The organism is Pseudomonas sp. HMSC076A11, assembly GCF_001810205.1.
Classification (GTDB): Bacteria; Pseudomonadota; Gammaproteobacteria; order Pseudomonadales; family Pseudomonadaceae; genus Pseudomonas; species Pseudomonas aeruginosa.
The window spans coordinates 1-53,542 of the sequence record NZ_KV800318.1; the positions used below are offsets into that span (position 1 = coordinate 1).

Below are 53,542 nucleotides of genomic sequence, written 5' to 3' on the forward strand. Positions count from 1 at the left end.
CCCACCGGACGCCCATGAAAAAGCCCCGCCGAAGCGGGGCTTTCCCTGTCCGTCCACGAAGAGGTCAGGCGAAGACGATCTCGTCTCCTTCCAACTTCGCCGAGATACTGGCACCCGGCGCGAATTTGCCGGCCAGGATCAGTTGCGCCAGCGGGTTCTCGATCCAGCGCTGGATGGCCCGCTTCAGCGGGCGTGCGCCATAGACCGGGTCGAAGCCGACGGCGATCAGCTTGTCCAGCGCCTCCTGGCTCAGTTCCAGGCTCAGCTCGCGCTCGGCCAGGCGCTTGCGCAGGCGACCGAGCTGGATCTCGGCGATGCCGGCGATCTGCTCGCGAGCCAGCGGCTCGAATACCACCACTTCGTCGATCCGGTTGATGAATTCCGGACGGAAGTGCGCATTGACCGCGTCCATCACTGCGGCACGTTGCGCCTCGCGGTCGCCGGCCAGCTCCTGGATCTGCGCCGAACCGAGGTTGGAGGTCATCACCACCACGGTGTTGCGGAAGTCCACCGTACGCCCGTGACTGTCGGTCAGGCGTCCGTCCTCGAGCACCTGGAGGAGAATGTTGAATACATCCGGATGGGCCTTCTCCACCTCGTCCAGCAGCACCACCGAGTAGGGCTTGCGGCGGATCGCCTCGGTCAGGTAGCCGCCTTCCTCGAAGCCGACGTAGCCCGGAGGCGCGCCGATCAGGCGGGCCACCGAGTGTTTCTCCATGAACTCGGACATATCTATCCGCACCAGCGCCTCCTCGGTATCGAAGAGGAACTCGGCCAGCGCCTTGCACAACTCGGTCTTGCCCACCCCGGTCGGGCCGAGGAAGAGGAACGAGCCGCTCGGCCGGTTCGGATCGGCGAGGCCGGCGCGCGAACGGCGCACGGCGTTGGACACGGCGACTACCGCCTCGTCCTGGCCGATCACTCGCCGATGCAGCTCCTGCTCCATGCGCAGCAGCTTCTCGCGCTCGCCCTCGAGCATCTTCGACACCGGGATACCGGTCCACTTGGAAACCACCTCGGCGATTTCCTCGTCGGTCACCTTGTTGCGCAGCAACTGGTTCTCGGTCTTGCCGTGCTGGTCGACCATCTGCAGGCTGCGTTCCAGGTCCGGGATGGTCTGGTACTGGATGCGCGCCATGCTCTCGAGGTCGCCCTTGCGCCGCGCCGCCTCCATCTCCTGCTTGGCCTGCTCGATCTTCTGCTGGATCTGCGCCGAGCCCTGCACCTCGGCCTTCTCGGACTTCCAGATCTCCTCGAGGTCGGCGTATTCGCGCTCGAGCTTGACGATATCCTCCTCCAGCTTGGCCAGGCGCTTCCTGGTGGCTTCGTCGTCTTCCTTCTTCAGCGCCTCGCGCTCGATCTTCAGCTGGATCAGGCGACGGTCGAGACGATCCAGTTCCTCCGGCTTGGAGTCGATCTCCATGCGGATGCGGCTGGCGGCCTCGTCGATCAGGTCGATGGCCTTGTCCGGCAGTTGCCGATCGGTGATGTAGCGGTGCGACAGCTTGGCCGCAGCGATGATCGCGCCGTCGGTGATGCTCACCCCATGGTGCACTTCATAGCGTTCCTTGAGGCCACGGAGGATGGCGATGGTGTCTTCCTCGCTCGGCTCGTCCACCAGCACCTTCTGGAAGCGGCGCTCCAGCGCGGCATCCTTCTCGATGTACTGGCGATACTCGTCGAGGGTAGTAGCACCGACGCAGTGCAGCTCGCCGCGCGCCAGAGCCGGCTTGAGCATGTTGCCGGCGTCCATGGCGCCTTCCGCCTTGCCGGCACCGACCATGGTGTGCAGTTCGTCGATGAACAGGATGACCCGGCCTTCCTGCTTGCCCAGTTCGTTGAGGACTGCCTTCAGGCGTTCCTCGAACTCGCCGCGGAACTTGGCACCGGCGATCAGCGCCCCCATGTCCAGGGCCAGCAGGCGCTTGTCCTTGAGGCCGTCCGGCACTTCGCCGTTGATGATGCGCTGGGCCAGGCCCTCGACGATGGCGGTCTTGCCGACGCCGGGTTCGCCGATCAGCACCGGGTTGTTCTTGGTCCGCCGCTGCAGGACCTGGATGGTCCGGCGGATCTCGTCGTCGCGACCGATCACCGGGTCGAGCTTGCCTTCCTCGGCGCGCTTGGTCATGTCGACGGTGTACTTGTCCAGCGCCTGGCGCGACTCCTCGACGTTCGGGTCGTTCACCGCTTCGCCGCCACGCAGGTTGGCCACGGCATTCTCCAGCGCCTTGCGCGACACGCCCTGGCCGAGCAGCAGCTTGCCGAGCCTGGTGTTCTCGTCCATCGCGGCCAGCAATACCAGCTCGCTGGAGATGAACTGGTCGCCCTTCTGCTGGGCCAGGCGGTCAGCCTGGTTGAGCAGGCGTGCGAGATCCTGGGACAGGTTCACGTCGCCGGTCGGGCTCTGGATCTTCGGCAGCGCGTCGAGTTCTTTGTTGAGGCCGCTGCGCAGGGCGGCGATATCGAAGCCGACCTGCATCAGCAGGGGCTTGATCGAACCGCCTTGCTGCTCGAGCAGGGCGGAAAGCAGGTGCACCGGCTCGATGGCCGGATGGTCATGGCCAACGGCCAGGGACTGGGCGTCGGAGAGCGCCAGTTGCAGCTTGCTGGTCAAACGGTCTATTCGCATGGGTCGTCCTTCCTTCTATAGAGCGGGCCGGAACGATGGGTGTCCCTGATGAAGAAAAGCCCGCCGAGATGACTCAGTAGATAAGGGCGATTTTCCGCGGTTCAAGCGACCGGACCGTGACATCGGTCAGTTGCCGCCGGATAACCTGCGCGGGCCTAGTCCTGGAGCCAGACCAGGCTGGCAAAACGGCCGGTACGCGACGAGCGGCGGTAGGAATAGAAGCGCGCGGTATCGCTGAAGGTGCAGAAGCCGCCGCCATGCACGGCGGTGACGCCATGGGCGCCCAGGCGGATCCGCGCGAGTCGGTAGATGTCGGCCATGAAGCGGCCCGGATTGGCGCTAGGTACGAAAGCCGAGCGCGCCTCGGCGTGCGCAGCGACGAATGCATCGCGGACCTCGCCGCCGACCTCGAAGGCCTGCGGGCCGATCGCCGGCCCCAGCCACACCAGCAGTTCGTCGCCGGGCACGCCCAGGCTGTCCACCGTCGCCTCCAGCACGCCCGCCGCCAGCCCGCGCCAGCCGGCATGGGCCGCGGCCACGCGGGTGCCCGAGCGGTCGCAGAACAACGCCGGCAGGCAGTCGGCGGTCATGATCGTACAGGCGACGCCCGGCATCGCGCTCCAGCTGGCGTCGGCCCTGAGCACCCGGCTCGGGTCGGCCTCCACCACCGTCACTCCGTGCACCTGGTCCAACCAGCTCGGCCGGCATTCCAGGCGCTCGGTCAGGCGTCGGCGGTTTTCTTCCACGGCGCGCGGATCGTCGTCGACGTGGGCGCCAAGGTTCAGACTGTCGAAGGGTGCCTGGCTGACCCCGCCACTGCGCGTGGTCACGCAGGCCCGCACACGGGCCGGCGCCGGCCAGCCGGGGGTCAGCCAGGCGTTCATCCGACGAACGCCTCGCGATCCTGGCGCAACAGGCTGAGCAGCCAGAGGAAGTCTTCCGGCAGCGGCGACTCCCACTTCATGCGCACGCCGGTGGCCGGGTGATCCAGTTCGAGGAAGCGCGCGTGCAGCGCCTGCCGGGGGAACTCGCGAAGAGTCTGGACCAGGGTCTGGCTGGCCACCGGGGGAATCCTGAAGCGCCCACCGTAGACCGGATCGCCGACCAGGGGATAGCCGATATGGCTCATGTGCACGCGGATCTGGTGGGTACGCCCGGTCTCCAGCTTGACCCGGGTATGGGTGTGCGCACGGAAGCGTTCCAGCACGCGGTAATGGCTGACCGCCACCTTGCCGGCGTCGACCACCGCCATCTTCTGCCGCTGCACGCCATGCCGTCCGATCGGCGCATCGATGGTGCCGCCGGAGGTGATCACGCCGATCACGATCGCCTCGTAGATGCGGCTGACCGACCGTGCCTGCAGTTGCGCCACCAGCTTGGTGTGGGCCTCCAGCGTCTTGGCCACTACCATCAGGCCGGTCGTGTCCTTGTCCAGGCGGTGGACGATCCCGGCGCGCGGCACATTGGCGATGTCCGGGACATGGTAGAGCAAGGCATTCAGCAGGGTGCCGTCCTGATGGCCGGCAGCCGGATGGACCACCAGGCCGGCGGGCTTGTCGATCACCAGGATGTGCTCGTCCTCGTAGACGATTTCCAGCTCGATGTCCTGTGCGAGCCACTCGCCCTGGGCTTCCTGCTCGGCCTCCAGGACCAGTTGCGCGCCGCTGTGGACGATGTCGCGCGGGCGCAGCACGGCGCCGTCGACGGTCAGGCGACCGTCCTTGATCCAGCCGGCCAGACGGGAGCGGGAGTGTTCGGGAAAAAGCTGGGCGGCGATCTGGTCGAGACGCTGGCCACCCAGCTCGAACGGCACCTCGGCCGCGCGTTGAATCATATCGGACATGAGTAGGAGACGATGCTCAGCGCGGCTTTTGGAATCGGCTACGCGCTGTGGTTAAATACGGGGTCTTTGTCCCAGGGGGTGTCTGGGGCGCCAATCATAACAGACGGTTGAGGCCAAGCCGACCGTCCCAGGGACGCAAGCCGCCATGCAAGTGAAACACCTGCTGCTGATCGCCATCCTCGCCCTCACCGCAGCCTGCTCCTCGAACAAGGAGACTGTCGACGAGAACCTGAGCGAGAGCCAGCTGTACCAGCAGGCGCAGGACGACCTCAACAACAAGAGCTACAACAGCGCCGTCACCAAGCTGAAAGCCCTCGAGTCGCGCTATCCCTTCGGCCGCTACGCCGAGCAGGCCCAGCTCGAGCTGATCTACGCCAACTACAAGAACATGGAGCCCGAAGCCGCCCGCGCCGCCGCCGAACGCTTCATCCGCCTGCATCCGCAGCACCCCAACGTCGACTACGCCTACTACCTCAAGGGCCTGTCCTCCTTCGACCAGGACCGCGGCCTGCTGGCGCGCTTCCTGCCGCTGGACATGACCAAGCGCGACCCGGGCGCCGCCCGCGACTCCTTCAACGAGTTCGCCCAGCTCACCAGCCGCTTCCCCAACAGCCGCTACGCCCCGGACGCCAAGGCGCGCATGGTGTACCTGCGCAACCTGCTGGCGGCCTACGAAGTGCACGTCGGCCACTACTACCTGAAGCGCCAGGCCTATGTCGCCGCCGCCAACCGCGGTCGCTACGTGGTGGAGAACTTCCAGGAAACCCCGGCCGTCGGCGATGGCCTGGCGATCATGGTCGAAGCCTACCGTCGCCTGGGTCTCGACGACCTGGCCAGCACCAGCCTGGAAACCCTCAAGCTCAACTATCCGGATAACGCCAGCCTCAAGGATGGCGAGTTCGTCGCCCGCGAAAGCGAGGCCGACACCCGCTCCTGGCTGGCCAAGGCCACCCTGGGCCTGATCGAAGGCGGCGAGCCGCCGCCGCACATGGAAACCCAGGCCGCCAAGGACGTGATCAAGCAGTACGAGGATGCCGAGCGGGAGATCCCCGCCGAACTGAAGCCGGAAAACCAGGATCACAGCGCCGACGACGAGAAGCCGGAGAGCGATGACGACGAAGACTCCGGCCGCTCCTGGTGGAGCTACATGACCTTCGGTCTCTTCGACTGATCGCACGAAACACCGAAGGGAGGCGCAGGCCTCCCTTCTTTTTGCCCGCCGCCATGCCTCTCCCAGCGCCAAACGCCGCACAGCCTGGACCTTCCCGGCTGGGATCGAGCCGGCGGCTTGGCTAAACTGCAGCTTTCTCCAGCCTCCGAGATCACCATGGGCCTTTTCCGCCTCCTGTTCTGGATCGCCCTGATCGCCATCGCGTTCTGGCTCTGGCGTCGCTTTACCCGTCCCACTCCGCGCCAGCAGCAACGTCCGCAGGACGAGCCGAGCGCATCGCCGATGGTCCGCTGCGCCCATTGCGGCGTCCACGTGCCGCAGGCCAACGCCCTCGCCCACGAACAACGCTGGTATTGCAGCCAGGCGCACCTGCGCCAGGACCAGGGCGACCGTGCGCGCTGAACGGCTACGGCTGAGCGAGGAGCAGGGGCAACGCATCCTCCGTCTGTACCACCTGTACCGCCTGACCATCGGCCTGGTACTGGTCCTGCTGATCTCCAGCGAACTGGAAGATCAGGTCCTCAAGCTCGTCCACCCTGAACTGTTCCATGTCGGCAGTTGGTGCTACCTGGTCTTCAACATCCTGGTCGCGCTGTTCCTGCCACCGTCGCGGCAATTGCTGCCGATCTTCATCCTCGCGCTCACCGACGTGCTGATGCTTTGCGGCCTGTTCTACGCAGGTGGCGGCGTGCCCAGCGGCATCGGCAGCCTGCTGGTGGTGGCGGTGGCCATTGCCAACATCCTGCTGCGCGGGCGCATCGGCCTGGTCATCGCGGCGGCGGCCAGCCTCGGCCTGCTCTACCTGACCTTCTTCCTCAGCCTGAGCAGTCCGGACGCCACCAACCACTACGTCCAGGCCGGCGGCCTCGGCACCCTGTGCTTCGCCGCCGCGCTGGTGATCCAGGCTCTGGTGCGGCGCCAGGAGCAGACCGAAACGCTGGCCGAAGAACGCGCCGAGACGGTCGCCAACCTGGAGGAACTCAACGCATTGATCCTGCAGCGCATGCGCACCGGCATCCTCGTGGTCGATAGCCGTCAGGCCATCCTCCTCGCCAACCAGGCCGCCCTCGGCCTGCTCAGGCAGGACGACGTGCAGGGCGCCAGCCTGGGCCGCCACAGCCCGATGCTGATGCACTGCATGAAGCAATGGCGCCTGAATCCCAGCCTCCGTCCGCCGACGCTCAAGGTGGTGCCGGATGGCCCGACGGTGCAACCCAGCTTTATCAGCCTCAACCGCGAAGACGACCAGCACGTGCTGATCTTCCTCGAAGACATTTCGCAGATCGCCCAGCAGGCGCAGCAGATGAAGCTGGCCGGTCTCGGCCGCCTGACCGCCGGCATCGCCCATGAGATCCGCAACCCGCTGGGCGCGATCAGCCACGCCGCCCAACTGCTGCAGGAGTCAGAGGAACTGGATGCCCCGGACCGACGCCTGACGCAGATCATCCAGGACCAGTCGAAGCGGATGAACCTGGTCATCGAGAACGTCCTGCAGCTCTCCCGTCGCCGCCAGGCCGAACCGCAGCAGCTCGACCTGAAGGAGTGGCTTCAGCGGTTCGTCGACGAATACCCCGGCAGGCTGCGCAACGACAGCCAACTGCACCTGCAGCTCGGTGCCGGCGACATCCAGACCCGCATGGACCCACATCAGTTGAACCAGGTGCTGAGCAACCTGGTGCAGAACGGTCTTCGCTACAGCGCCCAGGCGCACGGGCGCGGCCAGGTCTGGCTGAGCCTCGCGCGCGACCCGGAGAGCGACCTGCCGGTGCTGGAAATCATCGACGACGGTCCCGGCGTACCGGCGGACAAACTGAACAACCTGTTCGAACCCTTCTTTACTACAGAAAGCAAAGGCACCGGCCTGGGCCTCTATCTCTCCCGCGAGCTCTGCGAGAGCAACCAGGCACGGATCGACTACCGCAATCGCGAGGAAGGCGGCGGCTGCTTCCGCATCACCTTCGCCCACCCGCGCAAACTCAGCTGACGGAAGCCGCACGCATGAGCCGACAAAAAGCCCTGATCGTCGACGATGAACCGGATATCCGCGAACTGCTGGAAATCACTCTCGGCCGCATGAAGCTGGACACCCGCAGCGCCCGCAACGTCAAGGAAGCCCGCGAGTTGCTGGCCCGCGAGCCGTTCGACCTGTGCCTCACCGACATGCGCCTGCCGGACGGCAGCGGCCTCGATCTGGTCCAGTACATCCAGCAGCGCCATCCACAGACCCCGGTGGCCATGATCACCGCGTACGGCAGCCTGGACACCGCGATCCAGGCGCTCAAGGCCGGTGCCTTCGACTTCCTCACCAAACCGGTCGACCTCGGTCGCTTGCGGGAGCTGGTGGCAACCGCCCTGCGCTTGCGCAACCCGGAAGCCGAGGAAGCGCCGGTGGACAACCGCCTGCTCGGCGAGTCGCCGCCGATGCGCGCCCTGCGCAACCAGATCGGCAAGCTGGCGCGCAGCCAGGCGCCGGTCTACATCAGTGGCGAGTCCGGTAGCGGCAAGGAGCTGGTGGCGCGCCTGATCCACGAGCAGGGGCCACGTATCGAGCGGCCGTTCGTGCCGGTGAACTGCGGCGCGATTCCCTCCGAACTGATGGAAAGCGAGTTCTTCGGCCACAAGAAAGGCAGCTTCACTGGCGCTATCGAAGACAAGCAGGGCCTGTTCCAGGCCGCCAGCGGCGGCACCCTGTTCCTCGACGAAGTCGCCGACCTGCCGATGGCCATGCAGGTCAAACTGCTCCGGGCGATCCAGGAAAAGGCCGTGCGCGCGGTCGGCGGCCAGCAGGAGGTCGCCGTCGACGTGCGCATCCTCTGCGCCACCCACAAGGACCTCGCCGCCGAAGTCGGCGCCGGGCGCTTCCGCCAGGACCTCTACTACCGCCTCAACGTCATCGAGCTGCGCGTACCGCCGCTGCGCGAACGCCGCGAGGACATCCCGCTGCTCGCCGAACGCATCCTCAAGCGCCTGGCCGGCGACACCGGCCTGCCGGCCGCCAGGCTGACCGGCGACGCACAGGAGAAGCTGAAGAACTACCGCTTCCCGGGCAACGTCCGCGAGCTGGAAAACATGCTGGAGCGCGCCTACACCCTGTGCGAAGACGACCAGATCCAGCCTCACGACCTGCGCCTGGCCGATGCGCCGGGTGCCAGCCAGGAAGGCGCCGCGAGCCTGAGCGAAATAGACAACCTCGAGGACTACCTGGAAGACATCGAGCGCAAGCTGATCATGCAGGCGCTCGAGGAGACCCGCTGGAACCGCACCGCCGCGGCCCAGCGCCTGGGCCTGACGTTCCGCTCGATGCGCTACCGCCTGAAAAAGCTGGGCATCGACTGAAAGTGAAAAGGCCTGTCCGAAGACAGGCCTTTTGGTTTTCGCTCCTCAGAGGCGACCAGCCGGGGCGTAGGGGACCGGGTCGATGATCGGTTCCCGCCCGCTCATGAGATCCGCCAGCAGACGGCACGACGCCGGTGCCAGGACCAGCCCGTTGCGGTAGTGCCCGGTATTCAGCCAGAGCCCGTCGAAGCCAGGCACCGGACCGATATAGGGGATGCCTTCGGGAGAGCCCGGGCGCAACCCTGCCCAGTGGGCCACCGGCTGCATGTCCGCCAGTTCCGGCAACAGTTCTGCCGCAGACGCCCTGAGGCTTTCCAGCGCCTCGTCGGTCGGCGTCTTGTCGAAGCCCGAATGTTCCAAGGTGCTGCCGATCAGGATGTGGCCGTCGCGCCGCGGAATCGCGTAGCGCCCCTTGGCCAGCACCATGCGCGGCAGGAAATCCGCCGCGCACTTGTAGAGGATCATCTGCCCTTTCACCGGTACCACGGGCAGTTCCAGGCCAAGCGGCTTCAACAACTCGCCGCTCCAGGCGCCCGCCGCCAGCAGCACCTTGTCGCCACGGATCTCGCCACGCGAGGTCGCCACGCCGACCACTCGATCGCCGTCGCGCAACCAGCCGCGCACCTCCGTCTGCTCATGCAGTTCGATATTGGCGAATTGTTGCAGGGATGCCCGCAATGAGCGCGCCAGGCGAGGATTGCGCACATTGGCCACGCCCGACATGTAGACCGCCCGCTGGAAGCCGGCGCCCAGCCCGGGCACCGCCGCGTAGGGCTCCTCGATCGGCACTTCCTTCAACGGCCGGGTGTGCTTGCGTGCCCACTGCAGTGCCTCGGTCTGGTCGTCCAGGTCCAGCCAGTACAGGCCAACGGTATGGACCTCGGGATCGAGCCCGGTCTCGTCGAGCAAACGCTGCCCCAGGGCCGGGTAGAAGTCCTGCGACCAGTGCGCCAGGGCGGTCACCGCCGGGCTGTAGCGCCACGGATAGAGCGGCGAGACGATCCCGCCTCCCGCCCAGGATGCCTCACGCCCACTCTCGCCCCGCTCCACCAGGGTCACCCGCAGTCCGGCGAGCGCCAGCTCCCGGGCGGTCAACAGGCCGATGACGCCAGCGCCCACTACCACAACTCTTTCCGACACCAGGGCCTCCACGATCACACAGGGGTTGCAGAAAAGTCGGTCATACGCCTCATCCCGCAGCTGATTGAGGCAACGGGGAAAATCCGGCGAGATACGACCGTCGCGGAATGATACGAGCAAAAGGACCGCCTGCCATGGTCGAAAGGTCGCAGAGAGCGTTGACGCTCACCGAGCTGCTGTTTGCGCTGGTTCTGCTGGGAATACTGGGAAGCCTGGCGCTGCCCGGGATGGCAGCCTGGCTGGACGGCAATCGCCAGCGAAGTGTGTTGCACGAGCTGAGCGCGAGCATCCAGCTGGGCAGAACCCATGCCGTCGCCTACCAGCGCCCGGTGACGCTCTGTCCGTCGACCGATGGCCGTCACTGCGGCAGCGACTGGGGAGAGGGCTGGCTGCTTGCGGAAGACGGTGGGGAACGGCTTCTCGTGGGACGCGCGCTTGCAAAGAAGGAAAGGCTCCGCTGGAACCGTTCGAACCGCCTCAGGTTCCTCCCCAGCGGCCAGCTCAACATTCACAACGGGCGGTTTCTGCTCTGCGGAAGGCATACCGTTGCCTGGCAACTGATCCTCAACCGGCAGGGCCGGCTCCGTACCGCGAGCGCCAGGGAGAACCGGGAGAAACGTGAGCTATGCAGCACTTCCGGATGATCATGGACCAGTTGTCCTGCCCCACGGGCCGACCGTCAACGACCGCAAGACGCTCCCAGGCCCGTTTGGCATGCTTTCCAGGCGTAGACCCCCTGGAGCAACCGCATGTCATATCGTTCCAACTCGACCGGCTTCACCCTGATCGAGTTGCTGATCATCGTCGTCCTGCTGGCCATCATGGCGAGCTTCGCCATTCCGAACTTCAAGCAGCTGACAGAACGCAACGAACTGCAGAGCGCCGCCGAGGAACTCAATGCGATGCTGCAGTACGCTCGCAGCGAAGCCGTGTCCCAGAGGCGCGCGATCAGCATCCAGGCGCTGAAGGACAAGGACTGGGGCAAGGGCCTGAGCATAGGTGTCCTGGCCTCCGGCTCGATCGCCGCGCCCCTGCGCAAACACGACGGCTTCCGTGCCGCCACGCTGACAGCGAAGGAAAAGAGCGCCGTGGAACATCTGACCTTCACGGCCAACGGTACCCTCGTACCGCCAACGGAACGAACCTTCGCCATCTGCCAGAACGGCAAGACCGACGGGGGCCGCGTGCTGAGCATCAGCCAGGCCGGCCGGATCCAACTCGAACCTTCCTCCAAGGCGCCCCAGTCATGCTATTGAAATCGCGACACAGGTCGCTGCACCAATCCGGCTTCAGCATGATCGAAGTGCTGGTCGCCCTGCTGCTGATCAGCATCGGCGTGCTGGGCATGATCGCCATGCAGGGCAAGACCATCCAGTACACCGCCGACTCGGTCGAGCGCAACAAGGCAGCCATGCTCGGCAGCAACCTGCTGGAAAGCATGCGGGCGAGCCCGAAGGCGCTGTACGACGTCAAGGACCAGATGGCCACGCAATCCGACTTCTTCAAGGCCAAGGGGTCGGCGTTCCCCACCGCGCCGTCCTCCTGCACGCCATTGCCCGACGCGATCAAGGACCGCCTGGGATGCTGGGCGGAACAGGTGAAGAACGAACTGCCAGGCGCTGGCGACCTGCTGAAGAGCGACTACTACATCTGCCGCAGCTCAAAGCCGGGCGACTGCGACGGCAAGGGCTCCATGCTGGAAATCCGCCTTGCCTGGCGCGGCAAGCAAGGCGCCTGCGTCAACGCCGCCGACAGCAGCGCCGACACCTCCCTCTGCTACTACCCCCTCAGGGTCGAGCCATGAGCATGAACAACCGCTCCCGACGGCAATCGGGCCTGTCCATGATCGAACTACTGGTGGCCCTCGCCATCAGCAGCTTCCTGATTCTCGGGATTACCCAGATCTACCTGGACAACAAGCGCAACTACCTGTTCCAGCAAGGCCAGGCAGGCAACCAGGAAAACGGACGCTTCGCCATGATGTTCCTGGACCAGCAACTGGCCAAGGTGGGTTTCCGTAGGCGTGCGGACGACCCCAACGAGTTTGCCTTCCCGGCGCAGCAGAAAACCGCCTATTGCGAGGCATTCAAAGCCGGCTCGACCCTGGTGCCCGCCGTGGTCAAGGCCGGCCAGAGCGGATTCTGCTACCGCTATCAACCGGCGCCAGGCGAAGCCTACGACTGCGAAGGCAACTCGATCACCACCCCTAGCGATCCCTTCGCTACCGCCCAGGCCATCACCGCACGCGTTCTGTTCGTTCCCGCGACCGCCGATGTCCCCGGCAGCCTCGCCTGCTCCGCGCAGACAATCAAGGAAAAAGGCCAGGAGATCGTAAGCGGCCTGGTCGACTTCAAGCTCGAGTACGGCGTCGGCCCGACCATGGCCGGCAAACGCGAGGTGGAAAGCTTCGTCGAACAGGCCAACATCGCCGACCGTCCGGTGCGTGCCCTGCGCTACTCCGCGCTGATGGCCAGCGACAAGAACCTGCGCCAGGGCGACAGCAAGACCCTGGACGATTGGATCACGCTCTACCCCTCGTCCAAGACCAGCCTGCAAGGCAATGACAAGGACCGCCTCTACCAGATCGCCAAGGGCAGCCAGACACTCAGGAATCTCGTGCCATGAACAACTTCCCTGCACAACAGCGCGGCGCCACGCTGGTCATCGCCCTGGCGATCCTGGTGATCGTCACCCTGCTGGCGGTCTCGAGCATGCGCGAAGTGGTACTGGAAAGCCGCATCACCGGCAACGTCATCGAACAGACTCGCTTGCAGAACGCCGCCGAGTCCGGACTCCGCGAAGGCGAGCGGCGCTTCGTCAACACCCTGCGTCCGCCGGAGCCCGGCACCGGTTGTACGGCCGACAACGTGGCCCGCCCCTGCCTGCTGGACCTCGCCGCGCTGAACCTGAAGCTGGCGGACACCCACCAGAATCCGGTCGGCGTGCTGAAGGGCATCGCCAATACCTGGATGAGTTACCGTGGCAGCGACATCACCAGCGCGACCACCGCGGGCACGCTCTACAGCGTGCAGTGGAACAACCTGCCCATTCCCTCGGGCGGCCAGGTCAACGAAGCGGAAAGCCCCGAATACGGCAACCTGATGCGCGGCATCGGCACCTTCTACTACGAGACCAATAGCGTCGCGCGCAACCAGACCAACAGCGAAACCGTCCTGCAGACCGTTCTCGCCCGTCTCTACACCAACTGATCGAGCCTCGCATGAAATCGGCACTCCACCAGATCGGCAAGACCTCGCTGGCAGCCGCGCTCAGCGGCGCCGTCCTGCTCTCCGCCCAGACCACCCACGCCGCCGCCCTGTCGGTCAGCCAGCAGCCGCTGATGCTGATCCAGGGCGTCGCCCCGAACATGCTGGTGACGCTCGACGACTCGGGCAGTATGGCGTTCGCCTATGCGCCAGACAGCATTTCCAGATATGGGAACTATACGTTCTTCGCGTCGAACAGCTTCAACCCGATGTACTACGACCCGAATACGCAGTACAAACTACCGAAGAAAGTAACCCTCTCCAACGGCCAGATTCAGGTCCAAGACTATCCGAAGCCGAGCTTCACCGCAGCGTGGCGCAATGGATTCACCCAACAGGGCCAAGTGGATCTGTCCCGCTACTACCGGCCAACTATTTCCTACAGTGGCGGCTCGAGTGCGGGCAGCGAGTCCAGCATGCACAGCTCTCGACTCGCGTTCTACTACCAGTACTCGGGCTCCGGTTGCTCCTCGACCAACGAATCCTGTTACAAGCGTGTAGATATTGTCGGAGCAGACCAGCAACAGAACTTTGCCAACTGGTATTCCTTCTACCGTACCCGCGCCCTGGCTACCCAGACCGCCGCCAACCTAGCCTTTTATAGTCTGCCGGAAAATGCGCGGATCAGTTGGCAGTTGCTGAACAACTCCTACTGCCAGATCGGCAGCGGTTCCAGCAACTGCTACAACAACTACCTGAGAGACTTCACTGGTCAACATCGGGTGAACTTCTTCAACTGGCTGGAAAATCTTTCGGTCAATGGTGGTACGCCCCTGCGCCAGGCGATGACCCGGGCAGGCGAGTTTCTCAAGAAGACCGGTGTCAACGGTCCCTATGCCTATCGCCCAGGGACCCAGACCGCGCCCGAATACAGCTGCCGGGGCAGCTATCATATCCTGATGACCGACGGTCTTTGGAACAACGACTCGGCCAGCGTAGGCAATGCCGACAGCACGAGTCGTAGCCTCCCCGATGGCAAGAGCTACAGCAGCCAGACACCCTACAGGGACGGTACGTCCAATACCCTGGCCGACCAGGCGTTCCATTACTGGGCCACCGACGCCCGGCCGGATATCGACGACAACATCAAGCCGTACATTCCCTACCCGGACCAGGCCAATCCCTCGGCGGAGTACTGGAATCCGCGCAACGATCCGGCGACCTGGCAACACATGGTGACCTACACCCTGGGCCTGGGCCTGACCACCAGCCTCACCAGCCCGAGATGGGAAGGCTCCACCTTTTCCGGCGGCTACAACGATATCGTGGCTGGCAACCTGAGTTGGCCCAGTGCTTCGAACAACAGCGCCAACAACGTCTACGACCTGTGGCACGCCGCAGTGAACTCCCGGGGCGAGTTCTTCAGCGCCGACTCGCCGGACCAACTGGTCGCGGCCTTCCAGGACATCCTCAACCGAATTTCGAGCAAGGACCTGCCGGCATCCCGCCCCGCCATCAGCTCGTCCCTGCAGGAAGACGACACTGGCGACAAGCTGACCCGCTTCGCCTACCAGACCAGCTTCGCCAGCGACAAAAACTGGGCTGGCGACCTGACCCGCTACAGCCTGACCACCCAGGACAAGGCCACCGTCCAGACCAAGCTGTGGAGCGCGCAGAGCATCCTCGACGCGATGCCCAACGGTGGAGCTGGCCGCAAGATCATGATGGCCGGATCCGGTACCTCGGGCCTCAAGGAGTTCACCTGGGGCAGCCTCAGCGCCGACCAGAAGCGGCAGTTGAACCGCGATCCGGACCGCAACGATGTCGCCGACACCAAGGGCCAGGACCGCGTGGCCTTCCTGCGCGGCGATCGCAGCAAGGAGAACAGCGACAACTTCCGCACCCGCAACTCGATCCTCGGCGATATCATCAACTCCTCGCCGGCGACGGTCGGCAAGGCCCAGTACCTGACCTACCTGGCCCAGCCGATCGAGCCCAGCGGCAACTACTCCACGTTCGCAGAAGCACAGAAAACCCGTGCCCCGCGGGTATACGTCGGCGCCAACGACGGCATGCTGCACGGTTTCGATACCGACGGTAACGAGACCTTCGCCTTCATCCCAAGCGCGGTCTTCGAGAAGCTCCACAAGTTGACCGCCCGCGGCTACCAGGGCGGCGCCCACCAGTTCTATGTCGACGGTTCGCCGGTGGTCGCCGACGCCTTCTTCGGCGGCGCCTGGCATACCGTGCTGATCGGCAGCCTGCGTGCCGGCGGCAAGGGCCTGTTCGCCCTCGACGTGACCGACCCGGCCAACATCAAGCTGCTCTGGGAAATCGGCGTGGACCAGGAGCCCGACCTGGGCTACAGCTTCCCCAAACCCACGGTCGCCCGGCTGCACAACGGCAAGTGGGCCGTGGTTACCGGAAACGGTTATTCCAGCCTGAACGACAAGGCCGCGCTGCTGATCATCGACCTGGAAACCGGGGCCATCACCCGCAAACTGGAAGTCACCGGCAGGACCGGCGTACCCAACGGTCTATCCAGCCCTCGCCTGGCAGACAACAACAGCGACGGCGTAGCCGACTACGCCTACGCCGGCGACCTGCAAGGCAACCTCTGGCGCTTCGACCTGATCGCCGGCAAGGTCAACCAGGACGATCCGTTCAGCCGAGCCAACGACGGCCCGGCGGTGGCCTCGAGCTTCAGGGTGTCTTTCGGTGGCCAACCGCTCTATTCGGCGGTCGACTCCGCTGGCGCGGCGCAAGCGATCACCGCCGCGCCCTCGCTGGTTCGCCATCCGACACGCAAGGGCTACATCGTGATCTTCGGCACCGGCAAGTACTTCGAGAACAGCGACGCCCGGGCCGATACCAGCCGCGCCCAGACGCTCTACGGCATCTGGGACCAGCAGACCAAGGGCGAAGCCGCGGGCAGCACACCCCGACTGACGCGCGGCAACCTGCAGCAACAGACCCTTGACCTCCAGGCCGACTCGACCTTCGCCTCGACCGCTCGCACCATTCGCATCGCCAGTCAGAACCCGGTCAACTGGCTGAACAATGACGGCAGCACCAAGCAGTCCGGCTGGTATCTGGACTTCATGGTCAACGGCACCCTGAAGGGCGAGATGCTGATCGAGGACATGATCGCCATCGGCCAGGTGGTGCTGCTGCAAACCATCACCCCGAACGATGACCCCTGTGCCGACGGCGCCAGCAACTGGACCTATGGCCTCGATCCCTATACCGGCGGTCGCACCAGCTTCACCGTGTTCGACCTGGCACGCCAGGGCGTCGTGGACTCGAAATCCGACTACAGCTACAACAAGCAGAACGTCGCGGTATCCGGCACCGAGCAGAAAGGCCTGGGAGGCTTGACGCTGAGCACCAACGAACAGGGCAATCCGGAAGTCTGCTCCTCGGGCGAATGCCTGACCGTGAACCCCGGACCGAACACCCGTGGCCGCCAGAACTGGCGCCCCATCGAAGGAAAGAACTGATATGAAAGCGCTGCCCCTGCTGCTGGCCCTGGCCGTCCCCGGTCACTGCTGGGCCGAAGAACCCCAGACCTTCGAAGGCGCCGGCGTGGTCTTCGAAGTCCAGGTCGAGAAGAACCTGGTGGACATCGACCACCGGCTCTACCGCCTTCCCAACAGCACCGTCAGGAACGGCATGCCCAGCCTGTTCCAGGTCAAGCCGGGCTCCGTGGTGTCCTACTCTGGCACCGTCAGCCAGCCGTGGTCCACCATCACCGATATCTACATTCACAAACAGATGAGCGAACAGGAGCTGGCCGAGATGATCGAGAAAGAACAGCCCCGCCAGGACGGGGAGGAGCAGCCCCGATGAGGACAAGACAGAAGGGCTTCACGTTGCTGGAAATGGTGGTGGTAGTGGCGGTGATCGGCATCCTCCTCGGCATCGCCATTCCCAGTTACCAGAACTACGTGATCCGCTCCAACCGCACCGAGGGCCAGGCGCTGCTCTCGGACGCGGCCGCGCGCCAGGAACGCTACTACTCGCAGAACCCCGGGGTCGGCTACACCAAGGACGTGGCCAAGCTGGGCATGAGTTCGGCCAACTCGCCGAACAACCTGTACAACCTCACCATAGCGACGCCCACCAGCACCACCTATACCCTGACCGCCACGCCGATCAACTCGCAGACCCGCGACAAGACCTGCGGCAAGCTGACCCTCAATCAGCTCGGCGAACGCGGCGCAGCCGGCAAGACCGGCAACAACAGCACCGTCAACGACTGCTGGCGCTGAAACGAAAGAGCCCCTCTACAAGAGGGGCTCTTTCATTGCGCACGGTTCACAAAGCCTTGACCCGCAGTTCCTTGGGCATCGAGAAGGTAATGTTCTCCTCCCGCCCCTCCAGTTCCTGCTCCTCCGACGCCCCCCACTCGCGTAGCTGGGCGATCACGCCGCGCACCAGCACTTCCGGCGCGGAAGCGCCTGCGGTGATTCCGATGCGACGCACACCGTCGAACCAGCCGCGTTGCATGTCCTCGGCGCCGTCGATCAGGTAGGCCGGCGTGCCCATCCGCTCGGCGAGTTCGCGCAGGCGGTTGGAGTTGGAACTGTTGGGGCTGCCCACCACCAGGACCATGTCGCACTGGTCGGCCAGTTCCTTCACGGCATCCTGGCGGTTCTGGGTGGCATAGCAGATGTCGTTCTTGCGCGGTCCCTGGATCTGTGGGAACTTGGCGCGCAGGGCATCGATGACCTTCGAGGTGTCGTCCATCGACAGGGTCGTCTGGGTCACGTAGTGCAGGGCTTCGGGCTTGCGCACCTCCAGCGCGGCGACGTCGGCCTCGTCCTCCACCAGGTAGATGGCACCACCGTTGCTGGCATCGTACTGGCCCATGGTGCCTTCCACCTCGGGGTGCCCTTCATGCCCGATCAGCACGCATTCGTGGCCGTCGCGGCTGTAGCGCACCACTTCCATGTGCACCTTGGTCACCAGCGGGCAGGTCGCGTCGAAAACCTTCAGGCCGCGCCCCTCGGCTTCCTTGCGGACCGCCTGGGAAACGCCGTGGGCGCTGAAGATGACGATGACGTTGTCCGGCACCTGATCGAGTTCCTCGACGAAGATGGCGCCGCGCTGGCGCAGGTTGTCCACGACGAACTTGTTGTGCACCACCTCGTGACGCACGTAGATCGGCGGGCCGAAGACATCGAGGGCACGGTTGACGATCTCGATGGCGCGATCCACGCCGGCGCAGAAGCCGCGGGGATTGGCGAGTTTGATTTGCATGGCGGTCTCGTGGGCGACGCGGTGATTGGACGAATGAACCTTGCTACCGCCCTCCCCGCTTGGGAAGGGCGCAGCGACCGGCGGTTCAGGCCGGCTGGACGTCGATGATCTCGACTTCGAAGGCCAGGGTCTTGCCGGCCAGCGGATGATTGAAGTCGACGGTCACCTGCTGCTCATCGAACGCCTTGACCACGCCCGGCAGTTCGGTCTTGGCCGCGTCGTTGAAGATCACCAGCAGGCCCTCGGCCAGCTCCATGTCCTGGAACTGGTCGCGCGGCATGATCTGCACGTTCTGCGGATTCGGCTGGCCGAAACCCTGCTCGGGAAGAATGCTCAGGGTGCGCTTGTCGCCAGCCTTCAAGCCGAACAGCGCCTGTTCGAAGCCCGGCAGCAGGTTGCCGTCGCCGACCTTGAACGAGGCCGGCTGCTTGTCGAAGGTGCTGTCGACGACGTTGCCGTCCTCCAGCTTGAGGGCGAAATGCAGGGTGACGCGGCTCTCCTGGCCAATGCGGGTCGACTCAGCCATGGGCGGCTTCTCCGGATTTCTTCGATCTGAACATGTCGAGCGCCAGCATGACGGCGCCGACGGTGATGGCGCTATCGGCCAGGTTGAACGCCGGGAAGTACCAGCGGTTCTGCCAGTGCACCAGGATGAAGTCCACCACGTGGCCAAGGACCATGCGGTCGTAGAGGTTGCCCAGGGCGCCGCCGAGCACCAGCGCCAGGGCGATGGCCAACCAGGTCTCGCCTTTCTTCAGGCGTTTCAGCCAGACCACCAGGATCGCGCTGACGACGATGGCGATCAGGGCGAACAGCCAGCGCTGCCAGCCCGAGCTGTCGGCCAGGAAGCTGAAGGCGGCACCGGTGTTGTAGGCCAGGGTCCAGCTGAACAGATCGGGGATCACCACGATCTGCTGGTACATGCTCAGTTCGGCCTGGAAGAACGCCTTGCTGAGCTGGTCGAGGACGAACACCAGCACGGTGATCCACAACCAGGGCAAGCGCCCGAAACGATCGACCTCAGGCATAGTGGCGAACCTCGCCGCTGCCTTCGATGTTCTCGATGCAGCGACCACACAGGTCAGGATGCGCAGCGTGCTGACCGACGTCCTCGCGATGGTGCCAGCAACGACCGCACTTGGCGTGGGTCGACTTGACCACTTTCAGCTTGAGGCCGGCGACTTCGCTGTCCACCGCGTCGGCCGGAGCCGCCGACAGCGGCGCCAGGGTCGCGGTCGAGGTGATCAGGACGAAGCGTAGCTCGTTGCCCAGCTTGGCCAATTGGGCCTGCAGCGCGTCTTCCGCATACAGGGTGACCTCGGCCTGCAGGTTGCCGCCCACGGCCTTGGCCGCGCGCTGGTTCTCCAGCTCCTTGTTGACCGCGGCCTTCACCGCCATGACCTGTTCCCAGTACTGGCGATTCAGCGTCACGTCGGCCGGCAGTTCGCTGAGGCCGTCGTACCAGGTGGCGAGCATTACCGACTCGGCGCGCTCGCCGGGCAGGAACTTCCAGACTTCCTCGGCGGTGAACGCCAGGATCGGGGCGATCCAGCGCACGAGGGCCTCGGCGATGTGGAACAGTGCGGTCTGGCAGGAGCGCCGGGCGACGCTGTTGGCGCCGGTGGTGTACTGGCGGTCCTTGATGATGTCCAGGTAGAACCCGCCCAGCTCCTGTACGCAGAAGTTGTGCACCTTGGAATAGACGTTCCAGAAGCGGTACTCGCGGTACGCCTCTTCGATCTCGCGCTGCAAGAGCAGGGCGCGGTCGACCGCCCAGCGATCCAGGGCCAGCATTTCCTGGGGCGGCAGCAGATCCGTGGCCGGATCGAAACCGTTCAGGTTGGACAGCAGGAAGCGCGTGGTATTGCGGATCCGCCGGTAGGCATCGGCGCTGCGCTGGAGAATCTGCTGGGATACCGCGATCTCGCCCGAGTAATCGGTCGAGGCTACCCACAGGCGCAGGATGTCGGCGCCCAGGGTATCGATGACGGTCTGCGGCACCACGGTATTGCCCAGTGACTTGGACATCTTGCGGCCGGACTCGTCGACGGTGAAACCGTGGGTCAGCAACTGGCGGTACGGCGCATGGTTGTCGATCGCGCAGCCGGTCAGCAGCGAGGAGTGGAACCAGCCGCGGTGCTGGTCGGAACCTTCCAGGTAGAGATCGGCGACCGGGCCGCTGGCATGGCCGATCCGGTGGGAACCACGCAGCACGTGCCAGTGGGTGGTGCCGGAGTCGAACCAGACGTCCAGGGTGTCGTTGATCTTGTCGTACTGCGCGGCCTCCTCGCCGAGCAACTCGGCGGCGTCGAGCTTGAACCAGGCTTCGATGCCTTCCTTCTCGACTCGCTGCGCGACCTCTTCCATCAGCTCGACGGTGCGTGGATGCAGTTCGCCGCTGGCCTTGTGCAGGAAGAACGGGATCGGTACGCCCCAGTTGCGCTGGCGCGAGATGCACCAGTCGGGACGCCCGGCGATCATTCCGTGCAGGCGCGCCTGGCCCCAGCCCGGGACGAATTCGGTCTGGGTGATGGCTTCCAGCGCTCGCTCGCGCAGGGAAGCACCCTGCCTGGGCTGCTTGTCCATGCCGACGAACCACTGCGCGGTGGCGCGATAGATCAGCGGCGTCTTGTGCCGCCAGCAGTGCATGTAGCTGTGATTGATGGTTTCGTGGGCCAGCAGGCTGCCGACCTCTTCCAGCTTGGCCACCACGTTGGGGTTGGCCTTCCAGATGAACTGGCCGCCGAAGAACGGCAACGAGTCGACGTAGACGCCGTTGCTCTGCACCGGGCTGAGGATGTCGTCGTTGCTCATCCCGTAGCGCTTGCAGGTATAGAAGTCGTCTTCGCCGTAGGCCGGCGACGAGTGGACGATACCGGTGCCGGCGTCGAGGGCCACGTAGTCGGCCAGGTAGACCGGCGACAGGCGCTCGTAGAACGGATGGCGGAAGTTGATCAGTTCCAGCGCCTCGCCCTTGGCGGTGGCGACCACCTTGCCCTCGCGCTGGTAGCGCGCCAGGCAGGACTCGACCAGGGCCTCGGCCAGCACCAGGTAGCGATCGCCGGCATCGACCAGCGCGTAGTCGATCTCCGGATGCACGTTCAGCGCCTGGTTGGCCGGGATGGTCCAGGGCGTGGTGGTCCAGATGACGATCTGCGCCGGCTTGTCCAGGGCCGCCAGGCCGAAGGCCGCGGCCAGCTTGTCGGCATCCGCCACCGGGAAGCCGACGTCTATGGTCGGCGACTTCTTGTCGGCGTACTCGACCTCGGCCTCGGCCAGCGCCGAACCACAGTCGAAGCACCAGTTGACCGGCTTCAGGCCCTTGAACACGAAGTCCTGCTTGACCATTTCCGCGAGGGCGCGGATTTCGTTCGCCTCGTTGGCGAAATTCATGGTCTTGTAGGGGTTGTCCCACTCGCCGAGCACGCCCAGGCGGATGAAGTCGGCCTTCTGCCCTTCGATCTGCTCGGCTGCGTATTCGCGGCACAGTTCGCGGGTCTTGTCCGCCGGAAGATTCTTGCCGTGGGTGGTCTCGACCTTGTGCTCGATGGGCAGGCCGTGGCAATCCCAGCCCGGCACATAGGGCGCGTCGTAGCCCGCCAGGGTCTTGGAGCGGACAATGATGTCCTTGAGAATCTTGTTGACCGCGTGACCGATGTGAATGCTGCCGTTGGCGTACGGAGGGCCATCGTGCAGGACGAACTTCGGACGGTCGCCGCCAATGGCCCGCAGCTTCTGGTACAGACCGATGTCGTTCCAGAACTTCAGGGTTTCCGGCTCGCGCTGGGGCAGGCCGGCTTTCATTGGGAAGGCGGTTTCCGGAAGGTTTAGCGTCGCTTTGTAGTCGGTCATCTCAGGGCCTGTTCAGGATCTCTTCAATCAAGCGGTTGGCCCAGCCAGTAGGCCCGGGCGGCGGCGATATCCGCGAGAATCGCCGCCTTGAGTGCCTCCAGGGAGGCAAAACGCTGCTCGTCGCGCAGCTTCTGGTGGAAGGTCACCTGCAGATGCCGGCCGTATAGATCGCCGGCGAAATCGAGCAGGTGCACTTCCAGATGGGGACGGCCGTCGCCGTTCACCGAAGGGCGGGTGCCGATGTTCGCCACCCCCTGGCAACGCTGGCCATCGACCAGCGTACTGACCAGGTAGACCCCGTTCAACGGCGCCTTGCGCCGTTTCAGTTGAATGTTGGCCGTGGGCGAGCCCAGTTGCCGGCCGAGTTTCTGTCCATGCAGGACCCGTCCGCTCAGGCTGAAGGGACGCCCCAGAAGGCGCTCGGCGAGATGCAGGTCGCCCTCGGACAGGGCCTGGCGGACCCGCGTGCTGCTCACCCGCACGCCGTCCAGTTCAACGGTGGCGGCCGCCTCGACGGTGAACCCCTGCTCGCGACTGGCGTTCACCAGGAAGGCGAAGTCACCGGAGCGGTCGCAGCCGAAACGGAAATCGTCGCCCACTTCAAGGTGCCGCACCGCCAGTCCATCGACCAGGACCTGGCGGACGAACTCGGCTGCCGACAGCTCGCGCAAGCGGCGGTTGAAGGCCAGGCAGAGCACCACGTCGACGCCCTGCCCACGCAGCAACTCGAGTTTCTCGCGCAGGCGGGTCAGACGCACCGGCGCCGAATCGGGGGAGAAGAACTCGCGCGGCTGCGGCTCGAAAATCACCACGCAGCTGGGTACGCCCAGCTCCAGCGAGCGCTCGCGCAGACGCGCCAGGATAGCCTGGTGCCCGAGGTGGACGCCGTCGAAGTTACCGATGGTGGCGACGCAGCCCCCGGCCAGGGGCTGCAGGTTGTGTAGTCCGCGAAGCAGCTGCATAGCACGCTTATTGCTCAGAAAGTGGTCGATTATACGCGTACCGGGCGCCGGACAACAGGCAAAACGGCATGATCCCGCCGCCAGCCCGGACGCGCTTCACAGCACCGCCCGACGGGAAAAGTCGCGCAGGCGGAAACCCAGCAGCGCGAGCATACCGAAATAGGCCAGGAGACCGGCAACCACCAGCAGGCCGAGGCGCAGGAATCGCTCCAGCATGGCGCCCTGCTCCCAGGCCGGCAGCCAGTGCATCGTGGCCAGCAGTACCGCCGACATCACCAGCACCGCGACCACCAGCTTGACCAGGAACTTCGCCCAGCCCGGTTGCGGCAGGTACAGACGCTGCTTGCGCAGTTGCCAGTAGAGCAGCCCGGCATTCAGGCAGGCGGCCAGGCCGATGGACAGGGCCAGGCCGGCATGCTGAAGCGGGCCGATGAAGGCCAGGTTCATCAGTTGGGTGGAAACCAGGGTGAAGAGCGCGATCTTCACTGGCGTACGGATGTTCTGCTGGGCATAGAAGCCCGGCGCCAGAACCTTGACCAGGATGATGCCGAGCAGGCCGACGGAGTAGGCGACCAGCGCGCGCTGGGTCATCGCCGCGTCCACCGTGGTGAACTTGCCGTACTGGAACAGCGAGACGGTCAGAGGTTCGGCGAGGATCGCCAGGGCCAGCGAACAGGGCAGCACCAGCAGGAAGCACAGGCGCAGGCCCCAGTCGAGCAGGCGCGAGTACTCATGGCGATCCTTGTTCGAATAGGTCTTCGCCAGCATCGGCAGGAGGATCGTCCCCAGCGCCACGCCCAATACGCCGGAAGGCAGCTCCATCAGGCGGTCGGCGTAGTACATCCAGGACACCGAACCGGCTGCCAGGAACGAGGCGAAGATGGTGTTGATGATCAGCGAGATCTGGCTCACCGAGACCCCCAGGATCGCCGGCAGCATCAGCTTCATCACCCGCCAGACACCGCTGTCCCTGAGGTTCAGGCGCGGCAGCACGAGCATGCCGATCTTCCTCAGGTGCGGCAGCTGATAGAGGAGCTGCAACAGGCCGCCGGCCAGCACCGCCCAGCCCAGCACCATGACCGGCGGATCGAAATAAGGCGTGAGGAACAGCGCGAAGCCGATCATTGCGACGTTCAGCAGGGTCGGCACGAAGGCCGGCACAGAGAAGCGGTTCCAGGTGTTGAGGATCGCGCCGGCCAGGGACGACAGCGAGATCAGCAATATATAAGGAAAGGTCACCCGCAGCAGGTCGGTGGTCAGGGCGAACTTTTCCGGGGTATCGGCGAAGCCCGGCGCGGTGACCCAGATAACCCAGGGCGCGGCGAGGATGCCGAGCGCCGTGACCAGCGCCAGCACCAGCGTGAGCAAGCCGGAAACGTAGGCGATGAAGGTCCGCGTCGCCTCCTCGCCCTGCTGGTTCTTGTACTCTGCCAGGATCGGCACGAAAGCCTGGGAAAACGCCCCTTCGGCGAAGATCCGCCGCAACAGGTTGGGCAGCTTGAAGGCGACGAAAAAGGCGTCGGTGGCGAGGCCGGCACCGAAGATCCGCGCCAGGATGGTATCGCGGACGAAGCCGAGGACCCGCGACAGCATGGTGATGGAACTCACCGCCGCCAATGATTTGAGAAGATTCATGGATGTCGGGCTGCCGGCATGTCGAAATTGATCCTGTCCAAGACCGCGACCGGCCGGGCCGGTTCATCGCGCGAGTGCGCCCTCGCCGCCGAACGGCGGTCCGCAAGGGCGCGCCGAGTGTAGAATGCGCGCCGGAATAAATCACCCGCAAGAAAGCAGGCGACATCCGTCGCCGATCTTTCCGGCCGCATGCGCAGCCCCTTGACAACCCCTGGAGGCAACGGCATTATTCGCGGCCTTAATTTGTTCGCTATTTACCCAGTTTTTTTCGAGGAGCTCGACGGTGGCCAACACACCTTCCGCCAAAAAACGCGCCAAACAGGCTGAGAAGCGTCGCAGCCACAACGCCAGCCTGCGCTCCATGGTGCGCACCTACATCAAGAACGTCGTGAAAGCCATCGACGCCAAGGACCTGGAAAAAGCCCAGGCCGCCTTCACCGCCGCTGTACCGGTGATCGACCGCATGGCTGACAAAGGCATCATCCACAAGAACAAGGCTGCTCGTCACAAGAGCCGTCTGAGCGGCCACATCAAGGCCCTCAGCACCGCTGCCGCCTAAGGCACGCCTTGCTCGAATAAAAAACCGGCCAATGGCCGGTTTTTTATTGCCCGCGACTCGCTCGCCTCAGCGAGCGGTCGGCCAGGGCATGAGGGGAATCGCCGTCACCGCGTTCTGCGGACTACCTTCGATCACCCGGTCGCTGTAGACCAGATAGACCAAGGCATTGCGCTTGCGATCGAAGAAGCGCACCACCTGCATGCTTTTGAACACCAGCGAAGTGCGCTGCTTGAACACCTCTTCGCCATCCTTGAGTTCACCACTGAACTGGATCGGCCCCACCTGGCGACAGGCGATCGACGCCTCGGCGCGATCCTCCGCCAGCCCCAGGCCGCCCTTGACCCCACCGGTCTTGGCGCGCGACAGATAGCAGGTCACGCCCTGCACCTTGGGATCGTCGAAAGCCTCGACGACAATCTTGTCGTTCGGCCCGACCCACTTGAACACCGTGGAAACCTCGCCGATCTCCTCCGCCCCGGCAAGCGCCGGCAACAGCAGCAGACCACCCAGCAACCCCGCGAGCTTGCGCATTCGCCCTCTCCTCAGACCAGAACCAGATTGTCGCGATGCACCAGCTCCGGCCCATCCACGTAGCCGAGCAAGGCCTCGATGGCATCCGTCGGCTGACCGAGGATCTTCTGCGCCTCCAGCGCACTGTAGTTGACCAGGCCGCGCGCCACTTCGCGCCCACCCTGGTCCACACAGACCACCATCTCGCCGCGACGGAAGCTGCCCTGGACCGCCTTGACCCCAACCGGCAACAGGCTCTTGTGATCCTGGCTCACCGCCTTCACCGCCCCATCGTCCAGCACCAGGGTGCCGCGCATCTGCAAGTGGCCGGCCAGCCATTGCTTGCGCGCCGCCTTGCGACTGCGATCAGGAGTCAACAGGGTGCCGAGGCGTTCGCCGGCGCGCAGGCGGTCGAGGACACGCTCGATACGCCCACCGACGATCACCGTATGCCCGCCGGAACGCGCCGCCAGGCGCGCCGCCCGCAGCTTGGTCTGCATTCCGCCGCGCCCCAGGGCGCCGGCACTGCCGCCGGCCACCGCATCGAGCTGCGGATCGTCGGCACGCGCCTCGTAGATCAGTTGGGCATCGGGATTGTTGCGCGGATCGGCGTCGAACATACCGTCGCGATCGGTAAGGATCACCAGCAGGTCGGCCTCGACCAGGTTGGCCACCAGTGCCGCCAGGGTGTCGTTGTCGCCGAAGCGGATCTCGTCGGTGACCACCGTGTCGTTCTCGTTGATCACCGGGACCACGCCCAGCTCGACCAGGGTCCGCAGGGTGCTGCGGGCGTTCAGGTAGCGCTTGCGGTCGGAGAGGTCGTCATGGGTCAGCAACACCTGGGCGGTCTGCAGGCCATGCAGGGCGAAGCTGGACTCCCAGGCCTGCACCAACCCCATCTGTCCCACCGAGGCGGCGGCCTGGAGTTCGTGCATCGCGCTAGGTCGGGACACCCAGCCCAGGCGGCTCATACCGGCGGCGACGGCGCCGGACGACACCAGCACCAGCTCGATGCCGGCGCAATGCAGCGCCACCATCTGCTCGACCCAAACGGCCATGGCATTGCGATCCAGCCCACGGCCATCGGCCGTCAGCAGGGCGCTACCGATCTTCACCACCCAGCGCCGCGCGCCAGTCACCTTGTCCCGCATACCCTCAACCTTAGAAGCCCAGGCTTCGACTCTTCAGCCCCGCCGGCCCGCCCGGCGGGGTATCACGCCATCAGGGAACGTAGAAGATCTCCGGACCGTCGCCGTCGTCTTCCTCATCATCGAAATCATCGTCATCCACCGCACCGGCGTTCTTCAGACCCGAACGCCGCAGCGCGCGCGCATCGTCCAGGGCCTGCAGACGGGCCCGCGCCTCGTCCTCGATACGCCGGTCGAGTTCGGCCAGCTCCTCGGCATACTGCGGATCCTCTTCCAGGCGCAAGGTACGCTCGTCGAGATAGCGCATGATGTCCTGGCTGAGCGCCTCGGTGCCATCGCGCTCCAGGGCGGAGATCACATAGACCGGGCCTTCCCAGCCCAACCGCTCGATCACCGCCTGCTTGCGCGCCTCGCGCTCGGCCGGATCGAGGATCTGGTCCATCTTGTTCAGCACCAGCCAGCGCTCGCGCTCGGTCAGCGCCGGACTGAAGCGACCCAGCTCGCGAACGATGACCTCGGCGGCATCGGCCGGATCGCTTTCGTCCAGCGGCGCCATGTCCACCAGATGCAGGAGGATACGGGTCCGCGCCAGATGCTTGAGGAAGCGGATGCCCAGCCCGGCGCCTTCGGCGGCACCTTCGATCAGGCCGGGAATGTCGGCGACCACGAAGCTCTTGTAGCGACCGACGCTGACCACGCCGAGGTTCGGCACCAGGGTGGTGAACGGATAGTCGGCCACCTTCGGCTTGGCCGCGGACACTGCACGGATGAAAGTGCTCTTGCCGGCATTCGGCAGTCCCAGCAGGCCGACGTCGGCCAGCACCTTCAGTTCCAGCTTGAGGTCACGCGCCTCGCCCGGCTTGCCCGGGGTGGTCTGGCGCGGCGCCCGATTGGTACTGGATTTGAAACGGGTGTTACCGAGGCCGTGCCAGCCGCCCTGAGCGACCATCAGCCGCTGACCGGGCTCGGTCAGGTCGCCGATGATTTCCTGGGTATTGGCGTCGATCACGGTGGTACCGACCGGCACCGGCAGGATCAGGTCGTCGCCCTTGGCCCCGGTGCAGTCCTTGCTGCCGCCGTTCTCGCCGCGCTGGGCATCGAAACGGCGGGTGTAGCGATAGTCGACCAGGGTGTTCAGGTTGACGTCGGCTTCCAGATAGATGGAACCGCCGTCGCCACCGTCGCCGCCGTTGGGACCGCCCTTTTCGATGAACTTCTCGCGACGAAAGCTCATGAGGCCATTGCCGCCGTCACCGGCTTTCACGTGGATTGATACTTCATCGACGAATTTCATGGATACGCCTCCCACCACGAGGGCGGGTTAACAGAAAAAAACATAGGATACAGGATGCCCCGAAAGCAGGGCATGGCCGGAAGCCGGCGCAGAAACAAAAAAGCCCCGTCGCGAGACAGGGCTTTTTCAGCGAGCTATTGCTTAGGCAGCAACGATGCTCACGTATTTGCGACCAAAGGCGCCTTTGGTCTCAAACTTGACCACGCCGTCCACTTTCGCGAACAGGGTGTGGTCCTTGCCCAGGCCAACGCCGTAACCGGCGTGGAATTTGGTGCCGCGCTGACGAACCAGGATGTTGCCAGCCTTTACAGCCTGGCCGCCGAACAGTTTCACGCCAAGGCGTTTACTTTCTGAGTCGCGGCCGTTGCGGGTAGAACCGCCAGCTTTTTTGTGTGCCATGAGTCATATCCTCCAGAAAGGAATTAGGCCTGAATGCCGGTGATCTTGATTTCAGTGAACCACTGGCGGTGGCCCTGACGCTTCATGTGGTGCTTACGACGGCGGAACTTGATGATGCGGACCTTGTCGTGACGGCCGTGGGAAACCACTTCAGCGGTAACCTTCGCACCTTCGACGACCGGCAGGCCGATTTTCACGTCTTCGCCATTGGCAACCAGCAGGACGCGGTCGAAATCGATCGCTTCGCCGGTAGCGACGTCGAGTTTCTCGACCTTGAGGAATTCGCCTTCGGTGACTTTGTGCTGCTTGCCACCGGTAACAATCACTGCGTACATGTGTATCTCCGTTAAACCTGCTCACCCGACGCTTTATAGAAGTAGGAATCGGCCGGCATGGCTGCATGGGGTCGGATCGGACGCCCGTGCAATTGCGTAAGGCAGGGTATGCCAAGGAAGTTCAGGGCCCGCGATTGTACGGAAAGGTCCAGGCCGAGGCAAGTGCCACGGGCCTTTCCTTGACAGTCCCCCCCCTGCCACCTAGCATGCCGCGCAATCTTTGTGGAGCTATTGTCACTGATGCAACCCCAGGCCTTCTACCGCGTGGTGGCGGAAGATTTCACCGCCGTCGACGGGATCATCCGTCGCCAACTCACCTCCCGCGTTCCCCTGGTGGAAAAGATCGGCGACTACATCATCTCCGCCGGCGGCAAGCGCCTGCGCCCGCTGCTGGTCCTGCTCGCCGGCAAGACCCTGGGCTACAAGGGCGACGACCTCTGCCTGCTGGCCGCCACCATCGAATTCCTGCACACCTCCACTCTGCTGCACGACGACGTGGTCGACGCCTCCGGCCTGCGCCGCGGCCGCTCCACCGCCAATGCCCTGTGGGGCAACGCGCCGAGCGTGCTGGTAGGCGACTTCCTTTATGCCCGCTCCTTCGAAATGATGGTCGAGCTGGGTTCCATGCCGGTCATGCGCATCATATCCCAGGCCACCCGGGTGATCGCCGAGGGCGAAGTGCTGCAATTGTCCAAGGTACGCGACGCCAGCACTACCGAAGAGACCTACATGGAAGTGATCCGCGGCAAGACCGCGATGCTTTTCGAGGCCTCGACCCACAGCGCCGCCGCGCTGTGCCAGGCCGGCGAGGAACAGTCCGAGGCACTGCGCCGCTTCGGCGACTACCTGGGAATCGCCTTCCAGCTGGTGGACGACCTGCTCGACTACCGCGGCGACGCCGCGACCCTCGGCAAGAACGTCGGCGACGACCTCGCCGAAGGCAAGCCCACCCTGCCGCTGATCGTCACCATGCGCGACGGCACCGAGGAACAGGCCGCGCTGGTACGCAAAGCCATCCAGCAAGGTGGCAGCCAGGACCTGGAGAGCGTCTGTGCCGCCGTCGAGGCAGCCGGCGCCCTGGACTATACCGCCAACCTCGCCCGCGACTACGCCGCCCGCGCCATCGCCTGCCTGGATACGCTGCCGGACAACGAATACCGCTCCGCCCTGGTCGAACTCAGCGAATTCGCTGTCGCCCGAACCCACTGAACCGGGCTCGACTTGTGACGAACGCCGCCGTTTTCACGGCGGCGTTTTCGTTTTGCGACGAAAGGCACGATCAAGACTTGCTATTACGATAATAAGAATTATTCTCATCTCACAGTCTTGTCACGGAGATGAGCGCCATGACTTATTTGATCGATGCCTGGCTTGATCGGCCACACCCCTACCTGCGGATCCTGCACCGGGAAACCGGGGAAATCTGCGCAGTCCTGGAAGAAGACGCGCTGGACGAACTGCGTGACCAGGGCGGCCTTGACCTGCACGAGTTGAACTCGAGCGAACCGCTGATCCTCAAGGAGCTGGTACGCAACCTGTTCCTCTTCTGCTACGCCCGCGCCCTGCGCTGAGCCTTTGCGATGACGCCAGGACGCGTCATCCGTGCGCCGCTGCCCGGGAGGCGGATCGCACGAACGGAGGCAAAGGCGCCTCCGGCCGGTTCCGGGAAGGTCACGGACGACCTTCCCGGAGTCACTTTCCTCATGTCCCGGTCTTTCCGCAACGCCTCGCCCGAGCACGCCGGCAGCTCCTCGCCGCGACAGGGATTCCTGCCTGATCCACATCAAGCCGACCTCGCCTGAAAGCCGTTACAACAGCGGCGTGACCGTCGTCCTGTCGACGGCCGCATAACGAAAAAAAGAATGGACCGTGGCCGAGGGGACCGCCCCAGGCCTACGCCTAAGGATGAGGAAATGCCTGCTTCTTTCCCGCGCCTCGGCTTGCTCGGCGCGCTGTGCTCCATCGTTCCCCTGCTCCATGCCAGCGAACCGACCACGGACGCTGCGCTCATCGAAAAAGGCCGCTACGTGGCCCAGCTCGGCGACTGCATCGCCTGCCATACCGGCCCGCAGGGCGCGCCGATGGCCGGCGGCCTGGAGCTGAAGACGCCAATGGGTACCATCTACTCGACCAACATCACTCCCGACCGGGAGACCGGCATCGGCCGCTACAGCTTCGAAGAGTTCGACCGCGCCATGCGCAAGGGGGTGACCGCCGAGGGAGTGAATCTCTATCCGGCGATGCCCTACCCGTCCTACGCCAAGATCAGCGAAGAAGACATGCGTGCGCTGTACGCCTACCTGATGCACGGCGTGCAACCCGTCACCCAGGCGAATACGCCGAGCGCGATGAGCTGGCCGTTCAACCAGCGCTGGGGCCTGTCGCTGTGGAACTGGGCGTTCCTCGACGACGCGCCGTTCACCCCCTCCAGCGACGCGGACCCGGTGATCAACCGCGGCGCCTACCTGGTACAGGGGCTCGGCCACTGCGGCGCCTGCCATACTCCGCGCGGCATCGCCTTCCAGGAAAAAGCCATGAGCGAAGCCGGTCGTTCCGGGCAGTTCTACCTCGCCGGAGAAACCGTCGAACAATGGCAAGCCCTGAGCCTGCGCAACCTGTGGACGGTGGAGGACACCGTGCAGTTGCTGAAGACCGGGCAGAACCGCTTCGCCACGGTGTCCGGCAGCATGACCGATGTCATCCACCACAGCACCCAGCACTTCAGCGACGACGATCTGCTGGCCATCGCCAGCTACCTGAAGTCCCTGCCGGCCGGCAAGGACGACCTGCCCATGCCCGACAGCGAACGCCCACTGGCAGCACCGGTCGACCTGTACAGCTCGCGGGGCGGTCTCGGCTACGCGCAGTTCTGCTCCGACTGCCACCGCAAGGACGGCAGCGGCGTCCCGGGCATGTTCCCGCCGCTGGCCGGCAACCCCACGGTCGCTTCGGCCAACCCGAGCACGCTACTGCATATCACCCTTACCGGTTGGAAAACCGCGCAGACCGCAACCCACTCGCGGGTCTACACCATGCCCGGCTTCGCCCAGCTGGAAGACCGCGAAATCGCCGAGATCCTCAGCTTCGTCCGCAGCAGTTGGGGCAACCAGGGTTCGTCGATCGATGCCGGCCAGGTGAAGAAACTGCGCCAGCGGATCGAGGCCGGCAACGGCCCGGCCACGACCTTCGTCTCTCCACGCCTGGCGGACATGCTCGCGGCGCCGAACGCCGAACAGGTGGTACGCGGCATGCGCCTGCACCTGGAGACCCGCGAGCTGCTGCCGGCGAACGTCGGCAACCAGTTGAACTGCACCAGTTGCCACCTGAACGCCGGAACCGTAGCCGACGGCTCGCCCTTCGTCGGCGTCTCGGCGTTCTTCCCCAGCTACGCGCCCCGGGCGGGCAAGGTCATCGGCCTGGAGGAACGCATCAACGGCTGCTTCCGGCGCTCGATGAACGGTAAGCCTCTGCCGCCGGACTCTGCCGACATGCAGGCGATGGTGGCCTACTTCGACTGGATGAAGAACAACACCCGGCCGCAGGACAAGGTCGCCGGCCGCGGCGTCGGCAAGGTCGACCCGGCGCTGAAGCCCGACCCGGAGAACGGCCGCAAGGTCTACGCCCGACAATGCGCGGTGTGTCATGGCGAGAATGGCGAGGGGCTGAGGAACAGTGCCGGCGAGATGCTCTTCCCACCGCTGTGGGGCGACGAGTCGTTCAATATCGGCGCCGGCATGGCGCGGACCTTCACCGCTGCCGCCTTCGTCAAGCACAACATGCCGATCGGCTTCCAGGAACGCTTCCCGCTCGGCCAGGGCGGCCTCAGCGACCAGGACGCAGTGGACGTCGCGGAGTACTTTTCGCACCAGCCGCGCCCGGACTTCCCGGACAAGATCAAGGACTGGCCGAAGGACAAGCGTCCGCTGGATGCCCGCTACTGATGCCGCCATGAAAAACGCCCCGTCGATGCGTCGACGGGGCGTTTCGCTCCTTCCTGGGGCCGATGCGCCTCAGAGGATTTCCAGCAGTTCGACGTCGAACACCAGCACGCTGTGCGGGGGAATGCTGCCGACGGCCTGGCCGCCATAGGCCAGTTCGCTCGGTACGTGCAGGCGCCACTTGGAGCCGGCGTTCATCAGTTGCAGCGCTTCGACCCAGCCGGCGATCACGCCGCCCACCGGGAACTCGGCCGGCTGGCCGCGCTGGTAGGAGCTGTCGAATACGGTGCCGTCGATCAGGGTGCCGTGGTAGTGGGTGCGCACGGTATCCTCGCGGGAAGGCTTGGCGCCCTCGCCAGTGCTCAGCACTTCGAACTGCAGGCCCGAGGGCAGCACGGTCACGCCTTCGCGCTTGGCGTTCTCGGCCAGGTAGGCGCGGCCTTCGCCAGCGGCGGCTTCGGCCTTGGCCTGGGCTTCGGCCTGCATGCGCTCGCGGATCACCTGGAAGCTGGCCGACAGCGCCTCGCCGGAAACCCGGCTGTCGATACCTGCGAACGCATCGGACAGGCCGGCCAGGACTGCGTCCAGGGTCATGCCCGGAACCGGATTCTCGCGCAGTTGGTCGCCCAGTTGACGGCCGATGCCGTAGCTGACACGGGCTTCGTCAGTGGTCAGGTTGAGTTCGCTCATGGCGGTGCTCCGCTGTGGGGTCGAAAAAGGGCGGCCAGCCTAGCACAGAAGGCCCTTCCCCCCTACCGGCGCAGCCGCTTGTGCTCAACCCTGGCGGATCGACAGCGGCAGCCCGCCGATAAACGAACCCGACTCGGCCAGGAGTCCACACATCTCGTCATCGACATCGGCGCACACCAACTCCACCGGAACCCTGTCCAGCCCGCGCAGTACCTGGCGCGCATGCTCCACGGAGCGCAGGCTGACCGGCTGGCCGAGATCGTCCTCCACCGGATAGGCGCGGTCGCCCATCTGCGCCTCCAGGACATAGATGCCGCCCTCCAGCGACACCAGGTGCAAGGCGTCGATATGTCCGGCCTGGACCCGGCCGGCGAGATCCTGCATGTTCATCGCGAACCTCTCGAGGTTGCGCAGGCAGCGGAAGCCTCCAGGTTTCCGCCAACCGCCTCGGTCCCGACAGCGCCGGCCCGATTCCCGGCATCGTCCGGCCGGCAGGCCCCGACGATGCGAAGGACGCCCGCTCCCGGCGTCCGCCCGATATCACAGGAAAGTCTTGCCCAGGCGGCAGGCAACGCAAGCCGGAAACGCCGCCGCCCGTCCGTTTTACAACGGCCGGGCGGCGCGAGCGAAACACTGGAGAGGGTCGTCAGTGACGGGTCTGCTTATCCAGGTAGCCCATGGCGAACGCCGAGAGCACGAAGGTCATGTGGATGATCACGTACCACATCAGCTTGTTGTCCGGCACATTCTTCGCGTCCATGAAGATGCGCAACAGGTGGATCGAAGAGATCGCCACGATGGAGGCGGCCACCTTGTTCTTCAGCGAGCCGGAATCCATCTTGCCCAGCCAACTGAGCTTTTCCTTGCCTTCGTCGATGTCCAGTTGCGAAACGAAGTTCTCGTAGCCGGAGATCATCACCATGACCAACAGGCCGCCAACCAGAGCCATGTCGATCAGTGAGAGCAGGACCAGGATCAGGTCGGCCTCGGCCATCGCGAAGATGTTCGGGATGACGTGGAATATTTCCTGGAAGAACTTGATGGTCAACGCCAGCAGCGCCAGCGACAGGCCCATGTAGATGGGAGCCAGCAGCCAGCGCGAGGCGTACATGGCGTTTTCGAAAAAGCGTTCCATGGTCTCTTGTGTGTATGTGCAGGGGGAAATGGGGCGGCGAGTATAACGCAGCGGCCGGCGGTTTTTATCCAGAAAATCTGTGGATAAATATGTGCACCGAGCCGGGATGGATCCCGCCAGCGATGATGGCACGGGGCCTCGGCCGGATTGCTCAGGCTTTGCCCAGGCGCCGCTCAGGATTCCGGGCGAAACAGGTAGTCGCCGACATGCGGCCGTCGTTCGCCATTGAGTCGGCGCAGTTCGCCCTGCAGGTGCAAGCGCCAGATCGGCGGGTCGACGGCTTCGATATAGCCTTGCTGGGCCAGGCAGTCGGCAATCGCCTGCAACACCCCTTCGGCCACCAGCGGTCCGTGGAAGGGGCCCTGGGCCTTGATCGCCGAAGGCTGGGAGCCGGACATGCCGGCGGCGCAAAGCAGGGTCCAGAGTCCGTTCTCTCCGGCCAGCGGCCTGACCACGCATTCGATTCGCGTGGTCAGCCCCAGACAAGGGCGGATGAGGCAGAGGTTACGCGGCATGGCGGCATCCTCACGGGGGTTCCCAGTTTTGAGCCTACACCTGCCGCCAGGTTCCGCATAGCGCCGGCGGGAACTTGTCCACAGGGCTGAAACGCACGAGGGCGGGGCTTTCCAGCCCCGCCCTCGACAGGTTCCGACAGCGCGCCAGGCTCAGTCCTTCTTCGCCGCGGCCTTGTCCTTCGCCACGACGGTCTCTTTCTCCGCCGGTTTGTCCTTTTCCTTGTCGTCCTCTTCCATGCCGAGTTCGGATATCTCCTGCAAGCGCGCCACGACCAGATCGTTCACGCTGCCTTTCGGGAAGCGTCCCTTCTCGTCCTGGGCACCGACCGGCTTGCCCACCAGCAGCGCCAGCGCCTCGTCCACCTCGCGCACCGCGTAGACGTGGAACTGCCCGGCGCGCACCGCCTGCAACACGCGCTCGTCGAGCATCAGGGTAGTGACGTTGGCGCGCGGGATGATCACACCCTGTTCGCCGGTCAGGCCGCGCGCTTCGCAGAGGCGGAAGAAGCCCTCGATCTTCTCGTTGACGCCGCCGACCGCCTGCACCTCGCCGAACTGGTTGATCGAGCCGGTAATGGCGAAGCACTGCTTCAAGGGCGTCCGCGACAGCGCCGAGATCAGCGTGCAGACCTCGCCCAGCGAGGCGCTGTCGCCGTCCACGTAGCCGTAGGATTGTTCCAGGGCGATGCTGGCGGAGATTTCCAGGGGGAACTCCTGGGCGTAGCGGCTACCCAGGTAGCCGGTAAGGATCATCACGCCCTTGGAGTGGATCGGCTGGCCGAGGTTGACTTCGCGCTCGATATCGACGATGCCGCTGCTGCCCGGATAGACGGTCGCGGAAATCCGCGCCGGCACGCCGAACACCGAGTCGCCCACCTCCAGCACGGTCAGTCCGTTGCACTTGCCGACCGCGGCGCCAGCGGTGTCGATCAGGATGATCCCCGCCAGCATGTCGTCGAGGATCCGCGCCGACACTCGTCCGGTGCGGGTCTGCTTGGCCTTGAGGGCACGCTCGATGTGGCCGAGCTGGATCACCTCCTCGTTCGCCAGCTGACGGATGAAATCGGCTTCGCTGACCAACTGGAACAGGTCGCCGATCCGTGCCGAAAGCCGCCCCTGGTGCTCGGCCAGGCGCGCGCTGTAGGTCGCCAGTCGCGCCACCGCCGCGCCGCTGAGGGGCGCCATGCCCTCTTCCGAGGTGCGCGTCTTGAGCAACTGGGCGAACTGTTCGAGGCTGTCCTCGCCCAGCGGGATGTCCTCGTCGAAGTCCACCAGCACCCGGAACATCTCCTGGAAGTCCGGATCGAGGTCCTGCAGGGTGTAGTAGATCTGCCGCGAGCCGATGATGATCACCTTCAGTTGCAGCGGGATCACCTGGGGGGTCAGGGAAACCGCAGCCAGGCGGCCGAGTTCGGCCAGCGGCGACTCCATCTTCAACTGGCGCGACTGCAGGGCACGCTTGAGCGCGTCCCAGACGAACGGCTCGCCAAGCATCTTTTCCGCTTCCAGGATCAGGAAGCCGCCGTTGGCCCGGTGCAGCGCCCCCGGACGCAACTGCCGGTAGCTGGTGTAGAGCGCCCCCTGGTCCGAGCTGTACTCGATGCGGCCGAACAGGTTGTCGTAGGTCGGGTGCGACTCGAACACCACCGGCGCGCCGCTGGTCGCGTGGTGGACGATGGCCTGGTTCGGCGCGTACTGCTCGATCAGCCCTTGCTTGCGCTGGGCGTCGGTGCGGCTGTCGTCGACCAGTTGGTCGACCACGGTCTTCAGCAGGTTCAGTTGCATCGCCTGCAGGTAGGCGCAGACGCCCGGGTTGTTGTTGTACTTCTCCACCAGAGGCGCCAGCAGGGGCTGCAGGGCCAGGGTGATGGTTTCCTCGTTGAGCTCGCGCAACTGGTTGCTCGACTCGCGCTTCCACTGCGGCAGGCTCGCCAGTTCCTCGTTGAGGTACTCCTCGAGGGCGGCGATATCCTTGTGGAAACGCTCGCGCTCGGCTTCGGGCAACTGGGCGAATTCGGCCTCGTCGAGGGCCTTGCCGTCCTTCATCGGGGTGAAGGCGACGTTGGCGCTGTCGCGGTACAGCGCCACGTCCTTCTCCAGGGCGCGCCGCTCCACCGAGTCCAGGGCGCGGTCGTAGCGCTGGTTGAAAGCGCGGTCGACGGCGTTCTTCTTCTGCTGGTAGGCCGGATGTTCGAAGACCGCCGGGAAGGTCGACATCAGGTTGTCGATCAGGCGGTCGATGTCGGCGCTGAATTCGGTCGCGCTGCCCGGCGGCAGCTCGATCACCCGAGGTTCGCGCGGTTCGTCGAAATTGTTCAGGTAGACCCAGTCGGAGGGCGTGGCGACGCGCTTGCCCTCGGCTTGCAGGTAGCGTTTGACGAAGGAGAAGCGTCCGGTCCCCGGCTCGCCCATGACGAATACGTTGTAACCCGGACGCGGCATCGCCACACCGAACTGCAGCGCCTCGACCGCACGCTCCTGGCCCAGCACGCCGCGGAAGGGCTCCAGGTCATCGGTGGTGTCGAAGGCGAATTGCTCGGGAGCGAACGGGCGGGTCAGTTCTTCTGGCGCCAGGCGCAGGCCGGCAGCGACGGAATCGGGCATCGGGAATCCTTGCATCGGGCGGCAGATCGCCGCGGGGTGTCGTCGCCCGCATTCTCCCCCCAGCCTCGCGCCACTGACAAGGCGCGGATGGCGCTATCTCACCGATGTACCAGGTCGGCGCAGCGCAGGCAGTATTCCGCCGCAGGCAGGGCGGCCAGGCGCGCCGGTTCGATAGCCTCGCCACAGCGCTCGCACTGGCCGTAGCGACCTTCCGCCAGGCGCAGGCGGGCCAGGCCGACCTGGCGCATCCCCGCCTCCGCCTCGGCGAGCAGGCCTTCGAGCACTTCGTCGTTCTGGCGCTGCACCGCCTGCTCGGCAAAGTCCGGCGAATGGCTGCGCGCCAGGTCCCGGCGGATCGCCGCGGCGCGTGCCGCGTACTCGGTCGCCAGGGTTTCCAGGGCGGTAGCGGGGTCGAAAGCGCTCATATCCACCTCCTGCATGAGGAACGGCTGACCAAGGCCGGTTTCGCTCAGACCGACCAGAACTTTCCCAAGTCTGGACGGTTCCAAGCGGATTGCCGCTGACGCCGGTCAATTTTCGCCCGGCATTGCGCGCTGCCACCCATTCGGTGCCTTGACACCCCGGTGGCATTCCGAAAAGCTCACGGCGTCGCTGGCCCGCTCCAGATGGCTCCGATCCACCTCAAGAGAGAACAAACGATGAAACGGATTCTGCTCGGTACCCTGTTCGCCGCCGCCTCCTTCAACGCTTTCGCCGACGCTCCCGGCGGCGCCGGCTGCGGCTGGGGCAACATGCTCTTCAAAGGCCAGCGCGGCGTGGCCACCCACGTGGTCGCGGCGACCACCAACGGTACTTCCGGCAACAACACCTTCGGCATGACCACCGGCACCAACGGCTGCCATACCAACGGCGCGCTGTCCTATGGCGGCAAGCCCCTGCTGGTGCTCGGCAGCATGATGGACGAGCTGTCCGAAGACATGGCCAAGGGCAATGGCGAAGCGCTGACCACCTATGCCGTGGTGCTGGGCGTGCAACCGCAGGACCGCGAGCACTTCGCCGCCGTCACCCATGAGCATTTCTCCGAGATCTTCAACAAGTCCGACGCCACCGCCGCCGACGTCTATGCCAACACCCAGGCGATCCTGAAACAGGACGCCCGCCTGGCCAAGTACGCCGAGCAGGCCTGAGCCTCGCCGCCTGCCCGTTCGCGGGCAGGCCCCTTTCCCCAAGCATTAAGCCTTGCCGATGCCGAAACGCCTGTTGCCCTGGATGGCGCTGTGCGCCTGCTCCCCCCTTCTGGCTGCGCCCACGGTTCCCGAGGCCCGCCTCCAGCAACTGGCCGCCGATCCCTACTGGATCGCCCTCGGCCACTACGAACGCGGCAAGCTCGGCGGTTGGCGCAGCTACGTCGACGACGAGCGGTTCTTCCTCGCCGACAACGGCGAGAGCCACCCGGACGCCGAACTGGCGGCCACGCTAAAGGCGCTCTATGCCTCGCCCAGCCTTGGCGACAAGCACGCTCAGTGCGTCTACCCGGCGCGCACCCGCTGGCTGCGCCAGCAACTGCAACTCGACGACCTGCCGCAGCCGCAGTGCGGCGAATACGACAACTGGTACCGCGACATCAACCCGCACAGTGCGGTGCTGGTGTTCCCCGCGGCCTACCTGAACAGCCCGTCGTCGATGTTCGGCCACACCCTGCTGCGCATCGACCAGGCCGACGTCACCAGCAACAACACTGCCCTGCTCAGCTACGCGCTGAACTTCGGCGCCTACATCGAAGGCATGGACAACAGCATCCTCTATGCCTGGAAAGGCCTGATGGGCGGCTATCCCGGCCTGTTCGCGCTGGTCCCGTACCGGGAGAAGCTGGCCGAATACAGCCGCCTGGAGAACCGCGACCTCTGGGAATACAAGCTGAACCTCACGCCCGAGGAGACCGGGCGCATGGTCGAACACGTCTGGGAACTCAAGCAGGTCCGCTTCGACTACTACTTCTTCGACGAGAACTGTTCGTTCCGCCTGCTCGAACTGATGGAGATCGCCCGCCCGGGCATCGAGCTGACCGAGCAGTTCCCGCTTACCGCGATCCCCACCGACACCGTCCGCGCGGTGAAGAACGCCGGGCTGATCGAGCGCATCGACTACCGGCCGTCGCGCGAGAAGGAACTGCTCGCCCGCGCCGAACCGCTCGACCATGCCGAGCGCGACTGGGCCAAGCGCCTGGCGGACGACGACAGCCTGCTCGACGCTCCCGACTTCAAGGCCCTGCCGATGCCGCGCCAGGCGCTGATCCAGGACGCCGCCTTCCGCCTGGTGCGCTACCGCGCCACCGGTCAGGCGCGTGACAGCGGCATCGCCTCGCGCAGCTACAACCTGTTGCGTGCGATCAACCGCAACCCGCCGCCGGACCTCCAGGTCGAGCGCCCCGGCCAGCCGGAAGACGGCCACGAGTCACGGACCTGGCAGTTCGCCGTCGGCAGCCGCGATGACCGCGCCTTCGCCGAGTACGGCCTGCGCATGGCCTACCATGACCTCGCCGATAACGCCTATGGCTTCCCCCTCGGCGCGCAGATCGAGATCGGCCAGCTCAAGCTGCGCCAGTACGAAGGCAACCGCTGGCAGTTGCAGAATCTCGACCTGGTCACCATCCGCTCGCTGACCCCGCGCAACCAGTTGCTCAAGCCGCTGTCCTGGCAGGTCGCCGGCGGCCTGGAGCGGGTGCCGGGCGAGGACGGCGACGAAAACCTGGTCAGCCACCTGAACGGCGGCGCCGGCGGCAGCTGGATGTTCGGCGACGACCTGCTGCTCTACGCCATGGGCACCGCGCGGATCGAGAACAACAGGGACTTCGCCGCCGCCATCGCCCCGGCGGTGGGCTTCGACAGCGGCCTGCTGTGGCGCAACCCGCTGGGCAACCTGACCCTGGAGGCCAAGGGCGACTACTTCCACAACGGTGAAGTGCGCCGCAGCCTGGGCTTCGTCCAGCAGGTGGAGCTGGGCCGCGACCTCGGCCTGCGCCTGAGCGCCGAACGCGAGTTCAGCCATGTCGGCAAGCCGATCAACGAGGTGAAGCTGGAGCTGCGCTGGTACTACTACTGAGCCAGCCTCCGGCGCACCTCCATCAGGGCGAAGCCGAGCAGGTTGAGGCCTTGCCAGGTCGCCGGCTCGGCTGCCAGGGGATCGCTCGCGGCCAGGCCGATGCCCCAGATCGCGTCCACCGGGCTGGCCTCGACCAGCACCCGGTCGGCGGTGCCCAGAAGGTATTTCTTCAGCGAAGCGTTCTGGCCGAACTTGCCGAGGTTGCCTTCGATCACGATTCTCACCCGCTCGGCGTTCCAGCGTGCCTCGTCGAAGCCGGCGACTTCGCGGCCGAGGGCCTTCGCCTCGCCTGGGCTGCGCGCCGCCAGGATGCGCTCGAGCAACCTAGGGTCGTCGAACAAGCGTGCCTTGGCCGCCATCATGTAATGCTCGGCGCTGGGGTAGCGCACCCCGTCGAGCTTGAACGAAGCCTCGTACCACTGGCTGAAACAGCTCTTGCCGACCTTGTCATCCGTCGCCGGGCGATGTCCCCAGAAATACAGGTATTTGAAGCTTTCGCCGGCCGCGCAGCGCTGGCGCAGCCGCTCGACGTCCATTATCTCGCTCATCGGCATTCGTCCCTGGAGCCCGTGAAAAGACGCCAAGGATATCCCGAAGTGGTGTTCAGGCGCGTATCTGCGCCCAGTCCAGGCCGAAACGCGCCAGGTACTTGCGCAGCCGGTCGGCGTCGTTGGGGTTGCGCTTGTCCTGGCGCGAAACGGCGAACAGCCGGCGTCCCGCCTCGGAAAGGGTCTTAGCCCCGCGGCACACCTCCAGCACCGCCTGCAGTTGCAGGCGGTCGAACAGATCCAGGGCCTCCACCCGCTGCCCCAGCAGATCGGCCAGTGGCTCCCGGCCCGCATCGAGCCCCCAGGCCTGGCGCAGGCGGAGGATCTCCTCCTCGACCAGCGCCTCGTCGATCCGCCCGCTGTCGGCCAGGGTCGCCATCCGTGTGATGGAAGCCGACAGCTCGCGGAAGTTGCCGGCCCAGCGCGCTTCGCTGGAACCGGCGAAGGCCAGGTAGCGACGCTTGGCCTCCAGGTTGAAACGCACCTGCCGCCCTTGCTCGCGGGCGTGCCGCTCCAGTTCGAAGTCGATGTTCGGCTCGATGTCCTCGCGGCGTCCAGCCAGGCCCGGCAGCTCGAAGGTCCACAGGTTGATGCGGGCGAACAGGTCCTCGCGGAACAGGCCTTCGGCCACTCGTCCGCGCAAGTCGCGGTGGGTCCCGGCGACAAGCTGGAAGTCGCTCTCCACCTCACGGTCCGAACCCAGCGGGAAGAAGCGCTTCTCTTCGATAGCCTTGAGCAGCATCGCCTGTTCGTCGGCGCCCAGCTCGCCGATCTCGTCGAGGAACAGCATGCCACCGTCGGCTGCGCGCAGCAGGCCTTCGCGCGCATTCTGCGCGCCGGTGAAGGCGCCCTTGACGTGACCGAACAGTGCCGACATCGCGCCGTCGCCGCGCAAGGTGGCGCAGTTGACCTCGACGAAACGCCCGTCGAGCTGGTGCCGGCTGCGCTTGAGTTCATAGATGCGCCGGGCGAGGAACGATTTGCCGGCACCGGTCGGCCCCACCAGCAGCATGGGTGCCCGCGAACGCACCGCGACCCGCTCGATCTGCTCGATGGAGCGGTTGAAAGCGGCATTGCGCGTGGCGATTCCCGACTTGAGCAAAGCCAGGCTTTCCTCCTGTTCGCGGCGGAACCGCGAGGCGATGCGGTCGTAGCGGGACAGGTCGAGGTCGATCAGCGTCGCCGAGCCCTCGGGATGGCGCGCCTCGTCCTTGCGCCGCGACGGCGAGGTCTGCACCAGCCGGGCCGGCAGGTAGCGCGCCTCGGTAAGGAGGAACCAGCAGATCTGCGCGACATGGGTCCCGGTGGTGATATGCACCAGGTAGTCCTCGCGCTCGGTGTCGAAGGGGTAGGCGCTGACGAAATCGTGCAGGGCGCCATAGACCTCCTCGAAGTCCCAGGGGTTGCGCAGTTCCATCTGCTGCAGGCGGACCTCGGTATGCGGCGACACCGCGGCGATGTCGGCGCGAATCCGCTCGGCCAGGCCGAGGTCGCGGGCGTCGTTGCCGTGGATCAGTTCGAGGCGGTCGATCAGCAGGTCCGGCTGCTGGCACAGGCCGATGCTCGGCCGCCACTTTTGCCAGCGCGCCGCGCCCTTGCCGAGACGGTCGAGGGTGGCGCCGATGAAGCCGATGGCGACCGTGCGTTTCATCACTGCTTATCCTTCAAGATAAAGATCGATATGAAAATATATAGAAATAGCCAGGCATCTCTCCATCGAATTCGCCGACGAAGCGCAAAAAAAAATTTATTCACATTTAAAATCAAATAGTTAAGCAAGAAACAGTCTCATCGATAAAAACCTGGCACGCCGCTCGCTATATCCATTTCGACCGCATCGCCCATGCAGGCCGACGGGTCGGGACTCCAGTCCCGCCGGTGCCCGAGCCCACCCCTGGTGTCGGCGTCGTGCATGCCGCCCGCAACAACGACGGTCATTCGCGAATGACGGCAATGCCGCTTCGCGGTTCGATAGCTCAGCCTGGTAGAGCAACCATCCACGAAATGGTCTGTCGCGGGTTCGACTCCCGCTCGAACGTTGCCTTAACGGCAATCACTCAATGGCAACACCCGCCGGTGTGGCCGAGGCGAACTGCGCAAGCGGCCAGGAAGGCCGGACAACGCAAGGGAGCCGAAGCCGCCGCCGGCCCGTCCGGCCCGCGGTTCGGGCACGGGGCAAGGCAGGCCGGGGATCGAGGGAATCGATCGTATGGACAGGACGTCCGCCAGGCCAACCTCCTCCGCGCTCCACCCACGACGCTCGACGGGCCGGCAACACCGGCACCACGGAAGAATGAAAGGAATGAAGAGATGAAAATGCTGAAGCGTTTTATCGTGAAGAAGAACGAACGCGGCCTGCTGTATTCCGAAGGCGACTTCCTCGCCGTGCTCGAACCGGGCACCTACCGCCGCTTCGATCCGTACGACCGCCTGAGCCTGGAAAGCTTCAGCCTGAACACCCCGCAGTTCGAACACCGCCTGGCCGGCTACCTGCGGCAGAGCGAACCGCAACTGGTGGAGCGCTACTTCACCCGGATGGACCTGGGCGACAACGAGGCCGGCCTGCGCTACGAGGACGGCGTGCTGGTGGAGCTGCTCGCACCGGGCAGCCGCCGACTGTACTGGAAAGGCCAGACCGAGCAGCGCCTGGAGCGCATCGACCTGACCCAGGACTATCGATTGTCCGCCGCGCTGGTCGCCCAGTTGCACCAGCCGAACCTGCGCGACCGCGCCCTGGCGGGCCTGGACGCAGTGTTGCTGGTCCAGGTGCCGGCGTTCCAGGTCGGCGTGCTCAAGGTCGACGGCGCCCTTGCCGGCCTGCTGCAAGCTGGACAATACGGTTTCTGGCGCTACAACCGGCAAGTCAGCGTGGAACTGGTCGACACCCGTATCCAGGCGCTGGAGGTCAGCGGCCAGGAGATCCTCACCCGCGACAAGGTCAGCCTGCGCCTGAACCTCGCCGCCAATTGGCGCTACAGCGACGTGCTCACCGCCTTCTCGCGGCTGAGCAAACCGCTGGAGTATCTGTACCGCGAGCTGCAGTTCGGCCTGCGGGCGGCAGTGGGCACCCGTACCCTCGACGAACTGCTGGAGAACAAGCAGTCGATCGACGAAGCGGTCAGCGCCCACCTGGCCGCCAAGCTGGAAGACAGCGGCCTGGAAGTGAGCGGCCTGGGCGTACGCGACATCATCCTCCCGGGCGAAATGAAGACCCTGCTGGCGCAGGTGGTGGAGGCGGAGAAGGCGGCCCAGGCCAATGTGATCCGCCGCCGCGAGGAAACCTCGGCGACCCGCTCGCTGCTGAATACCGCGAAGGTCATGGAGGAAAACCCGACCGCGCTGCGTCTGAAGGAACTGGAAACCCTGGAGCGGGTGGCCGAGCGCATCGACCGGATTTCGGTATTCGGTGGCCTGGACCAGGTATTGAACGGACTGGTCACGCTGAAGCAGGCCTGATCACGAACGATAGCCGCGCCGTCGACAAGACGGCGCGGAGCACAAGGAAAGCACGATGAAAGACATGAATATCCTCGAAGTGGCCGGCGGCAAGCCGATCAAGCTCTGGACCCAGGGCGTCCCGGTGGAGGAGGAAGCGCGCCAGCAGTTGCTGAACACGGCGAAGATGCCCTTCATCTTCAAGCACCTGGCGGTGATGCCTGACGTACACCTGGGCAAGGGCTCGACCATCGGTAGCGTGATCCCTACCCTCGGCGCGATCATCCCGGCCGCGGTGGGCGTGGATATCGGCTGCGGAATGATCGCCGCGCGCACCTCGCTGGTCGCTGCCGACCTGCCGGACAACCTGCACGGCCTGCGCAGCGCCATCGAGCAGGCGGTACCCCACGGCAAGACCTTCGGCCGCCGCGACCGCGGCGCCTGGCACGAGGTACCGGAGGCCGCCGACCAGGCCTGGAAGGCGCTCGCCGGTCGCTTCAAGGCGATCACCGACAAGCACCCGAGGCTGGAGAAGACCAACAACCGCCAGCACCTGGGAACCCTCGGCACCGGCAACCACTTCATCGAGGTCTGCCTGGACGAGGCCGACCGCGTCTGGTTCATGCTGCACAGCGGTTCGCGCGGGGTCGGCAACGCCATCGGCAACCTGTTCATCGAACTGGCCAAGGCGGACATGCGCCAGCACATCGCCAACCTGCCGGACAAGGACCTGGCCTACTTCGAGGAAGGCAGCCGGCACTTCGACGACTATGTGGAAGCGGTCGGCTGGGCCCAGGATTTCGCCCGGCAGAACCGCGCGCTGATGATGCACGCGGTGATCGAGGCGGCGCGCCAGGTGATCCGCAAGCCGTTCGAAGCCAACCTGGAGGCGGTCGATTGCCACCACAACTACGTGCAGAAGGAGCGCCACTTCGGCCAGGAGGTACTGGTCACCCGCAAAGGCGCGGTGTCCGCGCAGAAGGGCCAGCTCGGCATCATTCCCGGCTCGATGGGGGCGAAGAGCTTCATCGTCCGCGGCCTCGGCAACCAGGAAGCGTTCTGCTCGTGCAGCCACGGCGCCGGGCGGACCATGAGCCGGACCAAGGCGAAGAAGGTCTTCAGCGTCGCCGACCAGGCGCGCGCCACCGCCCACGTCGAATGCCGCAAGGACGCCGACGTGATCGACGAGATCCCGATGGCCTACAAGGACATCGACCGGGTCATGGAAGCCCAGCGCGAGCTGGTGGAAGTGCTGCACACCCTGCGTCAGGTGGTGTGCGTGAAAGGATGACGGGCGCCCTGTGGCGCCCGCTGGGGAAGAATCGAAATGAACAGGGAAGAACGCCATCCGCTCCCCGCCGCCATGCGCGAGCGGGTACTGGATGAGCTGGAACGGATCGAACGCGAGCACGACGTAGTCGTGCTCTACGCCTGCGAGTCGGGCAGCCGGGCCTGGGGCTTCGCTTCGCCGGACAGCGACTACGACGTACGCTTCGTCTATGTGCATCAGCCCGAGTGGTATCAGCGCGTCGAGGAACCTCGCGACGTGATAGAACGTCCGCTGAGCGACGAGCTGGACATCAGCGGCTGGGAACTGCGCAAGGCGTTGCGCCTGATGCGCAAATCCAACCCGGCCCTGCTGGAGTGGCTCGGCTCGCCGCTGGTGTATCGGGAAGAGCCTGGCGTGCGCGAGGAACTGCTCTGGCTGGGCAGCGCCTTTCACTCCGTACCAGGCAGTCGCCATCACTACCTGTCGATGGCACGCAAGAACTACCGGGGCTACCTGAAGGGCGACAGCGTCCGGCTGAAGAAATACCTCTACGTCCTGCGTCCGTTGTTCGCGGTGCGTTGGCTGGATGCAGGCCTGGGCTTGCCGCCGGTGGCGTTCGAGAGGCTAGTGGAAGCCACGCTGGACGATCCGTCGCTGCGCGAAGAACTGGATGCCCTGCTGAGCCTCAAGCGTCAGCGCGACGAATCGGCCTACGGCCCTCCGCGCCTGGCGCTGCAACGCTTCATCGAAGCGGAGTTGCTCCAGGCCGAACGAGGGGCCACCCAACCAACCGGCGCGCGCCAGGACAGCCGACTGCTGGATCGCTACCTCCACGACAAGATATGGCAATACACAAGGGAAACCTCATGAGAAAGGACCTCATCGAACTCGACGGCAGCGAAGGCGGCGGGCAGATCCTGCGTAGCGCCCTGAGCCTGTCGATGACCAGCGGCCAGCCGCTGCGCATCCGCAACATCCGTGGCCGGCGCAGCCGTCCGGGGCTGCTGCGGCAGCACCTCACCGCGGTGCGCGCGGCGGCGGAAATCTGCGCGGCCGAGGTCGAGGGTGCCGAGCTCGGCTCACGCGAGCTGGCGTTCCGGCCCGGTGCGATCCGCGCCGGCGACTACGCCTTCGCCATCTGCTCCGCCGGCAGTTGCTCGCTGGTACTGCAAACCCTGCTGCCGGCGCTGCTCGCGGCCAACGGCGAAAGCCGGGTGAGGATCAGCGGCGGCACCCACAATCCACTGGCGCCGCCGGCGGACTTTCTCCGCGACAGCTGGCTGCCGCTGTTGCAGCGGATGGGCGCGGAAGTCGACCTGGAACTGCTGCGCCACGGCTTCGTACCCGCCGGCGGTGGCGAGCTGCTGGCGCGGGTACGCCCGGCACGCTGGCGGCCGCTGCAACTGGAGCATCCCGGCGCGGCGCTGCGGCGCCAGGCGCGGGCGCTGCTCGCCGGGATTCCCGGGCACGTCGGCGAGCGTGAGCTGGAGAGGGTCCGCCAGCGCCTCGGTTGGAGCGACGAAGAACACCAGCTGGAGTTCCTCGCGGAGGACCAGGGGCCGGGCAACGCCCTGCTGCTGCGGATCGACTGCGAGCACATCTGCGCGACCTTCTGCGCCTTCGGCCAGGCCGGCGTCAGCGCCGAACGGGTGGCGGAACAGGTCGCGACGCAAGCCATCGGCTGGATGGAAAGCGGCTGCGCGGCGGACGAGCACCTCGCCGACCAATTGCTGCTGCCCATGGCCCTGGCCGGCGCCGGCAGCTTCACCACGCCGCGGCTGAGCGCCCATCTGCAAAGCAACCGCCGGGTTATCGAACGCTTCCTGCCGGTGAGGATCGGCGACCAGGCGCTGGACGGCGGCGGTCATCGCATCGTCATCACATCGGCTTGACGAATTCCTCACCAATGCCGACCTAGACTCGCGCCGGACCTGCCAGCGGGCCCGGCGCGAATCTCCGGGAGCCCCATCCCGGCGGTCGAGGAGTCCCGGCCATGTCTTCTTCGCGTCTCGGCGTGCTTGTCCTCGCCCTGATCCTGCTCACCGCCACCCTGCTCGGCGGCTGCGAAAGCACCCACCAGTACCTGCTCGCCAAGGGCTACCCGCCCGCCTATGCCGACGGTTTCGACGATGGCTGCGGTAGCGGCCGCCAGGCGGCCGGCTCGATCAGCGGCGAATTCCGCAAGGACGTCCCCCGCTACCTGCGTGAGGCGATCTACGCCAGCGGCTGGGGCGACGGCTTCGAGCAATGCCGGTCGATGGCGCGGAGCGAAGAGCGGCGGCGTTTCGAGGAGCGCCAGTGGGACGACCGCGACGACGATTGGCAGCGCGACCGCGACCGCGCGTTGGCCCGGGCCTTGCGCGAGCGCTGAAGCACGCTGCGACAACCATCCGCAGCACCGATCCCGGTGCGCTTGATCCACGTCAAGCCGAGCAGCGCGCCGCTGGCCTCTCCTCACAGGACCGGTTGTAACGCCTGATAAGGAGAAAAAAAGATGCAGTCCTCGCAACTGCTCCCGCTTGGCAGCCTGTTGCTGTCGTTCGCCACGCCCCTCGCCCAGGCCGATGCCCTGCACGACCAGGCCCGCGCGCTGTTCAAACCCATCCCCGAGCAGGTCACCGAGCTACGCGGCCAGCCCATCAGCGAGCAACAGCGCGAACTCGGCAAGAAACTGTTCTTCGACCCGCGCCTGTCACGCAGCCATGTGCTCAGCTGCAACACCTGCCACAACGTCGGCACCGGCGGCGCCGACAACGTACCGACGTCGGTCGGTCACGGCTGGCAGAAGGGGCCACGCAATTCACCGACGGTCTTCAACGCCGTGTTCAATGCCGCGCAGTTCTGGGATGGCCGTGCCAAGGACCTGGGGGAGCAGGCCAAGGGTCCGATCCAGAACAGCGTCGAGATGCACAGTACCCCGCAGTTGGTCGAACAGACCCTGGGCAGCATCCCGGAATACGTGGACGCCTTCCGCAAGGCCTTCCCCAAGGCCGGCAAGCCGGTCAGCTTCGACAACATGGCGCTGGCCATCGAGGCCTACGAGGCGACCCTGGTGACTCCGGACTCGCCCTTCGACCTGTATCTCAAGGGCGACGACAAGGCCCTCGACGCACAGCAGAAGAAAGGCCTCAAGGCATTCATGGACAGTGGCTGCAGCGCCTGCCACAACGGCATCAACCTGGGCGGCCAGGCCTACTTCCCGTTCGGCCTGGTGAAGAAGCCCGACGCCAGCGTGCTGCCCAGCGGCGACAAGGGCCGCTTCGCCGTGACCAAGACCCAGAGCGACGAGTACGTATTCCGCGCCGCGCCCCTGCGCAACGTCGCCCTCACCGCGCCGTACTTCCACAGCGGCCAGGTCTGGGAACTCAAGGACGCGGTGGCGATCATGGGCAACGCCCAGCTCGGCAAGCAGTTGGCGCCGGACGACGTGGAGAACATCGTCGCCTTCCTGCACAGCCTGAGCGGCAAGCAGCCGCGCGTCGAATATCCGCTGCTGCCGGCCAGCACGGAGACCACGCCGCGTCCCGCGGAATAACCGCCACAAGGAAAAACGGGGCTCCCCTGGAGCCCCGTTTTTTTCCTCGATGGACGACCTCAGACCACGCCCTGCGCCAGCATCGCATCGGCGACCTTGACGAAGCCGGCGATGTTCGCCCCCTTCACGTAGTTGACCCGCCCCTGTTCCTCGCCGTACAGCAGGCAGGCATGGTGGATCGACTGCATGATGCCGTGCAGCTTGGTATCCACCTCGCCCTCGCTCCAGCGCAGGCGCATGGCGTTCTGCGACATTTCCAGGCCGCTCACCGCCACCCCGCCGGCGTTCGACGCCTTGCCCGGCGCGTAGAGGATGCCGGCCTCGAGGAACAGGTCGACGGCTTCCAGGGTCGAGGGCATGTTGGCGCCTTCGGCGACACAGACGCAGCCGTTGGCCAGCAGGCGCCGCGCATCCTCGGCATCCAGTTCGTTCTGGGTCGCGCAGGGCAGCGCGATATCGCAGGCCAGGCCCCAGGGCCGGCGCCCTTCGAGGAACTGCAGGGAAAACTGCTCCGCCATCTCGCGGATGCGCCCGCGGCGCACGTTCTTCAGCTCCATCAGGTATTCCCACTGCTCGTCGGAGAGCCCCGCCTCGGCATACAGGGTGCCTTCGGAATCGGACAGCGAGATCACCTTGCCGCCCATTTCCATGACCTTGCGCGCCGCGTACTGGGCGACGTTGCCCGAGCCGGAGATCGCCACCCGCTGGCCGTCGAAGCCGCGGCCACGATCCTTGAGCATTTCCTGGGCGAAGTAGACGCAGCCGAAGCCGGTCGCCTCCGGGCGGATCAGGCTGCCGCCATAGCTCAGGCCCTTGCCGGTCAGCACCGAGGTGAACTGGTTGGACAGGCGCTTGTACTGGCCGAACAGGTAGCCGATCTCACGCGCGCCGACGCCGATGTCGCCGGCCGGCACGTCCAGGTCGGCGCCGACGTGGCGGTACAGCTCGCTCATGAACGACTGGCAGAAACGCATCACCTCGGCGTCGCTCTTGCCCTTCGGATCGAAGTCGGAGCCGCCCTTGCCGCCGCCCATGGGCAGAGTGGTCAGGGAGTTCTTGAAGACCTGCTCGAAGGCGAGGAACTTCAGCACCCCGAGGTTGACCGAGGGATGGAAGCGCAGGCCGCCCTTGTAGGGGCCGATGGCGCTGCTCATCTGCACCCGGTAGCCACGGTTGACCCGTACCCGGCCCTGGTCGTCGACCCAGGGTACGCGGAACAGGATCGCCCGCTCGGGTTCGACGATGCGTTCGATGATGCCGGCTTCCAGGTAGTGCGGGTTGGCCTCGAGGAACGGCCAGAGGGAACGCAGCACCTCTTCCACCGCCTGGTGGAATTCGGGCTGATCGGGATCGCGCCGCTTCAGGCGCTCGAGGAAAGCGTCGACGGATTGCGTCATTTTTCTCACCGGTTTCTAGTTTTGTGAACAATTTTTTGCGCGTGACTCTAACAAGCCAGGCGGCACCTAGAAAGTGCGAAATGACGCATTGATGAATCTTTATGGTGCAAAACTGAAACTTTCCGGGTCCGCCAGAACGGCTCGGGCCAGAGCACGCGCCCGGAACCAGGCTGCCTCCCGGGCTGGCCACGCACTGTTGAAGGGCGACGAAAGCACCGTTCGCGTGCATCCCGGCGCCAGATGCGAAAGGGCCTCCGCCGCCAGGGGGAGGCCCTTCCTCTACCTACGGCCGGGTCTAGAAGTCGTAGGTCGCGGACAGGCTGAACACCTGTCCCTTGCTGGTTGCCCTGCCATCCAGCCGCCCGCCGCCCAGGCGATCCTGGTTGACCGTCTTCAACGGCACCTCCTTGACGAATTGCCGCGAGTAGGCCGCGTCGATCGACAACTCCGGCATCGACTGGAAGCGATAGCCGGCGCCCAGGGAGGCGAAGTAGCGATCGCCGTCGGGAATCCGCGGGTCGCGGGTGGCATTGTGGGTCGGCGTCTGGTCGTAGGCGACCCCGGCGCGCATGGTCCACTGGTCGGTCACCTTGTAGTCGCCGCCCACCGCCAGGGTCCAGGTGTTCCGGTAGGTGTAGGGGATGGAGACGATCGTGTTGCCGTGGGACTTGAGGGTCAGGTCCTGGAACGACGACCACTCGGTCCAGGTGGCGCTGGCGCCCAGGCTCAGACGGTCGTTGAACTGGTGTACCCAATCCAGCGAGGCGTAGGCGGGGATATCCAGGCGCGCCGAGGCGGAAGCGCCCATGCGCAGGTCCAGGCCCGGATAGGCCAGGCCCGGGGTGCCGCCCTCGATGGCGCCCTCGGTCAGTCCACCGTCGTGGTCGTAGAGGTTGTAGTGCCCCTTCAGCTTGTTGCGGATCTTCGCGTGGTAGGCGAAGCCCAGGGTGTCGCGGTCGGTCGGCTTCCACACCGCGCCGGCGAAGAAGCCGGGCGAGGTGTTGTCCACCTTGACCCGCATCAGCGCGGACGAGTTCGAGGCCGGGAACGGAATCCCGCCCATGCCCGGGGAGTTGGCGGCCGAGGCATAGAGATCGAGGTTCTGGCTGACGAAGCCGGAGGTGCGCTGGATGATCACCCCGGCGCCCAGGGAGAAGTTGTCGTTGACCTTGAACGACAGGGAGCCGGTCAGGCCGATCGTCTCGATCTTGGTGTCCACCGCGAAATCGCGGCCTTTCCAGTTCGGGTCCCAGGTGCTGCGCATTCCCATCGGAACGACCTGGCTCAGACCGAAGGCGAAGCGGTCGTTGATCGGTACGACCAGGAAGCCGGTCGGCAGCCACGCGCCGAATCCGGCCTGGCCGCCATCGTTGGTACCCAGCTCGGGGGTGCCCGGCCCGTCCTGGTAGCCGCCGGTCATGGGATTACCCTGGTAGTCGTAGGCATCGCCGTTGTACTTGATGTCGATATCGGCGTAGTTGACCGTCAACTGGGCGATCCGCTTGTCGATGAACGCCATGGCCGCCGGGTTGTTGAACGCGGCGCTCGGATCGTTGGGAAACAGCGAGCCGCCTGCCATCGCACGGCCCCAGCCCGCCGTGTTGGTGGTCGGCACCATGAAGCCGCCGGCTTGCGCCTGGGACGTGCCGAACAATCCGCCGACGATCAGGGCGCAGAGCAATGGCAATGGTTTTCTGGCAAACAGGCAGGAAATATCGTTTTTGTTGTTCAAGGTTTCACCCCTGGTGGACTGCTAGTGCACGGGGCACGATGGTCGGCCTGCTTGAGCGTCCTGGCGGACACCCTCCCCCAGACCGTTTTCCATGTGCGAACGAGATTCTGCGCCGCTTCCGGCGGAAACTCCCTCGGACCTGCCGGCCCGCGAAGGACGCCTGGCAGCGGGAGCGCGAAACCGCTGGCGCCGAGGGCGCCAGCGGCAGCCCGGATTACGGGTTGACTACGAAGGCCGGGGTCGGCTTCACGCTCAGGCTGTTGATCTTGCAGTTGCCTGCCAGCGACTGATTGCTGGCGCTGAGGGTATTGGTGGCGTTGCTCCAGGAACCGTTGACGGTGCTCGGGCCACAGGTAGAGGAGAGAATCTTGAAGCCGACGCCATCGACCTTGCCGGCGG

General features: G+C 65.4%; 49 protein-coding genes, 1 tRNA gene and 1 pseudogene. 25 read left to right on the top strand and 26 right to left on the bottom strand.

Features of this window, described 5'->3' with window-relative positions; translation table 11 throughout:
* Positions 1-64 precede the first annotated feature (64 nt).
* From clpB to rluD, 3 genes are all read right to left on the bottom strand, one after another.
* Positions 65-2,629 carry an ATP-dependent chaperone ClpB gene (clpB, locus tag HMPREF2716_RS23930; RefSeq protein WP_003145976.1) on the bottom strand — a complete coding sequence of 855 codons (2,565 nt, stop codon included), beginning with the start codon at positions 2,627-2,629 and terminating at the stop codon, positions 65-67.
* 155 nt (positions 2,630-2,784) lie between these two features.
* Positions 2,785-3,513: a peptidoglycan editing factor PgeF gene (gene pgeF, locus HMPREF2716_RS23935; RefSeq protein ID WP_003119426.1), complete on the bottom strand. Its 729-nt coding sequence runs from the start codon at positions 3,511-3,513 to the stop codon at positions 2,785-2,787.
* Positions 3,510-4,472 (bottom strand): 23S rRNA pseudouridine(1911/1915/1917) synthase RluD, encoded by a 963-nt coding sequence (rluD, locus tag HMPREF2716_RS23940; RefSeq protein WP_003094686.1) that lies wholly within the window; start codon positions 4,470-4,472, stop codon positions 3,510-3,512. The genes pgeF and rluD overlap by 4 nt, the downstream gene beginning before the upstream one ends.
* A 145-nt stretch (positions 4,473-4,617) precedes the next feature.
* Between rluD and HMPREF2716_RS23945 the strand changes: the two genes are divergently transcribed.
* The 4 genes from HMPREF2716_RS23945 (at position 4,618) to pilR (ending at position 8,979) form a co-directional block, all read left to right on the top strand.
* The gene (locus HMPREF2716_RS23945) at positions 4,618-5,643 is read left to right on the top strand and encodes an outer membrane protein assembly factor BamD (RefSeq protein ID WP_003102590.1); all 1,026 of its coding nucleotides are present in this window, start codon (positions 4,618-4,620) and stop codon (positions 5,641-5,643) included.
* A gap of 156 nt (positions 5,644-5,799) precedes the next feature.
* Complete coding sequence (locus HMPREF2716_RS23950) at positions 5,800-6,045, top strand: PP0621 family protein (RefSeq protein WP_003102591.1); 246 nt, start codon at positions 5,800-5,802, stop codon at positions 6,043-6,045.
* Positions 6,035-7,627, top strand: a complete 1,593-nt coding sequence (gene pilS / locus HMPREF2716_RS23955) for a two-component system sensor histidine kinase PilS (protein ID WP_003123394.1) — start codon at positions 6,035-6,037, stop codon at positions 7,625-7,627. Before HMPREF2716_RS23950 ends, pilS begins: the two co-directional genes overlap by 11 nt.
* Before the next feature lie 14 nt (positions 7,628-7,641).
* Complete coding sequence (pilR, locus tag HMPREF2716_RS23960) at positions 7,642-8,979, top strand: two-component system response regulator PilR (protein WP_003094694.1); 1,338 nt, start codon at positions 7,642-7,644, stop codon at positions 8,977-8,979.
* Between the two features lie 45 nt (positions 8,980-9,024).
* On the opposite strand, the gene thiO is transcribed toward pilR, so the two are convergent.
* Positions 9,025-10,119 carry a glycine oxidase ThiO gene (gene thiO, locus HMPREF2716_RS23965; RefSeq protein WP_023518092.1) on the bottom strand — a complete coding sequence of 365 codons (1,095 nt, stop codon included), beginning with the start codon at positions 10,117-10,119 and terminating at the stop codon, positions 9,025-9,027.
* Positions 10,120-10,253: 134 nt separating this feature from the next.
* Here thiO and HMPREF2716_RS23970 point away from each other — a divergent pair, with 134 nt between their 5' ends.
* The 8 genes from HMPREF2716_RS23970 to pilE all read left to right on the top strand — a co-directional run bounded on the left by HMPREF2716_RS23970 (position 10,254) and on the right by pilE (position 17,596).
* The gene (locus HMPREF2716_RS23970) at positions 10,254-10,763 is read left to right on the top strand and encodes a GspH/FimT family pseudopilin (RefSeq protein WP_003161431.1); all 510 of its coding nucleotides are present in this window, start codon (positions 10,254-10,256) and stop codon (positions 10,761-10,763) included.
* Between the two features lie 105 nt (positions 10,764-10,868).
* Complete coding sequence (locus HMPREF2716_RS23975) at positions 10,869-11,375, top strand: GspH/FimT family pseudopilin (protein ID WP_003102598.1); 507 nt, start codon at positions 10,869-10,871, stop codon at positions 11,373-11,375.
* Positions 11,366-11,923, top strand: a complete 558-nt coding sequence (gene pilV / locus HMPREF2716_RS23980; protein ID WP_070622028.1) for a type 4a pilus minor pilin PilV — start codon at positions 11,366-11,368, stop codon at positions 11,921-11,923. Before HMPREF2716_RS23975 ends, pilV begins: the two co-directional genes overlap by 10 nt.
* Positions 11,920-12,744, top strand: coding sequence for a type 4a pilus minor pilin PilW (gene pilW, locus HMPREF2716_RS23985; protein WP_003119422.1), 825 nt, complete (start codon positions 11,920-11,922; stop codon positions 12,742-12,744). Before pilV ends, pilW begins: the two co-directional genes overlap by 4 nt.
* On the top strand, positions 12,741-13,328 hold the full coding sequence (pilX, locus tag HMPREF2716_RS23990; RefSeq protein WP_015648054.1) for a type 4a pilus minor pilin PilX: 588 nt from the start codon (positions 12,741-12,743) through the stop codon (positions 13,326-13,328). Before pilW ends, pilX begins: the two co-directional genes overlap by 4 nt.
* 11 nt (positions 13,329-13,339) lie before the next feature.
* Positions 13,340-16,825, top strand: coding sequence for a type 4a pilus biogenesis protein PilY1 (pilY1, locus tag HMPREF2716_RS23995; protein ID WP_023518093.1), 3,486 nt, complete (start codon positions 13,340-13,342; stop codon positions 16,823-16,825).
* A 1-nt stretch (position 16,826) separates the two neighbouring features.
* Positions 16,827-17,174, top strand: coding sequence for a type 4a fimbrial biogenesis protein PilY2 (gene pilY2 / locus HMPREF2716_RS24000; RefSeq protein ID WP_003161774.1), 348 nt, complete (start codon positions 16,827-16,829; stop codon positions 17,172-17,174).
* The gene (pilE, locus tag HMPREF2716_RS24005) at positions 17,171-17,596 is read left to right on the top strand and encodes a type 4a pilus minor pilin PilE (protein ID WP_003094721.1); all 426 of its coding nucleotides are present in this window, start codon (positions 17,171-17,173) and stop codon (positions 17,594-17,596) included. Before pilY2 ends, pilE begins: the two co-directional genes overlap by 4 nt.
* A gap of 46 nt (positions 17,597-17,642) precedes the next feature.
* Here the strand turns inward: pilE and ispH are convergent, their stop codons facing one another.
* From ispH to murJ, 6 genes are all read right to left on the bottom strand, one after another.
* Positions 17,643-18,587 carry a 4-hydroxy-3-methylbut-2-enyl diphosphate reductase gene (gene ispH, locus HMPREF2716_RS24010; RefSeq protein ID WP_003094724.1) on the bottom strand — a complete coding sequence of 315 codons (945 nt, stop codon included), beginning with the start codon at positions 18,585-18,587 and terminating at the stop codon, positions 17,643-17,645.
* Between the two features lie 85 nt (positions 18,588-18,672).
* Entirely contained in the window at positions 18,673-19,113 is a 441-nt protein-coding gene (fkpB, locus tag HMPREF2716_RS24015; protein WP_003102613.1) for an FKBP-type peptidyl-prolyl cis-trans isomerase, read from the bottom strand.
* A complete protein-coding gene (gene lspA, locus HMPREF2716_RS24020; protein WP_003094728.1) occupies positions 19,106-19,615 on the bottom strand; it encodes a signal peptidase II in 510 nt (169 codons plus the stop codon). Before lspA ends, fkpB begins: the two co-directional genes overlap by 8 nt.
* Positions 19,608-22,439, bottom strand: coding sequence for an isoleucine--tRNA ligase (ileS, locus tag HMPREF2716_RS24025; protein WP_003094730.1), 2,832 nt, complete (start codon positions 22,437-22,439; stop codon positions 19,608-19,610). The genes lspA and ileS overlap by 8 nt, the downstream gene beginning before the upstream one ends.
* A gap of 23 nt (positions 22,440-22,462) precedes the next feature.
* Entirely contained in the window at positions 22,463-23,401 is a 939-nt protein-coding gene (ribF, locus tag HMPREF2716_RS24030) for a bifunctional riboflavin kinase/FAD synthetase (RefSeq protein WP_023518094.1), read from the bottom strand.
* A gap of 96 nt (positions 23,402-23,497) precedes the next feature.
* Positions 23,498-25,036, bottom strand: a complete 1,539-nt coding sequence (murJ, locus tag HMPREF2716_RS24035; protein WP_023435611.1) for a murein biosynthesis integral membrane protein MurJ — start codon at positions 25,034-25,036, stop codon at positions 23,498-23,500.
* A gap of 283 nt (positions 25,037-25,319) precedes the next feature.
* On the opposite strand from murJ, the gene rpsT reads away from it, so the two are divergent.
* Entirely contained in the window at positions 25,320-25,595 is a 276-nt protein-coding gene (gene rpsT, locus HMPREF2716_RS24040) for a 30S ribosomal protein S20 (protein ID WP_003094744.1), read from the top strand.
* A gap of 66 nt (positions 25,596-25,661) precedes the next feature.
* Here the strand turns inward: rpsT and HMPREF2716_RS24045 are convergent, their stop codons facing one another.
* The 5 genes from HMPREF2716_RS24045 to rplU all read right to left on the bottom strand — a co-directional run bounded on the left by HMPREF2716_RS24045 (position 25,662) and on the right by rplU (position 29,281).
* Positions 25,662-26,126: a CreA family protein gene (locus HMPREF2716_RS24045; protein WP_003094746.1), complete on the bottom strand. Its 465-nt coding sequence runs from the start codon at positions 26,124-26,126 to the stop codon at positions 25,662-25,664.
* Between the two features lie 11 nt (positions 26,127-26,137).
* Positions 26,138-27,256, bottom strand: a complete 1,119-nt coding sequence (proB, locus tag HMPREF2716_RS24050) for a glutamate 5-kinase (RefSeq protein ID WP_003094756.1) — start codon at positions 27,254-27,256, stop codon at positions 26,138-26,140.
* A gap of 70 nt (positions 27,257-27,326) precedes the next feature.
* Positions 27,327-28,547 (bottom strand): Obg family GTPase CgtA, encoded by a 1,221-nt coding sequence (gene cgtA, locus HMPREF2716_RS24055; protein ID WP_003094758.1) that lies wholly within the window; start codon positions 28,545-28,547, stop codon positions 27,327-27,329.
* A gap of 141 nt (positions 28,548-28,688) precedes the next feature.
* Complete coding sequence (gene rpmA / locus HMPREF2716_RS24060) at positions 28,689-28,946, bottom strand: 50S ribosomal protein L27 (RefSeq protein WP_003094760.1); 258 nt, start codon at positions 28,944-28,946, stop codon at positions 28,689-28,691.
* Positions 28,947-28,969: 23 nt separating this feature from the next.
* Positions 28,970-29,281 (bottom strand): 50S ribosomal protein L21, encoded by a 312-nt coding sequence (gene rplU / locus HMPREF2716_RS24065; protein WP_003094761.1) that lies wholly within the window; start codon positions 29,279-29,281, stop codon positions 28,970-28,972.
* A 240-nt stretch (positions 29,282-29,521) separates the two neighbouring features.
* On the opposite strand from rplU, the gene HMPREF2716_RS24070 reads away from it, so the two are divergent.
* From HMPREF2716_RS24070 to HMPREF2716_RS24080, 3 genes are all read left to right on the top strand, one after another.
* Positions 29,522-30,490 (top strand): polyprenyl synthetase family protein, encoded by a 969-nt coding sequence (locus HMPREF2716_RS24070; RefSeq protein WP_003094763.1) that lies wholly within the window; start codon positions 29,522-29,524, stop codon positions 30,488-30,490.
* A gap of 137 nt (positions 30,491-30,627) precedes the next feature.
* Positions 30,628-30,852, top strand: coding sequence for a PA4570 family protein (locus HMPREF2716_RS24075; RefSeq protein WP_003094765.1), 225 nt, complete (start codon positions 30,628-30,630; stop codon positions 30,850-30,852).
* 342 nt (positions 30,853-31,194) lie between these two features.
* On the top strand, positions 31,195-33,222 hold the full coding sequence (locus HMPREF2716_RS24080) for a c-type cytochrome (protein WP_003141558.1): 2,028 nt from the start codon (positions 31,195-31,197) through the stop codon (positions 33,220-33,222).
* Positions 33,223-33,291: 69 nt separating this feature from the next.
* On the opposite strand, the gene HMPREF2716_RS24085 is transcribed toward HMPREF2716_RS24080, so the two are convergent.
* The 6 genes from HMPREF2716_RS24085 to HMPREF2716_RS24110 all read right to left on the bottom strand — a co-directional run bounded on the left by HMPREF2716_RS24085 (position 33,292) and on the right by HMPREF2716_RS24110 (position 38,588).
* The gene (locus HMPREF2716_RS24085) at positions 33,292-33,909 is read right to left on the bottom strand and encodes a BamJ family beta-barrel-assembly machinery protein (protein ID WP_003094769.1); all 618 of its coding nucleotides are present in this window, start codon (positions 33,907-33,909) and stop codon (positions 33,292-33,294) included.
* Positions 33,910-33,993: 84 nt separating this feature from the next.
* A complete protein-coding gene (locus tag HMPREF2716_RS24090) occupies positions 33,994-34,299 on the bottom strand; it encodes a DUF6482 family protein (protein WP_003105116.1) in 306 nt (101 codons plus the stop codon).
* Positions 34,300-34,555: 256 nt separating this feature from the next.
* On the bottom strand, positions 34,556-35,044 hold the full coding sequence (locus HMPREF2716_RS24095; RefSeq protein ID WP_003094773.1) for a TIGR00645 family protein: 489 nt from the start codon (positions 35,042-35,044) through the stop codon (positions 34,556-34,558).
* A gap of 173 nt (positions 35,045-35,217) precedes the next feature.
* Positions 35,218-35,559: a PA4575 family protein gene (locus HMPREF2716_RS24100; protein WP_003094775.1), complete on the bottom strand. Its 342-nt coding sequence runs from the start codon at positions 35,557-35,559 to the stop codon at positions 35,218-35,220.
* Positions 35,560-35,709: 150 nt separating this feature from the next.
* Positions 35,710-38,163, bottom strand: coding sequence for a Lon protease family protein (locus HMPREF2716_RS24105; RefSeq protein WP_003105114.1), 2,454 nt, complete (start codon positions 38,161-38,163; stop codon positions 35,710-35,712).
* Positions 38,164-38,261: 98 nt separating this feature from the next.
* Positions 38,262-38,588 carry a TraR/DksA family transcriptional regulator gene (locus tag HMPREF2716_RS24110; protein ID WP_003112819.1) on the bottom strand — a complete coding sequence of 109 codons (327 nt, stop codon included), beginning with the start codon at positions 38,586-38,588 and terminating at the stop codon, positions 38,262-38,264.
* 234 nt (positions 38,589-38,822) lie between these two features.
* Between HMPREF2716_RS24110 and HMPREF2716_RS24115 the strand changes: the two genes are divergently transcribed.
* Both HMPREF2716_RS24115 and HMPREF2716_RS24120 read left to right on the top strand, forming a co-directional pair.
* Positions 38,823-39,311, top strand: a complete 489-nt coding sequence (locus tag HMPREF2716_RS24115) for a DUF3015 domain-containing protein (RefSeq protein ID WP_003094783.1) — start codon at positions 38,823-38,825, stop codon at positions 39,309-39,311.
* Between the two features lie 58 nt (positions 39,312-39,369).
* Positions 39,370-41,226: an Lnb N-terminal periplasmic domain-containing protein gene (locus HMPREF2716_RS24120; RefSeq protein WP_003105110.1), complete on the top strand. Its 1,857-nt coding sequence runs from the start codon at positions 39,370-39,372 to the stop codon at positions 41,224-41,226.
* On the opposite strand, the gene HMPREF2716_RS24125 is transcribed toward HMPREF2716_RS24120, so the two are convergent.
* Both HMPREF2716_RS24125 and rtcR read right to left on the bottom strand, forming a co-directional pair.
* Positions 41,220-41,774, bottom strand: a complete 555-nt coding sequence (locus HMPREF2716_RS24125) for an NADAR family protein (RefSeq protein ID WP_043492108.1) — start codon at positions 41,772-41,774, stop codon at positions 41,220-41,222. The two genes, HMPREF2716_RS24120 and HMPREF2716_RS24125, sit on opposite strands and share 7 nt — an antisense overlap.
* 55 nt (positions 41,775-41,829) lie before the next feature.
* Entirely contained in the window at positions 41,830-43,425 is a 1,596-nt protein-coding gene (gene rtcR, locus HMPREF2716_RS24130; protein WP_070622029.1) for an RNA repair transcriptional activator RtcR, read from the bottom strand.
* A 314-nt stretch (positions 43,426-43,739) separates the two neighbouring features.
* Here rtcR and HMPREF2716_RS24135 point away from each other — a divergent pair.
* The 7 genes from HMPREF2716_RS24135 (at position 43,740) to ccpA (ending at position 50,014) form a co-directional block, all read left to right on the top strand.
* Positions 43,740-43,813: transfer RNA gene (locus HMPREF2716_RS24135), tRNA-Arg, on the top strand.
* A gap of 271 nt (positions 43,814-44,084) precedes the next feature.
* Positions 44,085-45,230 carry a slipin family protein gene (locus tag HMPREF2716_RS24140; RefSeq protein ID WP_003119411.1) on the top strand — a complete coding sequence of 382 codons (1,146 nt, stop codon included), beginning with the start codon at positions 44,085-44,087 and terminating at the stop codon, positions 45,228-45,230.
* Positions 45,231-45,285: 55 nt separating this feature from the next.
* Complete coding sequence (locus HMPREF2716_RS24145; protein ID WP_003119410.1) at positions 45,286-46,500, top strand: RtcB family protein; 1,215 nt, start codon at positions 45,286-45,288, stop codon at positions 46,498-46,500.
* A 36-nt stretch (positions 46,501-46,536) separates the two neighbouring features.
* A complete protein-coding gene (locus HMPREF2716_RS24150; RefSeq protein WP_003105094.1) occupies positions 46,537-47,349 on the top strand; it encodes a nucleotidyltransferase domain-containing protein in 813 nt (270 codons plus the stop codon).
* Positions 47,346-48,371: an RNA 3'-terminal phosphate cyclase gene (gene rtcA, locus HMPREF2716_RS24155; protein ID WP_016253900.1), complete on the top strand. Its 1,026-nt coding sequence runs from the start codon at positions 47,346-47,348 to the stop codon at positions 48,369-48,371. The genes HMPREF2716_RS24150 and rtcA overlap by 4 nt, the downstream gene beginning before the upstream one ends.
* Positions 48,372-48,472: 101 nt before the next feature.
* A complete protein-coding gene (locus tag HMPREF2716_RS24160; RefSeq protein ID WP_003107850.1) occupies positions 48,473-48,850 on the top strand; it encodes a hypothetical protein in 378 nt (125 codons plus the stop codon).
* A gap of 123 nt (positions 48,851-48,973) precedes the next feature.
* Positions 48,974-50,014, top strand: coding sequence for a cytochrome-c peroxidase CcpA (ccpA, locus tag HMPREF2716_RS24165; protein WP_003116275.1), 1,041 nt, complete (start codon positions 48,974-48,976; stop codon positions 50,012-50,014).
* A gap of 59 nt (positions 50,015-50,073) precedes the next feature.
* Here ccpA and gdhA read toward each other — a convergent pair whose 3' ends face one another.
* The 3 genes and pseudogenes from gdhA to HMPREF2716_RS24180 all read right to left on the bottom strand — a co-directional run.
* A complete protein-coding gene (gene gdhA / locus HMPREF2716_RS24170; protein ID WP_003094817.1) occupies positions 50,074-51,411 on the bottom strand; it encodes an NADP-specific glutamate dehydrogenase in 1,338 nt (445 codons plus the stop codon).
* A gap of 295 nt (positions 51,412-51,706) precedes the next feature.
* On the bottom strand, positions 51,707-53,098 hold the full coding sequence (locus tag HMPREF2716_RS24175; protein WP_003123403.1) for an outer membrane protein transport protein: 1,392 nt from the start codon (positions 53,096-53,098) through the stop codon (positions 51,707-51,709).
* Positions 53,099-53,357: 259 nt separating this feature from the next.
* A pseudogene (locus HMPREF2716_RS24180) lies at positions 53,358-53,542 on the bottom strand (protein activator); the annotation flags it as partial.

Bases quoted from the DNA above. Each gene is read 5' to 3' on its own strand.
- HMPREF2716_RS23970 (WP_003161431.1), top strand. From the start codon at position 10,254: ATGGTCGAAAGGTCGCAGAGAGCGTTGACGCTCACCGAGCTGCTGTTT.
- rplU (WP_003094761.1), bottom strand. From the start codon at position 29,281: ATGTACGCAGTGATTGTTACCGGTGGCAAGCAGCACAAAGTCACCGAA.
- ribF (WP_023518094.1), bottom strand. From the start codon at position 23,401: ATGCAGCTGCTTCGCGGACTACACAACCTGCAGCCCCTGGCCGGGGGC.
- rpmA (WP_003094760.1), bottom strand. From the start codon at position 28,946: ATGGCACACAAAAAAGCTGGCGGTTCTACCCGCAACGGCCGCGACTCA.
- cgtA (WP_003094758.1), bottom strand. From the start codon at position 28,547: ATGAAATTCGTCGATGAAGTATCAATCCACGTGAAAGCCGGTGACGGC.
- rtcA (WP_016253900.1), top strand. From the start codon at position 47,346: ATGAGAAAGGACCTCATCGAACTCGACGGCAGCGAAGGCGGCGGGCAG.
- gdhA (WP_003094817.1), bottom strand. From the start codon at position 51,411: ATGACGCAATCCGTCGACGCTTTCCTCGAGCGCCTGAAGCGGCGCGAT.
- ccpA (WP_003116275.1), top strand. From the start codon at position 48,974: ATGCAGTCCTCGCAACTGCTCCCGCTTGGCAGCCTGTTGCTGTCGTTC.
- HMPREF2716_RS24160 (WP_003107850.1), top strand. From the start codon at position 48,473: ATGTCTTCTTCGCGTCTCGGCGTGCTTGTCCTCGCCCTGATCCTGCTC.
- pilE (WP_003094721.1), top strand. From the start codon at position 17,171: ATGAGGACAAGACAGAAGGGCTTCACGTTGCTGGAAATGGTGGTGGTA.
- HMPREF2716_RS24125 (WP_043492108.1), bottom strand. From the start codon at position 41,774: ATGAGCGAGATAATGGACGTCGAGCGGCTGCGCCAGCGCTGCGCGGCC.
- HMPREF2716_RS24090 (WP_003105116.1), bottom strand. From the start codon at position 34,299: ATGAACATGCAGGATCTCGCCGGCCGGGTCCAGGCCGGACATATCGAC.
- HMPREF2716_RS24070 (WP_003094763.1), top strand. From the start codon at position 29,522: ATGCAACCCCAGGCCTTCTACCGCGTGGTGGCGGAAGATTTCACCGCC.
- HMPREF2716_RS24115 (WP_003094783.1), top strand. From the start codon at position 38,823: ATGAAACGGATTCTGCTCGGTACCCTGTTCGCCGCCGCCTCCTTCAAC.
- HMPREF2716_RS24145 (WP_003119410.1), top strand. From the start codon at position 45,286: ATGAAAGACATGAATATCCTCGAAGTGGCCGGCGGCAAGCCGATCAAG.
- fkpB (WP_003102613.1), bottom strand. From the start codon at position 19,113: ATGGCTGAGTCGACCCGCATTGGCCAGGAGAGCCGCGTCACCCTGCAT.
- pilX (WP_015648054.1), top strand. From the start codon at position 12,741: ATGAACAACTTCCCTGCACAACAGCGCGGCGCCACGCTGGTCATCGCC.
- HMPREF2716_RS24105 (WP_003105114.1), bottom strand. From the start codon at position 38,163: ATGCCCGATTCCGTCGCTGCCGGCCTGCGCCTGGCGCCAGAAGAACTG.
- HMPREF2716_RS24075 (WP_003094765.1), top strand. From the start codon at position 30,628: ATGACTTATTTGATCGATGCCTGGCTTGATCGGCCACACCCCTACCTG.
- murJ (WP_023435611.1), bottom strand. From the start codon at position 25,036: ATGAATCTTCTCAAATCATTGGCGGCGGTGAGTTCCATCACCATGCTG.
- proB (WP_003094756.1), bottom strand. From the start codon at position 27,256: ATGCGGGACAAGGTGACTGGCGCGCGGCGCTGGGTGGTGAAGATCGGT.
- ileS (WP_003094730.1), bottom strand. From the start codon at position 22,439: ATGACCGACTACAAAGCGACGCTAAACCTTCCGGAAACCGCCTTCCCA.
- HMPREF2716_RS24045 (WP_003094746.1), bottom strand. From the start codon at position 26,126: ATGCGCAAGCTCGCGGGGTTGCTGGGTGGTCTGCTGCTGTTGCCGGCG.
- HMPREF2716_RS24110 (WP_003112819.1), bottom strand. From the start codon at position 38,588: ATGAGCGCTTTCGACCCCGCTACCGCCCTGGAAACCCTGGCGACCGAG.
- rtcR (WP_070622029.1), bottom strand. From the start codon at position 43,425: ATGAAACGCACGGTCGCCATCGGCTTCATCGGCGCCACCCTCGACCGT.
- pilV (WP_070622028.1), top strand. From the start codon at position 11,366: ATGCTATTGAAATCGCGACACAGGTCGCTGCACCAATCCGGCTTCAGC.
- lspA (WP_003094728.1), bottom strand. From the start codon at position 19,615: ATGCCTGAGGTCGATCGTTTCGGGCGCTTGCCCTGGTTGTGGATCACC.
- HMPREF2716_RS23950 (WP_003102591.1), top strand. From the start codon at position 5,800: ATGGGCCTTTTCCGCCTCCTGTTCTGGATCGCCCTGATCGCCATCGCG.
- HMPREF2716_RS23945 (WP_003102590.1), top strand. From the start codon at position 4,618: ATGCAAGTGAAACACCTGCTGCTGATCGCCATCCTCGCCCTCACCGCA.
- HMPREF2716_RS24150 (WP_003105094.1), top strand. From the start codon at position 46,537: ATGAACAGGGAAGAACGCCATCCGCTCCCCGCCGCCATGCGCGAGCGG.
- HMPREF2716_RS24140 (WP_003119411.1), top strand. From the start codon at position 44,085: ATGAAAATGCTGAAGCGTTTTATCGTGAAGAAGAACGAACGCGGCCTG.
- pilY1 (WP_023518093.1), top strand. From the start codon at position 13,340: ATGAAATCGGCACTCCACCAGATCGGCAAGACCTCGCTGGCAGCCGCG.
- pgeF (WP_003119426.1), bottom strand. From the start codon at position 3,513: ATGAACGCCTGGCTGACCCCCGGCTGGCCGGCGCCGGCCCGTGTGCGG.
- HMPREF2716_RS24085 (WP_003094769.1), bottom strand. From the start codon at position 33,909: ATGAGCGAACTCAACCTGACCACTGACGAAGCCCGTGTCAGCTACGGC.
- pilW (WP_003119422.1), top strand. From the start codon at position 11,920: ATGAGCATGAACAACCGCTCCCGACGGCAATCGGGCCTGTCCATGATC.
- ispH (WP_003094724.1), bottom strand. From the start codon at position 18,587: ATGCAAATCAAACTCGCCAATCCCCGCGGCTTCTGCGCCGGCGTGGAT.
- HMPREF2716_RS24120 (WP_003105110.1), top strand. From the start codon at position 39,370: ATGCCGAAACGCCTGTTGCCCTGGATGGCGCTGTGCGCCTGCTCCCCC.
- pilR (WP_003094694.1), top strand. From the start codon at position 7,642: ATGAGCCGACAAAAAGCCCTGATCGTCGACGATGAACCGGATATCCGC.
- HMPREF2716_RS24100 (WP_003094775.1), bottom strand. From the start codon at position 35,559: ATGCCGCGTAACCTCTGCCTCATCCGCCCTTGTCTGGGGCTGACCACG.
- pilY2 (WP_003161774.1), top strand. From the start codon at position 16,827: ATGAAAGCGCTGCCCCTGCTGCTGGCCCTGGCCGTCCCCGGTCACTGC.
- HMPREF2716_RS24095 (WP_003094773.1), bottom strand. From the start codon at position 35,044: ATGGAACGCTTTTTCGAAAACGCCATGTACGCCTCGCGCTGGCTGCTG.
- HMPREF2716_RS23975 (WP_003102598.1), top strand. From the start codon at position 10,869: ATGTCATATCGTTCCAACTCGACCGGCTTCACCCTGATCGAGTTGCTG.
- clpB (WP_003145976.1), bottom strand. From the start codon at position 2,629: ATGCGAATAGACCGTTTGACCAGCAAGCTGCAACTGGCGCTCTCCGAC.
- HMPREF2716_RS24080 (WP_003141558.1), top strand. From the start codon at position 31,195: ATGCCTGCTTCTTTCCCGCGCCTCGGCTTGCTCGGCGCGCTGTGCTCC.
- rluD (WP_003094686.1), bottom strand. From the start codon at position 4,472: ATGTCCGATATGATTCAACGCGCGGCCGAGGTGCCGTTCGAGCTGGGT.